The 57,671-nt window shown below is 42.7% G+C and carries 61 protein-coding genes and 3 pseudogenes (1 of these 64 running past the window's edge); 24 read left to right on the top strand and 40 right to left on the bottom strand.

Annotation, left to right across the window (positions count from 1 at the left end; genetic code table 11):
• From RE317_RS16670 to RE317_RS16640, 7 genes and pseudogenes are all read left to right on the top strand, one after another.
• Positions 1 to 543: the 3' portion of a hypothetical protein gene (locus RE317_RS16670; RefSeq protein ID WP_008781713.1), read on the top strand. It extends 132 nt beyond the left edge of the window; 543 of the gene's 675 nt are visible here — the last part of the coding sequence; its start codon lies beyond the left edge, outside the window; it ends in the stop codon at positions 541 to 543.
• Positions 544 to 548: 5 nt separating this feature from the next.
• Positions 549 to 2,069 (top strand): annotated as a pseudogene (locus RE317_RS16665) (DEAD/DEAH box helicase family protein); the annotation flags it as partial.
• Between the two features lie 6 nt (positions 2,070 to 2,075).
• The gene (locus tag RE317_RS16660; protein WP_308821662.1) at positions 2,076 to 2,822 is read left to right on the top strand and encodes a helicase-related protein; all 747 of its coding nucleotides are present in this window, start codon (positions 2,076 to 2,078) and stop codon (positions 2,820 to 2,822) included.
• 3 nt (positions 2,823 to 2,825) lie between these two features.
• On the top strand, positions 2,826 to 3,062 hold the full coding sequence (locus RE317_RS16655; RefSeq protein ID WP_008669763.1) for a hypothetical protein: 237 nt from the start codon (positions 2,826 to 2,828) through the stop codon (positions 3,060 to 3,062).
• Complete coding sequence (locus RE317_RS16650; RefSeq protein WP_008669766.1) at positions 3,062 to 3,919, top strand: ATP-binding protein; 858 nt, start codon at positions 3,062 to 3,064, stop codon at positions 3,917 to 3,919. The genes RE317_RS16655 and RE317_RS16650 overlap by 1 nt, the downstream gene beginning before the upstream one ends.
• Positions 3,920 to 4,126: 207 nt before the next feature.
• Entirely contained in the window at positions 4,127 to 5,233 is a 1,107-nt protein-coding gene (locus tag RE317_RS16645; protein ID WP_008669768.1) for a hypothetical protein, read from the top strand.
• Positions 5,233 to 5,820, top strand: a complete 588-nt coding sequence (locus RE317_RS16640) for a glycoside hydrolase family 15 (protein ID WP_008669772.1) — start codon at positions 5,233 to 5,235, stop codon at positions 5,818 to 5,820. The genes RE317_RS16645 and RE317_RS16640 overlap by 1 nt, the downstream gene beginning before the upstream one ends.
• Positions 5,821 to 6,317: 497 nt before the next feature.
• Here RE317_RS16640 and RE317_RS16635 read toward each other — a convergent pair whose 3' ends face one another.
• The 5 genes from RE317_RS16635 to RE317_RS16615 form a co-directional block, all read right to left on the bottom strand.
• Positions 6,318 to 7,106 carry a hypothetical protein gene (locus RE317_RS16635; RefSeq protein WP_008669773.1) on the bottom strand — a complete coding sequence of 263 codons (789 nt, stop codon included), beginning with the start codon at positions 7,104 to 7,106 and terminating at the stop codon, positions 6,318 to 6,320.
• Positions 7,107 to 7,161: 55 nt separating this feature from the next.
• Positions 7,162 to 9,114 carry a DUF262 domain-containing protein gene (locus RE317_RS16630; RefSeq protein ID WP_008669775.1) on the bottom strand — a complete coding sequence of 651 codons (1,953 nt, stop codon included), beginning with the start codon at positions 9,112 to 9,114 and terminating at the stop codon, positions 7,162 to 7,164.
• On the bottom strand, positions 9,111 to 10,988 hold the full coding sequence (locus RE317_RS16625; RefSeq protein WP_008669778.1) for a DUF262 domain-containing protein: 1,878 nt from the start codon (positions 10,986 to 10,988) through the stop codon (positions 9,111 to 9,113). Before RE317_RS16625 ends, RE317_RS16630 begins: the two co-directional genes overlap by 4 nt.
• Before the next feature lie 18 nt (positions 10,989 to 11,006).
• Positions 11,007 to 11,327: a helix-turn-helix domain-containing protein gene (locus tag RE317_RS16620; RefSeq protein WP_008781710.1), complete on the bottom strand. Its 321-nt coding sequence runs from the start codon at positions 11,325 to 11,327 to the stop codon at positions 11,007 to 11,009.
• A 543-nt stretch (positions 11,328 to 11,870) separates the two neighbouring features.
• Positions 11,871 to 13,052, bottom strand: coding sequence for an ISAs1 family transposase (locus RE317_RS16615; protein ID WP_008669784.1), 1,182 nt, complete (start codon positions 13,050 to 13,052; stop codon positions 11,871 to 11,873).
• Between the two features lie 804 nt (positions 13,053 to 13,856).
• Between RE317_RS16615 and RE317_RS16610 the strand changes: the two genes are divergently transcribed.
• Positions 13,857 to 14,486: a hypothetical protein gene (locus tag RE317_RS16610; protein ID WP_008669786.1), complete on the top strand. Its 630-nt coding sequence runs from the start codon at positions 13,857 to 13,859 to the stop codon at positions 14,484 to 14,486.
• 334 nt (positions 14,487 to 14,820) lie between these two features.
• Here the strand turns inward: RE317_RS16610 and RE317_RS16605 are convergent, their stop codons facing one another.
• A complete protein-coding gene (locus tag RE317_RS16605) occupies positions 14,821 to 15,102 on the bottom strand; it encodes a hypothetical protein (protein WP_008669788.1) in 282 nt (93 codons plus the stop codon).
• 174 nt (positions 15,103 to 15,276) lie between these two features.
• Between RE317_RS16605 and RE317_RS16600 the strand changes: the two genes are divergently transcribed.
• The 3 genes from RE317_RS16600 (at position 15,277) to RE317_RS16590 (ending at position 16,682) form a co-directional block, all read left to right on the top strand.
• On the top strand, positions 15,277 to 15,411 hold the full coding sequence (locus tag RE317_RS16600; protein WP_008669790.1) for a hypothetical protein: 135 nt from the start codon (positions 15,277 to 15,279) through the stop codon (positions 15,409 to 15,411).
• Between the two features lie 17 nt (positions 15,412 to 15,428).
• A complete protein-coding gene (locus RE317_RS16595) occupies positions 15,429 to 16,184 on the top strand; it encodes a hypothetical protein (protein ID WP_008781707.1) in 756 nt (251 codons plus the stop codon).
• 117 nt (positions 16,185 to 16,301) lie between these two features.
• Positions 16,302 to 16,682 carry a hypothetical protein gene (locus RE317_RS16590; RefSeq protein ID WP_008781706.1) on the top strand — a complete coding sequence of 127 codons (381 nt, stop codon included), beginning with the start codon at positions 16,302 to 16,304 and terminating at the stop codon, positions 16,680 to 16,682.
• A 301-nt stretch (positions 16,683 to 16,983) separates the two neighbouring features.
• Here RE317_RS16590 and RE317_RS16585 read toward each other — a convergent pair whose 3' ends face one another.
• The 17 genes from RE317_RS16585 to RE317_RS16505 form a co-directional block, all read right to left on the bottom strand.
• Entirely contained in the window at positions 16,984 to 17,826 is an 843-nt protein-coding gene (locus tag RE317_RS16585) for a DNA adenine methylase (RefSeq protein ID WP_005779409.1), read from the bottom strand.
• A 186-nt stretch (positions 17,827 to 18,012) separates the two neighbouring features.
• On the bottom strand, positions 18,013 to 18,423 hold the full coding sequence (locus tag RE317_RS16580) for a hypothetical protein (RefSeq protein ID WP_013611110.1): 411 nt from the start codon (positions 18,421 to 18,423) through the stop codon (positions 18,013 to 18,015).
• A gap of 13 nt (positions 18,424 to 18,436) precedes the next feature.
• On the bottom strand, positions 18,437 to 19,780 hold the full coding sequence (locus tag RE317_RS16575; protein WP_303266263.1) for an RNA-directed DNA polymerase: 1,344 nt from the start codon (positions 19,778 to 19,780) through the stop codon (positions 18,437 to 18,439).
• Between the two features lie 487 nt (positions 19,781 to 20,267).
• Positions 20,268 to 21,704, bottom strand: coding sequence for a hypothetical protein (locus tag RE317_RS16570; protein WP_308821661.1), 1,437 nt, complete (start codon positions 21,702 to 21,704; stop codon positions 20,268 to 20,270).
• A 13-nt stretch (positions 21,705 to 21,717) separates the two neighbouring features.
• On the bottom strand, positions 21,718 to 22,542 hold the full coding sequence (locus RE317_RS16565; protein WP_259342113.1) for a hypothetical protein: 825 nt from the start codon (positions 22,540 to 22,542) through the stop codon (positions 21,718 to 21,720).
• A 78-nt stretch (positions 22,543 to 22,620) separates the two neighbouring features.
• On the bottom strand, positions 22,621 to 22,941 hold the full coding sequence (locus RE317_RS16560) for a hypothetical protein (protein ID WP_118404436.1): 321 nt from the start codon (positions 22,939 to 22,941) through the stop codon (positions 22,621 to 22,623).
• A 19-nt stretch (positions 22,942 to 22,960) separates the two neighbouring features.
• The gene (locus RE317_RS16555) at positions 22,961 to 27,193 is read right to left on the bottom strand and encodes a hypothetical protein (RefSeq protein ID WP_151853698.1); all 4,233 of its coding nucleotides are present in this window, start codon (positions 27,191 to 27,193) and stop codon (positions 22,961 to 22,963) included.
• 30 nt (positions 27,194 to 27,223) lie between these two features.
• Complete coding sequence (locus tag RE317_RS16550) at positions 27,224 to 27,685, bottom strand: hypothetical protein (protein WP_005779424.1); 462 nt, start codon at positions 27,683 to 27,685, stop codon at positions 27,224 to 27,226.
• Entirely contained in the window at positions 27,682 to 31,407 is a 3,726-nt protein-coding gene (locus tag RE317_RS16545) for a hypothetical protein (protein WP_303266261.1), read from the bottom strand. Before RE317_RS16545 ends, RE317_RS16550 begins: the two co-directional genes overlap by 4 nt.
• On the bottom strand, positions 31,404 to 31,604 hold the full coding sequence (locus tag RE317_RS16540; RefSeq protein ID WP_005779428.1) for a hypothetical protein: 201 nt from the start codon (positions 31,602 to 31,604) through the stop codon (positions 31,404 to 31,406). Before RE317_RS16540 ends, RE317_RS16545 begins: the two co-directional genes overlap by 4 nt.
• Before the next feature lie 38 nt (positions 31,605 to 31,642).
• A complete protein-coding gene (locus RE317_RS16535) occupies positions 31,643 to 32,122 on the bottom strand; it encodes a hypothetical protein (protein ID WP_005940336.1) in 480 nt (159 codons plus the stop codon).
• A 3-nt stretch (positions 32,123 to 32,125) separates the two neighbouring features.
• Entirely contained in the window at positions 32,126 to 32,863 is a 738-nt protein-coding gene (locus tag RE317_RS16530; RefSeq protein WP_005940338.1) for a BACON domain-containing protein, read from the bottom strand.
• Positions 32,864 to 32,869: 6 nt separating this feature from the next.
• Positions 32,870 to 33,265 (bottom strand): hypothetical protein, encoded by a 396-nt coding sequence (locus RE317_RS16525; RefSeq protein ID WP_118576600.1) that lies wholly within the window; start codon positions 33,263 to 33,265, stop codon positions 32,870 to 32,872.
• Positions 33,237 to 33,806, bottom strand: a complete 570-nt coding sequence (locus RE317_RS16520) for a hypothetical protein (RefSeq protein ID WP_129643929.1) — start codon at positions 33,804 to 33,806, stop codon at positions 33,237 to 33,239. The genes RE317_RS16525 and RE317_RS16520 overlap by 29 nt, the downstream gene beginning before the upstream one ends.
• A gap of 12 nt (positions 33,807 to 33,818) precedes the next feature.
• Positions 33,819 to 34,283: an N-acetylmuramoyl-L-alanine amidase gene (locus tag RE317_RS16515; RefSeq protein WP_032602135.1), complete on the bottom strand. Its 465-nt coding sequence runs from the start codon at positions 34,281 to 34,283 to the stop codon at positions 33,819 to 33,821.
• Between the two features lie 4 nt (positions 34,284 to 34,287).
• Entirely contained in the window at positions 34,288 to 35,199 is a 912-nt protein-coding gene (locus tag RE317_RS16510) for a hypothetical protein (protein ID WP_080689912.1), read from the bottom strand.
• A gap of 27 nt (positions 35,200 to 35,226) precedes the next feature.
• The gene (locus tag RE317_RS16505) at positions 35,227 to 36,213 is read right to left on the bottom strand and encodes a hypothetical protein (protein ID WP_032602136.1); all 987 of its coding nucleotides are present in this window, start codon (positions 36,211 to 36,213) and stop codon (positions 35,227 to 35,229) included.
• Between the two features lie 172 nt (positions 36,214 to 36,385).
• Between RE317_RS16505 and RE317_RS16500 the strand changes: the two genes are divergently transcribed.
• The 6 genes from RE317_RS16500 (at position 36,386) to RE317_RS16475 (ending at position 42,385) form a co-directional block, all read left to right on the top strand.
• Positions 36,386 to 36,838, top strand: coding sequence for a helix-turn-helix domain-containing protein (locus tag RE317_RS16500; protein ID WP_005779446.1), 453 nt, complete (start codon positions 36,386 to 36,388; stop codon positions 36,836 to 36,838).
• Positions 36,826 to 38,346 (top strand): hypothetical protein, encoded by a 1,521-nt coding sequence (locus tag RE317_RS16495; protein WP_032557940.1) that lies wholly within the window; start codon positions 36,826 to 36,828, stop codon positions 38,344 to 38,346. Before RE317_RS16500 ends, RE317_RS16495 begins: the two co-directional genes overlap by 13 nt.
• Before the next feature lie 2 nt (positions 38,347 to 38,348).
• Positions 38,349 to 38,774 carry a phage protein Gp36 family protein gene (locus RE317_RS16490; protein WP_032602137.1) on the top strand — a complete coding sequence of 142 codons (426 nt, stop codon included), beginning with the start codon at positions 38,349 to 38,351 and terminating at the stop codon, positions 38,772 to 38,774.
• A gap of 291 nt (positions 38,775 to 39,065) precedes the next feature.
• Positions 39,066 to 41,312, top strand: a complete 2,247-nt coding sequence (locus tag RE317_RS16485) for a DUF935 family protein (protein WP_241149366.1) — start codon at positions 39,066 to 39,068, stop codon at positions 41,310 to 41,312.
• Positions 41,313 to 41,474: 162 nt separating this feature from the next.
• The gene (locus tag RE317_RS16480) at positions 41,475 to 41,951 is read left to right on the top strand and encodes a phage virion morphogenesis protein (protein WP_032602155.1); all 477 of its coding nucleotides are present in this window, start codon (positions 41,475 to 41,477) and stop codon (positions 41,949 to 41,951) included.
• 2 nt (positions 41,952 to 41,953) lie between these two features.
• Positions 41,954 to 42,385: a hypothetical protein gene (locus tag RE317_RS16475; RefSeq protein WP_005779457.1), complete on the top strand. Its 432-nt coding sequence runs from the start codon at positions 41,954 to 41,956 to the stop codon at positions 42,383 to 42,385.
• On the opposite strand, the gene RE317_RS16470 is transcribed toward RE317_RS16475, so the two are convergent.
• The 17 genes from RE317_RS16470 to RE317_RS16390 all read right to left on the bottom strand — a co-directional run bounded on the left by RE317_RS16470 (position 42,382) and on the right by RE317_RS16390 (position 50,955).
• A complete protein-coding gene (locus tag RE317_RS16470; protein ID WP_118576608.1) occupies positions 42,382 to 42,729 on the bottom strand; it encodes a hypothetical protein in 348 nt (115 codons plus the stop codon). The genes RE317_RS16475 and RE317_RS16470 overlap by 4 nt on opposite strands.
• Positions 42,730 to 42,835: 106 nt before the next feature.
• The gene (locus RE317_RS16465; protein WP_032602139.1) at positions 42,836 to 43,078 is read right to left on the bottom strand and encodes a hypothetical protein; all 243 of its coding nucleotides are present in this window, start codon (positions 43,076 to 43,078) and stop codon (positions 42,836 to 42,838) included.
• Positions 43,062 to 43,346 (bottom strand): hypothetical protein, encoded by a 285-nt coding sequence (locus RE317_RS16460; protein ID WP_172770192.1) that lies wholly within the window; start codon positions 43,344 to 43,346, stop codon positions 43,062 to 43,064. The genes RE317_RS16465 and RE317_RS16460 overlap by 17 nt, the downstream gene beginning before the upstream one ends.
• 12 nt (positions 43,347 to 43,358) lie before the next feature.
• Entirely contained in the window at positions 43,359 to 44,027 is a 669-nt protein-coding gene (locus RE317_RS16455) for a DUF3164 family protein (RefSeq protein WP_032580089.1), read from the bottom strand.
• Positions 44,028 to 44,058: 31 nt separating this feature from the next.
• A complete protein-coding gene (locus RE317_RS16450) occupies positions 44,059 to 44,481 on the bottom strand; it encodes a hypothetical protein (RefSeq protein WP_005779468.1) in 423 nt (140 codons plus the stop codon).
• Between the two features lie 2 nt (positions 44,482 to 44,483).
• Complete coding sequence (locus tag RE317_RS16445; RefSeq protein ID WP_005779469.1) at positions 44,484 to 44,753, bottom strand: hypothetical protein; 270 nt, start codon at positions 44,751 to 44,753, stop codon at positions 44,484 to 44,486.
• On the bottom strand, positions 44,750 to 44,986 hold the full coding sequence (locus RE317_RS16440) for a hypothetical protein (RefSeq protein ID WP_032602158.1): 237 nt from the start codon (positions 44,984 to 44,986) through the stop codon (positions 44,750 to 44,752). The genes RE317_RS16445 and RE317_RS16440 overlap by 4 nt, the downstream gene beginning before the upstream one ends.
• A gap of 24 nt (positions 44,987 to 45,010) precedes the next feature.
• Entirely contained in the window at positions 45,011 to 45,427 is a 417-nt protein-coding gene (locus tag RE317_RS16435; RefSeq protein WP_032602144.1) for a hypothetical protein, read from the bottom strand.
• 3 nt (positions 45,428 to 45,430) lie between these two features.
• Positions 45,431 to 45,634: a hypothetical protein gene (locus tag RE317_RS16430; protein ID WP_230582985.1), complete on the bottom strand. Its 204-nt coding sequence runs from the start codon at positions 45,632 to 45,634 to the stop codon at positions 45,431 to 45,433.
• Positions 45,635 to 45,700: 66 nt separating this feature from the next.
• Entirely contained in the window at positions 45,701 to 45,928 is a 228-nt protein-coding gene (locus tag RE317_RS16425; RefSeq protein ID WP_032602146.1) for a hypothetical protein, read from the bottom strand.
• An 11-nt stretch (positions 45,929 to 45,939) separates the two neighbouring features.
• A complete protein-coding gene (locus RE317_RS16420; RefSeq protein ID WP_032602147.1) occupies positions 45,940 to 46,560 on the bottom strand; it encodes a GTPase domain-containing protein in 621 nt (206 codons plus the stop codon).
• A gap of 3 nt (positions 46,561 to 46,563) precedes the next feature.
• On the bottom strand, positions 46,564 to 47,007 hold the full coding sequence (locus RE317_RS16415) for a hypothetical protein (protein WP_032602148.1): 444 nt from the start codon (positions 47,005 to 47,007) through the stop codon (positions 46,564 to 46,566).
• A 57-nt stretch (positions 47,008 to 47,064) separates the two neighbouring features.
• Positions 47,065 to 47,934 (bottom strand): ATP-binding protein, encoded by an 870-nt coding sequence (locus RE317_RS16410; protein WP_032602159.1) that lies wholly within the window; start codon positions 47,932 to 47,934, stop codon positions 47,065 to 47,067.
• Between the two features lie 23 nt (positions 47,935 to 47,957).
• The gene (locus RE317_RS16405; RefSeq protein ID WP_032602149.1) at positions 47,958 to 50,030 is read right to left on the bottom strand and encodes a kinase; all 2,073 of its coding nucleotides are present in this window, start codon (positions 50,028 to 50,030) and stop codon (positions 47,958 to 47,960) included.
• A gap of 114 nt (positions 50,031 to 50,144) precedes the next feature.
• On the bottom strand, positions 50,145 to 50,552 hold the full coding sequence (locus RE317_RS16400) for a hypothetical protein (protein ID WP_080689913.1): 408 nt from the start codon (positions 50,550 to 50,552) through the stop codon (positions 50,145 to 50,147).
• A gap of 2 nt (positions 50,553 to 50,554) precedes the next feature.
• On the bottom strand, positions 50,555 to 50,773 hold the full coding sequence (locus tag RE317_RS16395; protein WP_032602150.1) for a hypothetical protein: 219 nt from the start codon (positions 50,771 to 50,773) through the stop codon (positions 50,555 to 50,557).
• Positions 50,770 to 50,955, bottom strand: coding sequence for a hypothetical protein (locus RE317_RS16390; RefSeq protein ID WP_005940392.1), 186 nt, complete (start codon positions 50,953 to 50,955; stop codon positions 50,770 to 50,772). Before RE317_RS16390 ends, RE317_RS16395 begins: the two co-directional genes overlap by 4 nt.
• Before the next feature lie 150 nt (positions 50,956 to 51,105).
• On the opposite strand from RE317_RS16390, the gene RE317_RS16385 reads away from it, so the two are divergent.
• The 7 genes and pseudogenes from RE317_RS16385 to RE317_RS16355 form a co-directional block, all read left to right on the top strand.
• Complete coding sequence (locus RE317_RS16385; RefSeq protein ID WP_005940394.1) at positions 51,106 to 51,762, top strand: S24 family peptidase; 657 nt, start codon at positions 51,106 to 51,108, stop codon at positions 51,760 to 51,762.
• A gap of 768 nt (positions 51,763 to 52,530) precedes the next feature.
• Positions 52,531 to 52,812 carry a hypothetical protein gene (locus tag RE317_RS16380; protein WP_008669794.1) on the top strand — a complete coding sequence of 94 codons (282 nt, stop codon included), beginning with the start codon at positions 52,531 to 52,533 and terminating at the stop codon, positions 52,810 to 52,812.
• A gap of 20 nt (positions 52,813 to 52,832) precedes the next feature.
• Positions 52,833 to 54,470, top strand: coding sequence for a LuxR family transcriptional regulator (locus tag RE317_RS16375; protein ID WP_234248295.1), 1,638 nt, complete (start codon positions 52,833 to 52,835; stop codon positions 54,468 to 54,470).
• Between the two features lie 146 nt (positions 54,471 to 54,616).
• Entirely contained in the window at positions 54,617 to 55,189 is a 573-nt protein-coding gene (locus RE317_RS16370) for a hypothetical protein (protein WP_008669796.1), read from the top strand.
• A gap of 548 nt (positions 55,190 to 55,737) precedes the next feature.
• Positions 55,738 to 56,745, top strand: coding sequence for a hypothetical protein (locus RE317_RS16365; protein ID WP_008669798.1), 1,008 nt, complete (start codon positions 55,738 to 55,740; stop codon positions 56,743 to 56,745).
• Positions 56,746 to 57,135: 390 nt separating this feature from the next.
• A pseudogene (locus RE317_RS16360) lies at positions 57,136 to 57,485 on the top strand (transposase family protein).
• A gap of 10 nt (positions 57,486 to 57,495) precedes the next feature.
• Positions 57,496 to 57,671, top strand: a pseudogene (locus tag RE317_RS16355) (DDE transposase); the annotation flags it as partial.

Raw genomic sequence — 57,671 nt, 5'->3', positions numbered from 1 at the left:
TTTACAATAAAAGATAATATTCCAAGAAATACTACTCCCTTAGTTCCATCTTTGGATGTACTTTTAGATGTATTCTATAAAGAAACTGATAATACAGATATCCCATTATCACAGTACAATTTCAGGGTAACTGTGGAGGGAAAGAATCAAAATGGATTGTTTAAATCGTCTTGGCATTTAGATTATGACAACAATAATGTCCAAGATTTTATTCATCCTCATTTTCATATAACTTGGGGCGGAAATAAAATGAAAGATTTAAATTTAGGTGAAGTATTACTATTACCAACTCCTCGCTTTTCGTATCCTCCTATGGATATAGTCTTGGGAGTTGATTTTATTCTTTCTAATTTTGTAAAGGTTGATATTTACAAGCAAATACAAAGTGATTCGCAATATAAAGCTGCTGTAAAAAATGCACAAGAAAAATATTGGAAACCATATATTCTATCATTAGCACATCATTGGTGTGGTAATAGTTGTCAAAAAATCCAGTTAACAAATATTAAAGCTAAACATTTTCACCCTACTTTGATAGATTAAAGTTCATGTTTAAAACTGATATCATATGGCCAAATCACAGGCGTTACAAATCGCACACTGAGTGGGAACCTATAGGTTTCTTCTCTGATTGTTTGTGTAATGCAATACAGTTTGATTTGATGCTTGGATTCTTTTCATCTTCTGCTATTAGTGTGCTTGCTAATGGATTTGCTACATTCCTTTATAATGGTGGCAAGATGAGACTTATCATAAATGATATATTAACAGAGAATGATAAATTAGCCATTGCAAAAGGTATAAACACAAATGTAGATTTACCATGTTTTGATTTATCAGATATACAGAGTATATATAAGACTCTTACAGAAAGGGACAAGCATTTTTTTGATTGCATAGCATGGCTTATTCGTAATGATAGAATAGAAATAAAAATAATTTCTCCCAAAAATAACGTAGGTATATCTCACACAAAATCAGGAGTATTCTATGATGGGGTTAATATTGTTGGATTTGATGGCTCTTGTAACTTTTCAAGAACTGCTTTAGTTGACAATATTGAAAGTTTGACTGTTTCTTGTGATTGGGATGGCACAATTGAAACAGCCAAAATCAATGCTATACATGAAGAGTTCGAGCAGATTATTCAAGAGAATGACAGAAGTGTTTCCTATATCTCTGTTAAGAATATTTCAACCCAAATAACAAAAGTTATTGAGGATAAATCATTAACAGATTTATTGGAGTCAGAATATAACATTTTAAACAAACAGACTCAACAGTACACTTCTGCATCTATATGCAGAGCTTTAGAGCGAGCTAAAGATAGAGTAGAAGCCATAATTGAGACTATTAGACAGGATAATAAAAGCAAGTCTATTATTGTTAATTCTGTTCCAAGCTTTCCTTATTCATCAGGACCTAGAGATTATCAAAATCAGGCATTTGAGAATTGGAAAAGTAATAAGCAGAAGGGATTGTTTGCTATGGCAACGGGTACAGGCAAAACTATTACATCTTTAAATTGCTTGTTGGAAATATATAAAAGATGTGGATATTATAAAGCTATAATTCTTATGCCCACAATTACATTGGTCAATCAATGGGAAATAGAATGTAAAAAATTTAATTTTAATAATATAATCAAGGTCTGTTCCAAATTTAAGTGACATGACGAAATCGATTCAATAACATTGAATGAACAGCTAAGGGGCAAAGATAATAAACTATCCTACATCATTATTTCGACCTATGAGTCATTTACTAAAACTGCGGTATTTAAAGCATTAACAGTTTTCCCTAAAACAAAATTGCTTCTAATAGCAGATGAAGCGCACAATATGGGAGCAAAGCGCATTATGGAACTTATGGATGGGATACCATATTTACGTCGTATTGGTTTATCTGCAACTCCGGAAAGACAATTCGATGATGTAGCGAATAAAGTTCTTCAACGTTTTTTTGGAGCAGAAGACAAATATACTTATGAATATTCAATGAAAGAGGCTATAGATAAAGGAGTTCTTTGTCGTTATTATTATTATCCTCATTTAGTAAAACTAACGGCAAATGAAATGAATGAATATGCAGAACTTTCTATCAAATTAGCCAAATTCTTTAATAACGATAAATTCGACGAACACAATGAAATTCTCACAGCATTATTGTTAAAGCGTAAACGAATTATTCATAAGGCACATAATAAGTTAAAAGTATTCAGACAAATTATAGAGGAGAGATTCCAAGAAAAGGGAAATCTAAAATATACTTTAGTTTATGTACCTGAAGGTGTGAGGCCTGATAACGAAGAGGCTGACTATTATGGCTCTTTTGAGACTATGCCTAATGATGACTTTTCAGAACACTTAATAGATGAGTATTCTGCTGTTGTTAGAAATGTTGATAGTCATATTACAGTAAGAAAATTTACAGCCGAATCAAAAGATAGAGATTCTATGTTGGAAGGTTTTGCTGCAGGAGAAATCGAAGTACTTACTTCAATGAAATGTTTGGATGAAGGTGTAGATGTTCCAAGAAGTGAATTAGCAATATTTTGTGCTAGTACGGGAAATCCTCGACAGTTTATACAAAGGCGAGGAAGAATATTGCGCACGCATAAAGATAAACATATTGCTATAATTCACGATCTTGTTGTAGCTCCAGAAGTGAGTAGTGAGTCTGAGTCGTATTCTATGGAAAGGCGCTTATTAGAGAATGAACTTAAAAGAGTAAGAAACTTTTCACTACTTTCTGAAAATAGCGATGATACACTAAAAGAACTTGACGATATTACATCATATTATAACCTATCACTATTTTAAGCTATGGCAAAAAAATATGTAACTAATGGAGACAGAATTCTCCAAGCAGTCCTTGCAGATGAGGATTTAATTAGATTTGGCGAGTATAATCCTGCCGAATACAATGACTTGAATATAGCTTTATATTCTAACAATCTCGTTGTTAAAACTGTAGCTCAAATAATTTCTGGGGTAAATAATGGAGATAATAACAAAGAGATTTATACTGTTGTAACAAACTTCCTAAAAAATAATATCTAATGATAATCAAAAAAATTGTCATAACAAATTTTCGCAGCTATTATGGGGAAAACACTTTTGAATTATCAAAGGGGTTGACTCTTATTATAGGTGGCAATGGCGATGGTAAGACAACTTTCTTTGAAGCTTTGGAGTGGCTGTTGAACACGTCTTTGGAAATTAAAGAGTTGTCAAATGTTTCAGAGATGCGCAAATCTGAACTAGCTATAGGTGAAGTAGATACAATGTCCGTATCTATGCTGTTCGAGCATAATGGTGAAAAAGAAGTTACAAAGAGCTTGACTTTTGAAAAAATGTCGGATGGTAACTGCAAAGTAACTAATTATTCATTCCGTGGTTATGAGACAGATGGTGCAGAACGAATGCTTCGTACGGGGAAATCTCTTATTGACAGTTGTTTTGATTCCTATATCAGAAGATACTGTCTATTCAAAGGAGAGAGTCAATTGAATGTTTTTAATGAACCAACTGCGTTAAAAACTTTAGTTGATAAATTCTCCGATATTCGTAAGTTTGAAGATTTTGTTGAAGTAGCTTCAGATCTTGAGCAAAAGTCCGAAACTGCATATACAAAAGAATGTAAGTCAGATACAAAAGTTGCAAAACGTGTAGGCGAGTTACAAAGAAGGAAGGAAGAACTAGAAGGTAAAATTTCCGAACTAAGGCGTGATATTAAAAAGCAAGAAGAGGTTGCTAGCACATATCAGCTAAAACTAGATGATTTGGAAAAGCATCAAGCGACGAGTGAAAGATATCAAGAAATTAAAGATCGCCTTAAAACGAAAAATGAGAAACTTTCGCGGCTTAAAAGTTTGATTCTTGTCAATTATAATGCAGGACTTCTTGATAATTTCTGAATTCTGTCTCCGTACACACAAATTTTCAAAGAATTTCAGAAAAAAGTATCTGCTTTAAGCAAGGAAAAGAGACTTCAAAATGATCAAGATATTGCAACAAAGGCTGCTGCAAAAGCAAAAAAGGAAGTAGTTGATGAGATAGCTTCTTTTGCAAATGGTAAAAGTAAACTACCATGGTACCTTCCAGATGAGCAAACCATGCGCGAAATGCTTGATGATGAAATTTGTAAGGTTTGCGGCCGTCCTGCATTAAGGGGAACTGAGGAATATAAGTTCATGGAGGGTAAACTCCATGAATATATACGTCATATGCAAGAAGAGGCTGATATTAAGGCGGAAGAACTGAAAGAAAAGCCATTATTCGAAGGGCGTGCCATAGAGGATTTACATGCTATGTCTATTAGTTTTGGAGGTACTACAGCAATGGAAATAGCAAAAAAATACCAAGAAGTCAAAGACCTTATAGAATTCGTTGATGATAGGAAAAAAGATATAGCTATTGTCGAAGCAGAAATTCAAGAAATTGAAGATGAAAAATCACGCTTGCTTATACAAGCTAATGGTATTTCTGAAAATATGCTTGATAAAAATTTCAATGATATTAAAGGCTACTTTGAACAACGCAATAGAGCCAAGCAGCGTATTTCTGACTATAAGGCTGAGATGAAAGATTATCAGAATGACTTAGAAAGAGTTAGACAAGAATTTGATAGCTTAGAACCATCATCTGGCATGGCAAAAGTTTATGGTAAAGTTCATACTCTGCTAGATAAGGTTATGAAAGCTTTTATTAATGCAAAGAAAGAAAATCTACGTCGGTTCTTAGCTTCGCTTTCTGAGAAGACTAATGAATACTTCAAATTACTAAATGAAAATGATTTTCGCGGTGAAATTCGTATTCGTCAAACGGCAAATGACTCCGCAGAAATTAGGCTCTTTAGTTCTAATGGAACATATATTAAAGATCCTGGTGGTGCTCAAGAAACTACTATGTATATGTCACTTCTATTTGCCATATCAGGCTTGACTACATTAAAAAAGGAAGAAAACTATCCCCTGATTTTTGATGCACCTACGTCTTCTTTTGAGGATTTCAAAGAGAATGTTTTCTACAATATCATTGACAAAATTGATAAACAATGTATAATTGTTACTAAAGATTTGCTTGAGGTTGATAAGAAAACTGGTCATAAAACATTAAACACTGAAAAAATTGAGAGTATGACTTGCTCGGTATATAGAATTGAGAAAAAAGCCGGGTACGATCAAGAAGATTTGTCAACAATAAGAACAATAATAACTCCGATTAAATAATGGCAGCAGAAAAAATATTAGAAATTTGGGCAAAGCGCAATCCAGAATGGGAGACAAAATATGAAGATACTATTATCAAAGTTTTTTGTAATTATGGTAAAGGTACAACCAGTTATCAAGAAACACGCGCAAAAAAGTTTGGTGCTGGTTATGAAATATTTATCATTGCATTCTTCATTGGATTATATTTTAATAAAACGAAAGAACTTGTTGCTGATAAGTCTAAACGCAAGAGTTTTGGATGGGCAATTGAGAACTGGGGTAATATTGAATCACGTTCAGGACGTAAACAGTATTCTCGAATTAGAGAGTATATGTTTATGGCATTAGTTGCTAAAACAGAAGTTGATTGGATTGCACTTGATAAAGGAGAAATAACATCTCGTAAGGTGGTAGATTTGCTTATTGATAAGATGGAACAATATGCAAATTATGGTTTTGATTATATAGCTGACAAATTAGAAGATAATCCTGATCATTTCTTTAAAGATAGAGCATTCTTGAATGAAATCATCAAATTTATGATCTCATCAGAAGATGTTAAGACAGATAATAATGACGATGAAGAAGCAGAATCTTTAGATTAATTTTTCGGATTATAAATATCAGATTTAAAATAGAGGACTAGGTCAAAATGTTCATTCGGTTCTATAATGACTGCTAGGTGCGGGCCGTTTGGGATGAAGAACATTCCAAATGGAGGTTTTCGGATGTTGATATAGTTCGCGTAATCAATGATGAAGCGGATTATGCGAAAACGAGCGACTATTAGCTTTGGCTTAAAAAGAAACTGAATGCTGAGGTTACCAATGGTTAAAATAAGCCGCCGATACCCTTGACAGTTAGTGTCACAGACACTAATCCAGCATTATCCCAACAATAGAATAAATGCGTTTTTTGACCGGTTACTTATAGCGTGATAATCAAAGCCAAGAGAAAGCGTATTCGCTGTTTCAGAGTGTCTGGCTGAGCAGTTTAGAGCCCGGCTGTATAAAAAGTTTGCAACAGACTCACGCCTACTTGTTTGGCGGTCTGTATGAGTTTGTGGCACAGATTTATATCAAAAATATCATTACCGGAGACTTCACATTTCATTTGTAAGCCTCTGGTAAAGTGAGTATTGCAAAATAGAATTATTGATGTTAGATCTTGCATAAGAGAGTATTACCCTCAAGAATAGGCACTGTCCAGAAAATGGTTTGACATCACTACCCAATTCTTTTAAATATATTTTTTTATATTCTGTTTCTTGAGCTTGCTCTATTTTCTCAACTTGAAACCTGGTATTTCGCAAAAAATCTATTTGCATTTCATCGCCATGTTTACATATCTCAAAAAGGTTTCGTGCCCTAGTTTTTCCATTTTTCAAAGGAGAAATGATATAAACATTATTATACCTTTCCTTATGCCAATCATAATTTGTGCAAGTCAAATTATGAGGAATATTGATAATATCTCCGACTTTCATATCGCATTTGTCATAATCATTACAAAAACGATATAAGATAGGATCAGTATTTATCGGTGCTTTATTTACCATATCATCTAAAGTATCGAATAGATTTTGTATAAAATCCGTAATTCCTTCATAGTAGTAATCATCCCTAAAAATATATGAATATTTTCCTAAAAATAATCTCAATAATACTCTCTGAACATCAGACAATTTAAATTCAAGCTCCTTCTCTGATGGTTCTTTAATTATTTTGTTACAGTTCGATATTATTCTATCAGAAAGATAATTAAGTCGGTCATCTATACCTTGTTCACTCATCTCTCCAATAGAAGTATCAAAAAATAGTTCTCCATAATTTGGATGTTCCTTGCAAAATTCATTTTCTGCATTAATAAAATATTGTAAATCTTTAACCATACATTTCTTTGTTTGTCATTTTGCAATTTTTATACAATAATTTTAGTTCATACTCTCACAATTTCCTCATATTTATATTGTGAAAATCATTCCATCCTCTACTGTCTCTTTCATACGAACATTTCAATACCTTCATTGAAAAAAGATGATGTTCATCAATATTATCTAAAGACCAACTGCTATATTTTGAATAAACATATAACATTTTCAGACTTTCAACGGTTCCGTTTCCGGATGCATATCTCTGCATAACTGCATGTTTAACTTCAAAACAGGAATTAGTCAATGTACTGTTCTGACCAGAAGATATCATGACCATATTACCCAGACAATCTCGTTTCCAAGCAACTTCCGGTCGAGATTCATCGTCCCAATAGAATCTAGTTTTGTCACCATACTCATCTTTAGGATGCTGTGGGGCAATGTGCTCAATAGAACGATTCCTTCTGAATACATATTTTTCAACGACATTGAGTAACTCATTTTTAAAGAATAACTCTCTTTGTTCCCATAAATAGTAATCTATTCTCCAAAACCAATATCTATCAATGGTTGTGTATGTCAGATTATTATCGACAACGCTTTGTTCTGGATGCCATTTATTATCTATTGCCTTAAGTTTGGCAAGATATTCTGTAGCGTTAATATCAAGACTATTATTAATTGAAACAAAACATTCCAAATAGGTTAGCAATTGGGGCATCCACATATAATATGTCATGGCTGATGAAGCGGAATATAGCATAGCAAGATACATCCTAACCTTCATCTTCTCTTTGTCATCTCCTCTATATAATTTAAATGGGTAAGGCTCCTCATCTTCATCGTTCATTCTAATAATGAAATAATCTGTAATCAGACGATACAATCCCAGTTTCCGCATAAAAATTTCTGCATCAAGATCACGTTTATCAAAGGCCCACTTGAAAGTGTCACATAGTTTTCTCACATCAAAGAAATCTGTAACAAGCATACCTTCTACTACCTTTCCATCCTTTTCTTGTTCAGAAATATTCATATTAAGGCATATATATAATACCTGCAAAAGAAATTCTGGAAATGTCAGGAGTGAATGTTCATCAGTACGTCGTTTTACAATCTTATATGGATTCTCAGTATTGATGGCTATGTCACCAATAGCTATAGAGGTAGCTTCCAAGTCCTGATTGTCGTCAGAATCCTCCTCCTCTTCAATATCAAATTTAGTTTGATATTTTTCAAATGCATTATCTATATTCCCGTTTTGGATTATCTCAATCATAACATTTTTATAACGATTCCTCAAGCTGTCGAGCTGTTCATTGTTATGTTTTCTGAGAATCATCTTCTCCATTATGCTACAAGCATTCCAAAGAAGAGTATATTTTTCCTTATCAGTGCGCAAACGCCGGATGATATCGACTTTGAGTATTTCATAATTCTCCAATGATTTACCCGAGGTGTTCATCCTTTCAAAATAAGTATTCAATTCCATAGGGGAATAGTTTCTTGGAAGTTCAGAAAGAAAAAATGTTAGTTTCTCGAAAATATAATTCTCAAAATCTTTATCTGAATTATTCTGTAGTATTTTCTTCAAGTGTTTTGAAATATAATTCAATCCATTTTCCATTTTTTCATTTAAGAACGAACACTCTATTCCCTTGATTTTTGCTTCAAGATATTTTTTGTCTTCTTCTCGCGCTGTAAATTGTAGACGCAAGATATTATCATGTTCAGTAGAGAGATATAGAAAATCATTCCACTTGAAATGGATCCCTAAAAGAATCATTGCGGTAAAGCGTTGCTGACCATCGACAAGTTCTATACTGCTTTCAGTTCTTTTGACTGTAAGCATTCCAATGTAATATGCAGATTCTTTGTCTCTTTTGTATGAAGAGTAAAGGTCATCAAGTAGCTGGATTATCTGATCCTCTCCCCACTCAAATAATCTCTGATATAAAGGAATACTGAAGAATAATCCTGAATCTACAATTTTTCTTGGAGTATAAGCTTGTTTTATATTCGTCATTTGTTATGAAGTGTTTTAAATGAGTCAATAAGATAATTTTTTTCGTTCTGTTCATAAAGTGACATTTCTTTATTGAAATAATCAACTCTTATTCCTTTCAGATTTTTATCAAAATATGGGAGACGTTTTATGATATCCCGTGCACTTGCAAGGAAGAATGTTGGTGATGTAGCCTGATTTATCATTACTATGATTTCCATCTCCCCTGCTTTATCCATTATGGATTGCTTATTGGCTTTACTTTTCTCATACCTTAATTGAGATACAATCCTTGTTATACAAGTTAAGGCTTCAGATAGGTATTGGTTTCCAAATTTCATATAATAGGCGAATAAAAATGCCGCTATGACATCCCCGTACCACCAATGAGTCCGTCGCTTTCCTTCCGATAACTTTTTATTGTCATCGTTACCGTTAATATTTATTTCAATTAATCCAGAACATGAAATGGTTTCCCAAAGTATATGGTATTGTTTTGTCTCAATAAAATGATTATAATGCTGAATGAATGCATTTACAAAAGCAAAGAAATGTGTTCCTCCCTGTATTGGGTCCATAAAATCGAATCTCTCGCCAAAAGGTGGAATCTCTGGTATAGTTGGAGCTGCTTCAAACTCATTCTTAACCCTATTTGGTTCTTTTATATACCAATATTGTTTTCTTGTCCACTTACGGAGGCAATATAAATATATGCCTAAGATAATTGATACACTTCTATCCCCATTTTCCCGTTCACTTTTCACAAGAAGCTTATCCCACATCTTTGCCAAATGACGTTGTTGAGCTTCATGGCTTTCAGGAATGAATCTGAGATGATGTGATTTTAATAACTCATAATCTGTCAAAGCCTTTCCTCTGGCGTTCTGTGTTGAAAAGAACGTATAAGCAAGTTCAAGTGAAGAATCATTAAGAACTAGTACGTCAAACGAAATTATATCAAGAATTTTTTTGGCTTCTTTACTACGTGTTTCAATGTTGGGGTAATGTCTATCAAGATACATTTCAATAATATATCTGTTATATCCTATATATTTTTGAGCTTCAACAGAATCAAATTTTTCTTTCAATAAAAGAATGTTATCAATACACATAGCACGTAAAATGAGCGCCAAAGTAACAGTTCTTTGTTGGCCATCAATGATATCATAATCATCACCTTTCTTTTGAAGAATCAATGTCCCTAAATGATATTTATGATTCCTAGGAATAAAAATATCATCCAGCAGCTGTTCTACATTTTTTTGCGGCCAGCAATATATACGTTGATAATCCGGTATCTTTAATTTTAAGGAAAGTACATCTTTTAATGACATCGTATGAAGGACAACTTTGCTTCCAGTTCCATCTGTAATATTAATGTTGACAGAAGCACCATCTTCAATTTTATTAAAATCAATAGATGATACTGTAAAAATCTCCTTTTGAGTATCATTATTTCCGTCATAATAAGTATTTAGGAAATCTTCAATCAATGGATCGATCTTACTAATAAATTTTGTAAGATAATCTGCTAATTCCAGAAGATCTCCAATTTTATATTCATAGCGTAATCGTCCTTGTTTCATTCCATTCCAATTATGCCATAAATAATCACCCGATTCCGTATCGATGTTATCACGAAGATATTTATACAATCTCTGATTGAATGTATTACCATAATAATCATCCTCCAGATGCAACTCCAAGTAGCCATTAATATATTCATAATGTACTACTTTAAAATTAATCCGAGGTGAGACAGTAATCAATATATACCTATTCTGATGCCAAGCACTTTCATTTTCCTGGCAATACACCTCTTTATTCTTATCTGGCCATTTTTTATTTACAAATTTTCTGACTGATTCTACTGTTTCCGGATAGATATACAACATATTACCAATTCTTAATTTTTATTTCTTTTTAGATGCTCTTTCTCGTTTCTTAAGGCTCAAATCCTGCAAGACCTTTCCCATTGCATCTTCTTTTGCAAGAAGAAGAATATCATCATCCAGTTGAAGCGCATAAAGCACCCTAAGATAAATGCCTATTGCCACTGTCGGTACACCTTTCTCTATGCGTGAAACCGTAAGGGGTGAACAGGTGGCACGTTCGGCAATCTGTGCGACACTAAGGTTTCTACGCAATCGTGCAAATCTGATTTGTTCACCCACCATTTGCATCTTCTGCTCCAGTTTTCTTGGCAACTTGGTACCCATTGTACTTTTTGTCATAGCTCAACATATCATATAATATGCAAATATAAATGTTTTACTTTATTATATGATGTATTACAGAAATCAATTTTCGAATTTAATCTTGCCGTAATCTACTTGGTCATATCATCGGACATTGAGATTTATTATATTATCCATAGAGTTTATATTTCAACATATATTATTTCTAAAAAGATAACCATATTTTGAACAATAAAAGAAATAACACTTCTTTTTCTGTTCAAAATATTACTACTAAGGTAATCTTAGAAAATATTGACTGCTGTCACATAATGCTTACCACAAAAGTAGATTATTCCCTAAACTGTCTCACAATTCACCAATTGTAAAAGATAGTAATTCAAATTATATCTTGATACATTAATACACTATACAACTACATGAATACTTCACTTTTTGTACCTTGTAGAAAATACACGGCTCTTTCATTTAAGCTTAGATAAAGGCACATAATTCCCCCACCCACTTCTTATGGGAAGCAGGGATTTTGTTATGATTGATACCCAAAACGTTACGAATCCTCTGAGATTACAAATTATCTCATTTTTGATCCAGCATATGCATCATTGCGGTAAAGTCCAAGGAAAGTTCTCCGATAAGTTCGGCCGTTCCCTTAGCCTTTTCGGAGGGCTTTTTCCTTTTACCTTTCCATATCGAAAGTATTGCCAGTACCATCCTCTGTATCGTGTCAAGGTTTCTGGCGGACCTTGCACTATTCCGCCTGATGAAGTCCTGCCTCAGGTTGCGGTCAAGGTCCCAGTGCATGCTTTCTATTGCCCAATGCATTCTGGCTATTGTGCCCAGCCGCCGGGCACTTCCGTGAAAACTGGAAACATAGAACCTTCTCTCGGAAGATTTCTGACCATCAGATTTTCTTTCCGTTGCAGTCCGTATTTCGACAACCGTCAGATTTCCATTCCACTTTTCCCTGTCCGTAATCAGGTCATTTCCACGAAAGATACGGCATACCCTGGTCTCTATTCTGCCATGTTCAAGGAAAGGGCCTTCCGAATATACATCCACAGGCTCTGCAAGTTCGACATTGTCCTCAACCCCATATCGCAGAGTCCTCTGGTTCGCCTTCAGCTCGATAAGGAAATCACCGCCTTTTTCCCGGATTTTATCTATGATGGCTTTCTGGAAGGACATGGCGTCTGCCGTAACTATGCATCCTGACACATCCACCTTGTCCAACAGTTTGGGTACGGAAGTTATTTCGTTGCTTTTTTCTTCGCACATGTCTGTGGCAAGGGTGACACCTCCTTCAAGGGAATAGGCGGATACGATGTCGGGGTTGCGTCCGTTTTCAAGTACCGTCCCTCTCATTGCCTTGCCGTCAATACAGAGGATGTCCCCGGCACAACCGACAAGCTCATCATGGAAGGTGGAGGTAAATTCAGACATCCGCTCAGACATGGCTTCATCATCAATATGTTTGAATATACGGCAGAGCGTAGGTTCAGAAGGCACGCCGTCCAACAAAATTCCTAAAGAGCGGAAGCGTTTCAGATTACGCTTGCCAAATCTGATTATATCCGGACTTGTTATACACTTGCCCAGCCGTCCGAGTATTACAAGGAGAAGAATATCTTCCAGCTTGTATTTGTAGTTTCCCTTGTCTGTCCTGCGGTAATCCGGCACTGATTTCACAAATTCTTTCAGATGTTTCATTATGCTGCTACGACGGTAGGATGCATGTTCCTTTTTTAATATATTAGACATGCAAAATGTTACATATCAGTAAAATAAATCGTATTTTCGCATAGCGAAAATTAAGGCGGAAATCAAAAAACGACCTCTGTCGCATTTGATTTCCGCCTACAAAAATAATTTTATATGAACGATAAAAAGAAACACCGGAAGCGGTGCTTCCTGCATCGCTGTGCGCAAAAATAATGGTTTTTCGGAGAATAACAAGGATTATAGAGGTTGTTTTAAATGAAAGAGCCGTGTAGAAAATATTGAAAAAGCTTGGAAAATATACCATTTTTTCATACATTTGTATAGAGTCAAAGGCTTTCGGGAATTGCGAATCATTTCTAATATTTTGATTATCAGATTTTTAAATATTGTAATATTGTACCTTACGTGTATTTGAGTTTTTCAAACAAGTTTTGAACTTATTGAATACCAATGTTTGTCGAGATTTTCTAAATAACTGCTAGGTAAACGGCATATTTTGTAATGACTTCGTTTCGTTCGCCTTGGAATACTTTGAATGCACAGAATTTAATCTGAAGAGCAAGCGATGAGAGAACAGAAGCCATTCGTCAACTATTATAGGAAGTCCGGGAACAGACAGCAAAATAGCTTCCGGCTACAGAAGCAAAAGGCAAAGCAGAAAGCGTGGCAACAGAACAGGCAAAACCCTTCAGTTACTTTAAGAAGAAAACGACTGATTGCATAACGAAATCAAAGTTCTTCAGATGTATAAGGAGAAAGCACACACCGGGAACTTTGCCGGGAACGTGACAAACTGAAAGTAATAGGAAAAATAAAAATTATAGTTCAAAGTAAATAATGAAAATGAAAACAAGATTTCTATTAGGTGTATTACTCCTTTTTAGCATTACCATGCAGGGGCAACAAGTGAAAGTGAATTATGAAAATATAACAAATTCCCTTCCTGTTATTTTACAAGAATATTTCCGGATGCAAGGTGTACAACATCTGAATCTGACTATCAAGGGTGAATTCAATGGGAAACGAGCCAAGCTAAAAAAAATATCTTGCAACAATGGTATGTTTACAGAAAGAGAACTTTTACCTGATTTCGTACATTTTATATTGGTCGATAGTGTAGAAACACTTGATTTTATGGTAGCACCATACAAAGAAGATAGCATACGTTTAACTTGTTTTTATCCACCAGTAGACAATATGCCATTGTTCACAGATACGGTACGCTTGGATAGACATAAGATTCTAATGGAAACGTATACACCTGGTGATGGTTTTGATATTCCTATTATAAGTTATACCTCTGGTATTTCGGTGCAAGGTGGAATCTGGTTTTGTGGATTACGTGATTCAAAAGTAGAGCCACGAAAATGGTATGAGAAGTATGGTATTGATGATTATGTCTATTATACAATTCGTTTGGAGGAGGATAAACCTTCAAGTAAAGGAACTGTTTACGTCAAAATATCGAAGTAATTTTGGGGCCTAATGCTCCTGTATCAGAAATACAGAGAACAAGCTACCCTAACGCAAGCCTATAAGGCTCCGGCGTTTCCGCTGGGGCTTTCTAACTTTTGTACTTATAGAATATCAAAAAGAAAGCGATAGTGGAGTGTTACCCTCCCTAAAAAAACACTTTTCAGTGTCTAACTGCATTTTGATAATTAAATACGTTGTATAATTAGTTTTCCCATCATTGTATGGGTAAAATTCAACATATTCTTTAGACGTAGTTGGATCGTTCAGTTCTCCTGTTCTATCGTAGAATGAAAAGATTGTCTTATCCAGTTCTTTAATATCCCAATAATGACTAAAAATATAATGTGCTAAAGTTAGGAGTGGCGAAAGACCATCTTCCACGAATCTCACCTTCTTTTTTGTTCCCATCCTTATCAATCTCTACATTGGCTCGTGTATATATTCCATCTTTATCGAAATTCCAAATAGATTCCCAAGAGCTTCCGTCTTCATACTCTTTTTTTCCGCCAGTCCAGGTTATATCACATATTAGTGCGATAATGCTTTCTTCTCCATCGTTATAATATCCTTGTTTCTCAACACAATTGGAAAGAAGCACCATCTGTACAATCACTGCAAAAAACGATTATTCTTTTCATAATTAATATATTAAACTACACAAATGTATACAAACTTTTGTAGATTTGACAATCTGAACTTTTAATTTAGGAAAATTAAGGGAAATACAGAACTATAAACCTTAAACTGAGAATGATTTGCCTACTTTTGCGATATAAAAATTAGTAACATGAAAAACCTAAAAAAATATATCATAATAGCTATTTTAGCCAGTGTTGTTATATATTTATCAGGATGTGCAAGTCTTACTTATAATCCGCACAGCCAAACAGAAAAAGTAAAAGTGACTTTAAAGAATAAATAACTGTATCATATCAGTTTATGCAACTTGTAAAAGTCATATATATAACATTGATGCTCTGCCTGTTTATATTTGGTGCTAACGGGCAAGAAAACATCAGAGAGAACCATATCAAACTTAAAAATGACAGTTCAAGAATTCTCTCTGATAAAGTACGTATACCGTTCAATAAAACAGATTTATTATTGCCCAATCCCAATGCGAAAGACGTAGAAACAGCCATTGACAACACAAATTTTAAAGCGGATAGACCTTTCTATATACCACTATATTACATTAATCCTACTCCAATGTTTTATGGGGACTATAGTACAAGCGGACATATTTTCTCTCATTTCTATGGCAGTGGCTCACAAACCACGTTGCCGAGAATAGGACGGATAAACGAGGCTTCAATAATGTTTCATCATCAATTCAACAATGATTTTGAAACCCGACTGGGCATTAATGCCACCAAATATAACTTTCCCAAAAGTACCGGACAGGCTTTTGGCATCTATGGCGCAATGATTTATCACCCAAATGAAAGATTAAGACTAAAAGTGTTTGGAGCATATACACCGACTTACCAGTATGGCTTTTATAGAAATACATATGGCATTACTGCCGGGTATGATTTTACAGACCGGTTGGAAATGGAAGTCGGCATACAAAATTATTACAATCCGGAGAAAGGTTGGAATGTGGTTCCAATAGTCATACCACGCTACAAGTTTAAGAAGTTTGATATTGGAATAGACGTAGGCGGGCTGCTTTATGAAACAATACGGAAATAGGAAAGGAAAAGCTGTCCTTCCATATCTCTGACGTTTTTTTGTCATATCCTTAGTCTTTTTCCTTACCGTTTCTTTCATAGCCTCTTGCTGTACTGATCATTCCTTTACAAATGTAGCGTGCGGATCTTTCTGGGCCGCACACAGGATGTGGAGGCATTGAAATATTACCCTCTCTTTTTCGGGAAATACGAGAAGGAGAAGAAATCCACCAGTTCCGGCAGCAGCAGTGGCGGCCGTAATTCCAGCGTGACCATTAGCACACAGAAGGAAGGGATATATGAATCAAAGGACTTCGCCTCACTGGAACCAGTGGAATTTATCGGAATGGGAAACCGTTCCAATATCAAAGGACATTTCAGGAAGAAGTTCAGGCTGTTCGAACTGGAGGAGGAACCGCTGCCGGTAGTCGCGTTCAGGACGGAGAAGGAAATATCTGACAATTATACCAAAATACTGAAAGATATCAAGAGGATGCTTGGGATGGAAGACCAGAAGTAGATATAAATTCTTTGTTCATCGGTAAGTGAATATATATTTGGCAAATAAAAAAATACACTAAAAATAAAAGTGAGAAAATGTATAATCGGCAAAACGAAATGCGAGCGGTATAAAAAACGAAATGCGATAATCAGGGTATAAAACGAAATGTGAAAAAATTATCGCACACGCACGATATAAAAAGGCTTTCAAACGTCATTTGAATGGTGTTTGAAAGCCTTTAAAATTATTGCATTTTCACATAAAAAATACGTTCCAATATTTGTGCAATTCATTAGAAATGACTATCTTTATACAGTATTTAGGAGGCATCTGTTGCATCAACATCGCTGCTGTCTTTGTAATCAAACAAAGTTCGCTGCGGGTGTTCTTCATAATTGCATACCATCCATTCCTCCTGCTTTCTTCGGCTCGTCTTTGATGCGCTGATGGTTCTTTCTACCCGGTGGATTATCCATCCGTTTTTGTTTGCGTATTCCTCTATCATTGGCAGGGGAAACATTGTCAGCATGAACTTACCTTTCACCTGCTCCAAAAGCTGCAGGAGCTTCTCCATGCAATACTCATCAAATGTACCCTCGTAATGGCCGCAATCACTGTTTATATACGGCGGATCCACAAAATGAAACGTATCGGGCGAGTCATAAGTGGAGATGACATCCAGCGCATCCCGGTTCTCTATGGTCACGTTATCAAGCCGGGCGCATAGCCATTCCGTGAACTCATCCTTTGCATTACGCAGTTTTTTCGGCATTCCACCACCAAAGTCATAACCGAATGAACCGTCCATCATGCTGGCAAAGGACATTTTACACAACGCCCAAACAGCCCACGCCCGCTGCACCGGTTGGAAGAATTGAGGATACTGCAGGATATGTCCGGCATGGGCGTGCATATCCCGGCTGTGCAAAGTCTTCTCAATCTCCTGTTTCAGGTCACGATAATAGACTTTAGCCATCCAATAAAAGTTCGTTATATCCATACTGATATCGTTTATAACTTCGCCATCAGCCGGACGCTTGGCAAACAATACTGCAGCACCGCCGCAGAAAGCCTCTGTATAAAGTTTATGCTTGGGGATCAGAGGCAGAATATGTTTAAGGAGGGTTTGCTTGCCTCCGTAGTAAGAAATAGGTGTTTTCATTGCTGTTATTCCTTTAAATGTTACTATCTTTGCGACATCTCACTCACATAACATACAAATGCGACCAACCGCAGCAGAGGGTATTTAGCCCCCGGCTGTGCGGTTGGTCGCATCTTTGTGTAAGTATGTGGGTGAGATAACTACTTACAGGCCGGGGGCTTTTTCTTGCCTGCCCCCGACAGGCATTTATCCGTTTATAAGCGCATTAGCTTGTTCCTTGCATTGTTCCCGGTAAGACTGGAAATCATCCCACTCGGAAATAAATTCGGATGCCCGTTCATGCTCCGGATTGACAAAGGCTATCATACGGTTTGACTGGATTGCCTCCACCCGGCTGGCCGAGTACCTCGTGCGGATCAACCCAGAAACAAATTCGTCATAAGTAGCCTCCCTCGCTTCAATCAGAGTACCTCCGTCCGCCATACTTCCTGTATAGGCATATCCCAATATGGGAGCGGACACCGGTTCAGTCACCTCACCCGAACGGGCATCCGGTTCAGGAGAATACTCCTCACGCTGCTCGTTCAGATAGCACAAATAATGTTCATTATCGAACTTTGAAAAAGTCTTTTTTTCTGCATAAATCCCTTTGTACATAATCACCGATATTTTAATCGGGATCGGTTATCTTATAAAAGCATTTACCCCGGTCACCGATTGGTTGTTTAATAATCTTTGCCGAACAGGGTTCATCCAACACCACATCTTTCAACTGTTTGATAAGAGCCTCCGAACCGGTAAAAGTGATATGTTCCACCCAATCCATTTTTGGAGAACCGTCATCATCAGTGAGCAAAGCTCCGGTCTTGTCCTTTACCTGCTCGTAGATGTCATACTGGATGATCAGGCATTCACCCTTGTACTTGGAGGCTTTTATCTCGAAGCCTTTCAGGTGGATTTCCCTGTTCAAAATGTCATCAATGTGGTACTTATCTCCCGTGAGATTACCACTGCTGTTCGTTACTTCACTGAATGTTTTCATATTGAGAGTTTTTAATAAATAAATACTATTGCAATGCTGCATGAACCCCAACCGGCTGGATGCCTTTATCCGGATCTCCTCATCGCTCATTCCACGTTTTCGTAGTTTGGCCACCTCCCGGCAGAGGTTTTTCTTGTTCTGCTTGCGGGCGAGGCAATAATCATGGAACGTCACGTATCCCACGTAATTGACACCCCTGCTCTCTACCGGGAAGACCTGATAATTCGGCTTTATACTCAAAGCACGTTCATTATTCAAGTAGTGGTTGATAAACACGAGGGTTCCGTGGAGTTTCTCCTTGTTTCCATCCAGTAGGACAATATCATCGGCAAAGCGGTAATAGTACCGGATGCCCATTTCTTCTTTCATGATATGATCCAGTTCGGATAAATAAAGGTTAGCAAAGAATTGGGATAAATAATTTCCAATAGGCACTCCGTTCTCTGCCGAGTCCACGATACCGTCAAGCAAAGCAAGCAGCCGGGCATCTTTCAGCTTTCGGCGGATTACCTGTTTCATGATCTCGTGGTCTATACTCGGATAAAATTTGCGCACATCGATTTTCAGGCAGTACCGGGTTCCCTCCGGATCCGCTTTCAAATCACGGCGGAGCTTGTATAAAAGAGGGTGAATACCACGTCCACGGATACAGGAATAGGTATCACGGGTGAAATTGGAGAGCCATATCGGTTCAATCACCTGCATGATAGCCCAATGAACGACACGATCACGGAATGGCAGTTTGAATATCTTCCGCTCTTTAGGCTCGTAAATGATAAAAGTCTTGTACTCGGAGGTGCGGTAAGTACCGGTGATAAGTTCACGCTGGAGCTGTAATAGGTTCGCCTCCAAACGGGAGCCGTACTCTATTACTTCGCTTCGGCGAGTTTTGTGACGGGCGGCGTTGTGAAACGCCTGTTCGAGATTGCCATATTCGACAACTCGTTCAAACAAATTTCCATACCTTTTCATGGTCTGTTTCTGCGGTTCTGAGTGTCTGAGTGTCTGCTTTGCCTTACTCGGAAGCGTTCGAACCGTTACCGGCCTACCAGCGTCCTTTTGAGCGTTCGTCATCTTTTGCCAAGTGGCAAGGTCTTTCACCCCATCTAACCGTTTCCTAACTGCAAAGTATAGGGGAGCGGACACATTCGCATTCGAATTCGAGGCTGCATTGTTCGTATTCGTAGCAAACGCCCCTGCATTCGTGCCATTGTTAGCGTTAGCACCGGAGAGGCGCACACGAAGCCTGCGTCACACTAAGGGTAAAACAACCTGTTAAACTTGGTTTAACGATGCAAAGATAAGCCTTTTAAATACATTTACCCAAAACCGGCAAAAAAATCACAAAAATCGACTCGCCTTACGGCGAGTTCTGAAACCCGCCGAACAGCTTTTCCAAAACTCTCAATACAAAATTTCAAAGAACGTTCTTTTCCTCTTTCCGTTTTCCGTTTTCGTTTTAAGCCGACATCACCGGATCCGCATCGAAAAAGCAGAGGGGAGCGGACACATCCGCATCCGAATACGAGGCCGCATTGTTCGTATTCGCAGCAAACGCCCCCGCACCCGTGCCATCGTTAGCGTGAGCACCGGAGAGGCGCACACGAAGCCCTTTGGATGATGCTGAATTCTCCCAAAAATAGTCACAGAAATAAGTCGAGGCGGTCGCTCCGATTTCGGTCGGCATGGCGCAAAGCAAGTAGTAACTTTTCTGTTTGATATAACCGCTGGTTCTCGGAACCTCGCAAACCTTGATAAGGCCGGAAATCGAATTGTCATCATAACCGGCATAAAGGGACGGGGCAACATAGACCTCAGATTTCTCATCACCCACGTTATCGATAAGCCCCCGGACAATCTTCCAAATATGACCGAAAGGATGTTTCAGGCCGAAGAACACCGGAACCTTTGCTGCATAATGCAACGAGCCGTCCTCCTTTAGCACGTTAAACGTGGTTTCACCGCAACCGTCACCCAGCTCGATACCGGCAGAGGTCGGAACAACCGGGTAATAACCCCACTGATCCCAATTCGGCATATTGGTGGTTCCGGATCCGAGGCCACCCTGATACAAACCGTTGCTGTCCTTTTCAGCAATCACGGCCTCCTGCATGTTGCGGGTTCCGAATATGATCATGAAAAGAATTTCAACCACCGCCTGAGCCACGTACCAGTTGGCATCCCAACCCTCGCCACGCTTGCGGGCATAAGTTGAAAAATTACGGTACTGCATATTGGTTGCAACCATCCCCAACTGCGTGCGGTAAGTCCCGTCCCGGCTTGCATCATTGTTTCCACCACGATATTGGGCGGCATCACTCACAACCGAACAAAGGATATTGTTCGTCCTGTCCATCACGCCACCACCGAGGGCGGAAAGGCCACCGGCGGGAATATACACGCACTGTTTGCCTTTGATGGGAGAAAGGGAAACGGCATAATATTTCAAATTACCCACTTTCCACTCGGCAAAATAAAAACCAATATTCCAACACCACATATACTGTCCCATCGTGCCGTCCAGCTTCGCCGGTGTACCGTCCTCGAAACGGTAGTGGTTCGTGGGATCCAGCTTGCGCCGGGTACGGTCATCCTGAACGAGGTAACAACCAAGTCCCAACAGCTCTGGCAGCTTGCGGAGCATATCGAGGCTGCCGTGATAACCGGCAGCCCGGTACGTGGAATTCGATTCATTCCAATAACGTCCACAAACGGCGTTTGCGGCGGTGGTAACCGCCTCGGACAAATTCATAACTTTGGACTCTCCGTCCGTGTCCAGCACCTCGATGCGCATATCGCTCACGCTGCCGGAGGCAGTATCGAGTTCGCTAATCTTCTTTCCGGCTTCAAAAGCCGAAAGCATCGCTAACACACGGGTTTCCTGATCGCTTGTCATATTTATCAAGTTTTTAAGTTAAACGTATTCTGCCTTTACTGTCAATCCGGATTTTACCGCCTCCGGTAAGGCGGACGGACGGAGCCTGAACCGTCACGTTTATGGTCTTGTACAAGTGGGTGGCCTGTGTCGGGATCACGTGAATCCGGCTCGTTCCGATTTTCAACGGGGTTACAACACCGGCGGGATCCACGCTCACGGCCACGTCATCACCCAAGAACAAAACATTCTGCAGGGAGTACGAGGGGAACATCTTGGCAACGATACGCTGAACGTAAGGATTACGCTGGGTGATGCGTTTCGTGTAGGTCAGTTCCATTCTCGTGGGAGCCAACGAAGCCGCACCCGATATGGACTCCTGCAGCTGCTTCATCTTCTCGATCTCGGCCTCTGCTGTGGTGGCCGTACTACTCGCACGGGCGGCAGCGGCAAGGGCTTCCGATTTGGCCGCATTTACAGAGCTGGCCTCCTTATTCGCCGTATCAGCTGCGGAGGACGCTTTCGTGGCGGCATTTGTGGCATTGGAGGCAGCTCCGTTGGCCGATTCCGTGGCTTTCTTTGCCGCTTCGGTAGCTGCTCCGGCAGTACCGGCGGCATCATTGGCACTTTTGGCAGCATTATTGGCCGCTGTGGTTGCCTTATCCGCATTACCTGCAGACGTGTTGGCTTTTGCTGCGGCTTCATTGGCGGCTTTCGTTGCCCCGCTGACCGCATCCAATGCCACGTCCTGCAATTTGGAGATAGGAGCCTCTACTACTTCCGGCACGCCACCGTTAAAGCGCAAGGCCGGAAGCGAGAGAAGCCCGTCCAACGAGGTGGCCACCGGTAGATCACCCACGCCTTTGGATTCGGCTCGGATGATCGCACGCACACGTTTGGCGATTTCCTGCAATTGTGCTTCTGTCAGTACCATAACTTATCCGTCTATCAATTTGACAATTTGTGCGTAACCGCCGGGATTCAAAACCAATGCGGCCTCTTTTATCATTAGAGCCTCCTCCGCCGAGATTTCAATATTTCCGGTGGATTGATAGATTTTAAGGCTCAAGCTGTAAGCACGGATTTTCTCGTCACCGCTCAAAGCATTCACCCTCTCATCTCTCCACTCCCCACTGAATAGGATCGGAGCAATGACATCTTTCATCAACTGCTCCTGTTCCACATCCGTACCCTCTACTTTTTTCGTGATCACCAACCCCTTATAATTCATAAAGGGAACATTCAAATTCACTTTCATAAATACCTCCTTTTTATCGTTACCAATCATTATCATTCATTGAACCTACTATCCAGCCTCTACCCAATAAATTAGACGCTGGCACAGGACTCATAAAATCCTCTATATTCCTACAATCGGCGATAGTACCGCCCGGCCATTTTACCTTATTACCGTTCGAATAGATATACACCTCACTATTTTGGTTATTGGCATTCATCACCGTTACCCGTTGACTTTTCATCCCGCTCAACAAATACCGGTACGTTCCTGAAGCTTTTATAATCACCAAATCAACCGGAAAACCAGCAGCATCTCCGGAGGAGCCATACAACGGGATAGTATAATAGGTCTCGTTATTGGATGACGTGGCAGAAGACAAAGAGACATATACCTTACCGGTTTCCGTCTCCAAACCATTCACGTAATAGTAACCATAGCTGCCATATACCACCAGCGTATTGCGTTGCCTTGCCCCGAAATTACCACGACACCAAACATCAGAGGTATAGAAACGGAAAGAACGCTTTTTGTCATAGTCATAGCCCTGATGATACAGGTCACCGTTAAACCACATCTTTCCATCACTGCCAAAGGAGATGCCTCCGACAATATCCCCGTCATTATTCACGCAGTTTAAGGATTTGAAGGAACCCGACACACCGACAACCGTTCCGCTGAACTCGCCGTTCTTGGCGATTATCTTTCCATCCGTGGTGAATTGTACGTTGCCATTCGCAGTTACAAGCCCCTCCAGCTTGATATGCTTGGCGTTTATTGTCACGGAGTCCGCCGCTTGGTTGATATAGGAAACAATGGCACCACCATCCTCAAGCGTCTTGCTCGCCCATAACTTATTGCCGTCTGCAGTAGTAATCCACCCAGCCTTGCTGATGGTTCCGTCTATCGTATCCACCCGGCTAACAATGGCATTGATTTGTTGTGCCGTCACGTGAAAGCTGCTCTCGTGCGTGGTGACACGATTGCCAAGGACATCCACCCGGTCAATGGTAGCCCATAGCTTGTTGCCGTCTGCCGTGGTGATCCAACCGGCGGTCTTGATGGTATGGTCTATGATTCCCAAATCATCCTCCGCCTTATCGATACGGCTCACGATAGCATTGATCTGCTGCGCCGTCACGTGAAAGCTGCTCTCGTGCGTGGTGACACGATTGCCAAGACTGTCCACCTCGGTTATGGTAGCCCACAGCTTGTTACCGTCTGCCGTGGTGATCCAACCGGCGGTCTTGATGGTATGGTCTATCTTATTCACCTCCTCGGCCACGGCAAGAATATGCTCGGCGGTCTGCTCGAACTTGGTACTGACCTCTTTTTTATAATCCTCTAACGGATGATTGGTCAGGGTTAGCTGCTCGATATACAAGTCACCGGTAAATTTCAGGAGAAAATCACCGGTTCCGTTCCATACTCCTGATATCTCCAGTATATCAAAGCCCTCACCAGCCGGAATAACCTGCTCCACATAGGGAGCGGATCCACTGAAACCGGCAGTCAGGATCCCCTCCTCGGCGCAATGATATTTCAAGGTTAGAAATATGACGCTGCCATCTTCCGGCTTGGTGATATCCGCATTCAGCTGGCGAATGTGACTCCGTTTGATCCGGAGCATGAAACGGCCATCGAAAGAGTCAATATCGGCCACCTTGTTTTTCTCGGAATAGAAATTCACGCCTAAATCAAGCAGCTGCCCTCCGATATCAAATAAAGCCATATCACTCTCACGCTCCCAATAAGCCATGTCATCCTGAAAGCTGGCGTTTTTCAAAAAGTTATCCTCCTCGGTCATCGTGCCCACAACGCTCTGCATGGCACTTTGCAGCATACCCTCCATTATCTCGAATTTCGTCCGGACATCCTCACCGGTACGCAGACGGAAATCACCCAGCAGATAGGCGTTGTTGGAATACAGACCATATCCCTGCAGCTGCCCCCACCAATAGGTAATAATACCGGCCAGACGTCCAAGCCGGAGACGCACGGCGTTGTCAGGATCCGTTTTCATCCCGTACAGGACATCAAGATACGGACTGCCCTCCTCAACGCTGGTTTGTTTGATAACCCCTTTGCGGTCTGAATTGGTGGCGGAGTCCACACGGGTAAGCACGTCACGAAAAACAACACTACCCTCATCGCCTACAAAATTCTTATAGGTGATGCTATCGAGCCGTTCCTCTCCTTTGGAGGTATCACCGACTTTGGCAGTGACCACCTGCAGTTCGTACTGCTTGATGATACCATCCACGGAAAAACGCTGAACCATCAGGATATCACCCGGACGGAAAGGGTTGTAAAGGACTCCTTTCTCCGTATCGAGATAGATTGTCTTTGTGCCCGCATCGATGTGATCGACACGCATCATGTCAGTTGTCAGACGGGTTCCGTTCTCACCCATCAGTTGTGAGATGACAAATTCATACACTCGCATAACCCCACGGACGGTCATCTCGTCCAGCTCCATGACGGCTTTCTTTTCCTTTACTCCTGCGGCATTAAGCACCTCTTTCCAAAACAATGCCCATCCGGTTCCGCCGGGGAAACCCGAAGTAAAGACCTCGGAGGAAAGCAGACCTTTGAAAGTGGAGTCTTTCTCTACCATAAGGCTTTGGACAAGAGCCTCGCCGATAACCTTTATCCCCTTCAAAAAGGTTTCAAGCTCTTTCGCCGTGTCGGGTATGTCCTTTCTGAGGTATTTGTCTGCCGTTTCTTTTTCCAGCTTGCTCAAGGAATTTGCGATCGTGCGTATTGTCCGGACGGCGGAAAGGACGTTATACTCGGTGGGATCAATACTGTCCCAGCTTTTCAATACGGTCAGCACGTCCTTATTCAGCTGTTCCTTATAGGCTGCCTGAATATCCACGATATTACTCTCGATCTGATTGATACGCCCGTAATCAACCGCATACGTGCATTCAATATCCATATCTGTGGTATTATTCACCCGGCGGGAGATCTTGGTCACACGGCTCTCGTGAGTGCCGGTGGGGAAATAAATCTCATTCTCCAAAAGGACACGCCGCCCCAATTTCAAATCGATATGGTTCTCATCCAAATAGATGTAATCGGTTGGAGCCTTATAGACTGACGTATCAATGCTTATCGACTCGATATGCTTCTGAACGGCCTCCTCGAATTCTTTTTCCGCCAGCGGATAATACTCTTTAGGCATCCGTATGTTCCAAAGGATATACTCGTCACCCGGCTTCGGGATCAGCAGGCCGCCCGGTAGCTGCTGGTTCTCATACGGGAATTGCGTGATAATCTCGAACTCCTTTGTCTCGGAGTTGAAATTCACCTCAAAATCACGCCCGTTCAACTCCCCGCCTTGAAACGACACCTGTTTAACAAGCCCCTCGATCTCATACGTGTTCGGATCGAAATTCAACCCCTCATCAGTAAAATAATATATAGTGAACGCATTGCCGTCCTCACCTGTGGCCTCTTCCGTCCTGACACCGGTAACAGTACCGATTCGTTTCGGGAATATGTACGCAAAGGCCTCCTCCTCCGCCTGCTCCACGATTCCAAGATGGATATTCCTTTCCACGTAACGGACACCACCCGGAAGCTGCAGGCGGCGGTGACCGTAATCAGAGGCCACGATATTACGGGTACTGCCAAGAGGATACAACCGGGTAAAGAAAGGAACCGTATCATTCTCCACACGGGAAAGCCTGAGCAGCCCCTTTCCGTACCCCAAAGATACGGGAGTGCCGTGTTCACAACGGCTCAGATTGATAGTGGTTCCCTCGATCCACCATTCGGTATTGAAATTCTTGGCTATTTCCGAAAGGGCATCGAAACAAAATATCTTATCATACTCTATGTTTACATTAGCGGAGGACACCACCTCGCCGATAACCCAATTTTTCGTCCCCTTGATACGGTTTATATTGTCACATATCAGCTGCAGGTGTTCGGCAGCCGTGGCATCATAGGAAAAGGAAAGCTCATCGTCACCGTCCACCATCTTGAGGACTTTGGCCTTTTTAAGCTCACTCTCTATACCGTAGAACTTGCAGCTGTAGGCATACTCAACGGTGGATTTCTGCTCCGGCTTGTAATCCTCCAGCAGCGTGAAGCGTTCACCCTCAAAATCCACGTAATCATTCACGCCCAGTTCCACGTACTCGTAAAGGGTAAACGACAAATTCAGGATATTGTCATTCATCACTTCCTTTACGTGGCGGTCGGAGTCTGACGGCGATACCGCAGTCTTGAACACCCCTTGCTGGTTGTATATTTTAAGCTCCATTTTGAACGCTGTTTGAATAATGTTTGAATACTATAACGAGGGAACCGGTTCCCGAAATTTCACGCTGAATTTTGCGATGACCTCACCCCCGAAATCGGTCAGCTGGGTGTAATCCGTGCAATCCTTGTAGTACATCCGGTAACTCCTGCCAAGCTCCGGAGGGTTGATGGTCAACCATCCCTTATTACCGGCCTTGAGAAATTTCAGGAATGACGAATAACGGGACAGGAATTGCGCCCGGTCTGCCGCTATGATCGCAAATTGCAGGGTGACATCACGAGCCTCCCATGCGGGTAAAAGCGCATCAGGCAGTTTCTCCCCGTCTTTTTCCCGGAATGACACAGCCGTGTGCGGCTTTGCCGATGGCGGTTTCAGCAGGGCGGAGTAATTCTTGGTATCACCCGCTTTCTCCTCTGCGAGGAATGCCCCATAATCCACAAAGACATCAACCCCGTTTATCAGTAACAAGCCTTTTAAAATATCCATTGTCATTTCATCTTTAAACCGTTTTGTTTGATATCCCTTATCTCATCGTATATCTTTGGCAAGGCATCGGTGTTCGTCTTTATCTTATCGATCGTTTCCAATGCTCCGCCTATGCCCTCTGATATATTCTCCACGTTCTCATCGATGGAGGCATCGTGCATCTGCAGGGAGGTCATCAATCCCTCCAGCTTTGTACCCTGATCCTGTGTGAGGGTTTGGAAAGCACCGGCACGCCCGCTTTGGGTGGTAGTCTTTTCCTCATCGTTTTTCCAAAGATCATACCCCATAGCGGCGGCCTTGTCTTTCCACGCTTCCATCCACGATTGAGCCGCATCAACGTTATTCCCGATATTGTCATAAAAGCTATCAATCAGGTGCATGGCATCACCCGCAATCTGTTCCTCACTTTTACCGCTTCCATATACCGCCTTTAACTTTTTCTGCAGGTCATCGAACTTATCGGCAAAGAACAGGGAATATGCGATCTGCTCTCCGAGGTTCTCCAGCACGGAAGCGGCCTGATCCGCAAAATTCTCCAATGCCGTGCCGCTTCCCTTGATGGCGGAAGTGATGGAGTCGAGCATTCCCTGACCGAGGCTCCCGAACGTTTCCTGCAGATAATCCTCCAAAGCCTGTTCCGCCTCGTCCATCGCATCTTTCAGGTCGATCAGGTTCTCAATATAGTTCCGGGTTTCATCGCTCATCTTACGGGTATCGAGAATGACTTGGAGCATCTCCGTATCCAGCTCGCCGTTGGCCTTTATCAGTTCAGGGTAAACATCAAGGATCCCGCTATAAACATCCTTTCCTTTTCCCCAGCCGAACAATCCCGTTTTTTTATGTCCCGTAACGATCTGCGCATCGTTCAACCCGCCAAAACCTTTCTGATAGTTCTCCAGCCGTTTGCGGTAGGTTCCGGCAAAATCACCCGTCATGCGCTCTATCCAGTTCATGGTGGGAGCGTCACCGGCCAGTTCTTCCTTGAATTGCGAGAGGGCATCACGATAGACCTCTATCGCATTAGCGGCCTTTGCTACCTGACGCTCCCCGAATATGTTCTCCGCCTTTTCGAGCAAAAGGTTCTGCTCCAGCAGTAAGAGGTTGTATTGCCGCTGGAAATCGAGCTTTGCCTTTTCAATCTCTTTTAGAGCCTCCTTGTGGCGGGCTTCCGCAGCAAAGGCCGAGGTCAGGAAATTTGCGGCCTCACCGATAGCCGCACCGATGCCACCGATCAAGCCACCCTTGGCGAAACCTTGTCCGATATTGGAAACCGCCCCCATCACCTGCTGCATACCGTTCAGGGCATCGGCAACCTCGTTGTCACCCATCTGGTCAAACATATTGGCAAGTTCACCAGCCGCCTCGGACGCTGCCCCGCTGATCGTACCGATTGCGCCGGACACCTCTTTGGCTCCTTTCGCACCTTTGAGTTCGGCAAAGCCTTTCTCAAATGTCTTGAAGATGTTCTCCCACTTATTATTGCCTCCCTTGCCGGTATCGAGCAATTTATCAAGGGCTTTTTTCAGCTTTTCAAGTTCTGCCGGACTTTTCTCTATGTTTTTCAGTTGATCCGGAGAGATGAACGTGATACCTTTCGCATCTCCCTTGCCGGATAAATATGCACGCAACTGCTTCGCCTGTGAGATAAGTTTCTGCAGTGAGTCGAAAGACATGGAAGAATAATCCCCAAAGAGCTTTTTAAAGAAATCATTGTCCTTTGAGATACTGTCAGCCTCCGCATCATTCACTGATTGGATGCCTTGTTTTACCTTTTCTCTTGCGACGGCTATCGCCCGGTCAATCTCCGCCGAGTTTGCCTCAGTCCGCTCCGCCTCCAATTTAGCGATATCATCATCACCTTGTTTCTTTATAGCCGCACGCTGTGCCTCATAGTCACGATATTTAGTCAGAAGTTCCTGCAGGGTTTCCTGCTGTTTCTTCTTTTTCTCCTCGTTATCCTTTTTCTCCTTACCGTCAATCTCTGCAACGGTGGCATCATATATCTGTGCAACCTGTATACGCTGGGTTGCGGCCTGTGCCGAGATATTGGCAAGCTGCTCAGGAGTAACTTTTTCCCCGGCGGCTTTCAGCTTGTTATAAAGTTCAATGCGCTGTTGCTCCTCACGGTTGATACGCTCTTTCTCCCGCTCAAAGTTCAACGATGCCTCCTCACGCTCCTTGTCATATCCCTCTTTCAGGATGGCGATACGCTGATCCTCTATCTTTTGCCGGGCTTTCAGTTCCAGCTCGGCGAGGTTGTTGGCCGGTTTCGCTTTATCCTTGTTGTTCTCAGGAGCCACGAACCCGCCGATACCGGATTTCTTTCCCAGCTCGGCATATTCCTCCTGCAGTTTCCTTGCCTCCTCCAGATAAGCGTCCCGCTGTTCCTCGGCGGCTTTTACGGCTGCATCCTTGGCCTCCTTATTATGTTTCTCGATCAACGTCTGAGCGTCAATCTGACCGTAAGACTCGCTTTGAGCCATATAAAGTCCCATTTTAGAGAACCAGCCCATCGAACCCTCGACATCGGATTCGGGAGTAGCCTTTACCTCGTTCACCTTTTCGTCCGCTTCCACCGCCTTGTTCACAAGGCTTTGGGCTTTCGCTTGCAGGAAAAGCATTTGGATATAGTCATCACTCTTTTGGATCAGCACATCGTACCACTCGGCAACGGTATTGTAATACCCGAAGCTCTCGCCGTATTTCCGGTTCAACTCCTCGACTTTAGCCTTTTCCTGTTCCTTACTGCCGGTAAAGTCTTTCAGGCTCTTTGTCGTATTTTCTATCTCGAAACGGGTTTTAATCATTTGGGCACGCCCGTCACTCTCTATTTTTACCCGTTCTTTCGCCTTTTCCGCCGCTTTCTCCTGCGCATCGCTGTATTTATCCCAAAGAACGATAAGCCCCGTTATTACGGCGGAAAGCCCTAATGTCAGAGTGGCCATCAAAGCGGTGGCCGCCGCATTGGAGATACCCAACGAAACGGCCAGCTTTGTATTGGCCGCCGTCAGCAGCTTTTTCATCTTGACAACGGTAACCAGCCGAAAAGCGGAATCCTTGTTCAGGGTATTCATGACTTGCTGCAGCCCCATAGTGACGGCCATGACGCTCTGCACACGGGTTTGTATCTTTATCAGATCCTCGTTTTCCGAGGCAAAAATCCCCATGACACCGGTGGCGGTCGTGAATAGACCGGACAAGCCGTTCACACCGCTCATCACTCCCTGCAAGGCAGCATCATCATTGGCGAGAATATTCGTTTGGGTACGCAGATCACCGATGGTATCGGCTAATACAGCGGCTTTATCGGCCATCTCCGCATACTCTTTGGTGTTCTGTTTGCCCTCCAAACGCAGGCGAGCCATCGCATCCTGCATCTCCCGGAGCTGCATGGAAAGCCGTTTGGTGGAAACGGATGCCTTGTCATGCTCCGCCTCAAGGGAGGAGAGAATGTTCTTGTCCTCCTGCAGGGCTTTGGTACAGGCATCTATCTCCGCACGCATCTCCAGCTGCGCCTTTCCGGGTGCAAGGTTGTCGTATTGCTTCTTTAAATCCTTGAGACAGGATTCAACATACTTGATCTGCTCTTTTTGGGCGGCAATACGGTCTGTGATGCTTTTAGACACCTGCTCGGCCTTATCTCCCAGCGTTTCGGCGGACTTGCCCGCCTTGTCAATGCCGGGAGAGAGCTTGTCTCTCATTATGAATTCTATCTCAACGGGTTTCATTGTTCTTTCAATCGTGATTGGAAAAATCCGGAAAGGCTTTTAGGTTTCCCTTTACCGCCTTTGCTTCCGGTTCGGTTGTTATCATTCTCTTTCTCGTAATGTGGCGCATCGGCAAGCATCATCCGGAGGGTTTGGTAATTGACACCCCAAAGAATGTATTTTACACTCCAGCCGGTGGCCGCAGCTATCTGCCACACTATACCAAAGGGGCTATGGGATCCGACATATTTCGTTCTTAACTCCCCTTTCTTTTTTGGCTCTCTCTCGGTTTCAGTGGATTGGATATCTGAACCGATTCGATAATACGCATAAAAGACTTTGTACCAAGCAAAGTGACAAAACGCTGGTTAGCACCCTGCAGGTACTTGTCAGGAACAAACCATCTCAAGAGCCATGCGACAATACCGGAAAACAATAGACCGGAAACCGCCCCACGGCAGATGGTCAGGGATACCATCTTGGAAACACGTTTGCCATGAATGGCAAGGAACGCCATCTCCTCATGCTTGTTGAACTGCTCCATCTCCTCGTATGTGATACCCAACTGCAGGTATAGCCTTGCGATCCGGATCTGACTCCCCAAGCAGGGACGTTTCATGGTTACCCTGATCGATACCGGTTTCTTTCTGAATGGCATCTTAAACTGCAAAAAAGGCAGGGAAACCCCTACATCAAGCAAAGCCTCCGCTGCCTCTATTTCCACGTTCTTTTTCATGGGTTACGCATTACCAGCCGCCTGACTCAACGTGAGGGTGGCCTTTTTGGTATTATCAGCCGCAAGGATAAACTCTACCGATCCGTTTCTCGCAGCCCCGGTATTGGCATCCGCCGTGATGGTAATCCTGCCGTTTACAATCTCAAGGCTGAAACCGGCGGGAACCTTTCCAACGGAAAACGCTCCGGAGGCTTCAATATCCACCGTCTTGCTTTCTCCACCTTTGGCGAATGACAAAGAGGTGGGCGTTATGGAAATAAATGGAACCGTGTCATCAAAGCTGAAAGGAGAACCTCCATCCAGCGGGTTCAACATTTCCATTTCACATTCGATACCCAGCGGATCATCACCGCCAATCTTGCCACGTACCACACCGTCCAGCGTCATGCGTTTCACCTCGATAGTCTGACCGGTTCCGCAGAGGATTTTCAATGTACCCTCCAATGAAACGGATTCCGAGGGAGCCTCCCATTTTGTACCGTCCACCGTTCCGCCCATCACATCCTTACAGTTCTGAGGAACAAGTTCGATCAGGGTAAACTTTAACAGGTTGGTGGCATCCTTTTTCTTTATTTTCTTGACCGGAGCATTACGAACCTGTGCGGCAAAGAGCTTGATATATTCAGCGGCATCACCGCCCCAATCAATACCGTCATCAGAAACATTGCCGATCTTTTTACCATTGAAATAAATGGCATCAAGGAGCATCATGTATCCGTCATTCACATATACTTTTGACATCGTTCTCTATTTTATAAAGGTTAATATTCTGTTTTTTAGTTTCTTTAGTGGAGAGGTAAGCAACAAACCGCCCACAAATCCGACTAAAAGCCATTTATACCATGTAGCGGGAGGTTTTTCCTTAATGCTTTGGGCGGCATCGCTCTCCGCCTTGTAGATTTCATCACTCCGGCTGCTCGTCTGTTCCATCCGGGAAATAACCCGCTTTAAACTATCCACCTCGCTGCGCTGTCGGAACACCTCACGCTCGTAAAAAAGACATTGCCGTGCGATAGAGTCACATTTACCAATAACCGTTATATTATCGCCATGCCTTTGTACGCTTACCGATGCCTGACCGTCTTTGGCCGTGTAGCCAGCACCGTCCGGCAAGTTAAGGAGGTTCTGTATCGGAACATCCACTTTCGCCTCCGACTCCGGGATCCCCTCCCGTGTCAGGGCGGTTATCGTCTGTCCCTGCAGTAGTTCCCCCGTCCTCTGAGCCGTCACGTCTGACTGCTCTCCGGTTGCTCCGGTGGTGGTTCCGCTTTTCGTCTGTTCCGTCAGTGTGTGTGACTGCAGGTTCTTGGTTAATTTCGCCGTGGCACACCCCGTCAGGATGAACACGGCTATGATTAGCACGAGGGTTGCCCCTCGGATTAGGTTTCTCATCATTTCCTGTTTGTTTATTGATTACTTTTCTTAATCTCTCCACCTCTTTGGTCAGGCGGGAGAGTTTTTGGATCATCTCCTCCTGATTCGCTTTCAGGTCGGCATTCTCCCTGCGGAGCTTGATATTCTCATCCAATATCTTCCGGTTCTCATCACTGAGCATATTGATGGACGCCTGAAGCTGGGATAACATATCATTGTTCTGCTTTCTACGGCCAACAAACCACGTGAAGATGCTACCGATAAAACCACCCGGCAGGGCGAACGTTAAAAAGTCCATCAGACCGTCCATCTCTTTGCTTTGTTATTGATTAATGCCTATGTTCCTGAGCCATGCCTGAACGTCAAATGACGGACACGCTTTGGCCGCAATCTCGTTATGACCGATGATTCTCACCCGTGGGAAACGGCGGTGGAAGTCTTTCACGTAATCCTCCAACGCTTTTAGTTGGCCGGGAGTACGGGTATCTTTGGGAGTCTTGCCGTCAGCGGCCACGCCGCCAACGTACACAATGTGCCGGGAAATGGTATTGTACCCTTTTGCTCCATTGGTAACCTCCCACGTATCCACCCGTGCGTCCTCGTTGTTCCGGGCCAATCGCTCCACCGTTCCGTCAAGGTGAAACATATCGGTATATCCTACCTGTTTCCAGCCACGGCCACCCTTGCTTACCGGGTTCGTGTGCCATGCTCTGATATCGTTACTCGTTACCTTACGGCCTTGAGGCGTGGCGGTACAGTGGATTACCAAATATTTCAATTCTGCCATAACCTTATCCTGCCACAGGGGTTCCCTGTACTAAAGCGATTACACCTTTTTTATCCTCCCGCATGATACGACCACCGGCACGTACAAGGAATGAATAAATATCACCGTAATAGGTTGCGTCACCCTCGTTCTCGAACGCTTTCACCTCACCCAGCGCACGGCAGACACTTTGCTCGTGCCATGCAAGTCCGGCGGCGAGATCGGTAGCTGCACCGGCAATACTCCATGCTTTAGGAGCTTTGGCCGCAGTATAAAGGGCAACCCTGCTGCGCATCATGATATTAAAGCTGAACAGCTTACCGAGGATACCGTTCTGCGCATCAGCAGAAGCGAGGAACGCCGTGTTCTCGTTCTCCGTCAGGCTGTTCAACAGCTGGGAGTACATCTGTGCATCCAGCAACAAATAACGCCCCTCCTGTGGAATATCATCGTTATTGAACTTGGTCATCAAGGCCAGCACGTCCGCCTTACAGATACCCTTACGTTTGCCGGTAGCCTTATCCGTGTAAGCGTCAACCTCCGCACCGGTAGTTTCAACGCACCCGGCAGCGGCAGGACTCCAGTTGAAAACGAAATCGAGTGCCACGTCATCCTGCAGCTTGAGTTTATCCTGACGCAGGACGGACTCCCGTTTATCATAGCTGAGTTCCACCGTATCAGCATTAGGGATAAGTACCGGATCCGTGGTGTATTCATCCAGCGGGAACGTCACATCGATATCCGTTCTTTTGGTTACCGTAGCCGGGAGGTTGGTTCGGTTCTTCTTGGTTCCGGACGCAGCACCGGCATTCGGGATGTGAACAATCTTGCCGTTGTTCACGTACTCATCGGCGTTGAACGCCTTGCTCAGGAAGCTATTGGAGGCAAATAAACCCTCCACGATAGCCGCCATCCAAATTTCTTTCTGAATTGCCATTTCTATTCTTGCTTTAATGGTTAATAATTACAGATTCGGTTCGATACCGAAACGCTCTTTAAACTTGGACTTATACAAGTCCGGAGCAGCATCTTTCAGCTCAACGAGCTTACCGGCTTTATCCAGCTCATCCCATGATTTGTCTTTCCAATCACCGAGTGTCACACCGGATCCTTTATCCGTGTTGATTTGACCGGCCACGTTTGCACGACACGGGATAGCTGCCAGCATAGCCTTTGTTCCCTCGAAATCCTTATCGAAAAGGTTCAGCAGGTTCTCACGGCCTTTCGCATCATAGCGTCCGTCTTTAATGGCCGCATCGATCAGGGAAATCGCCTCCCGCTTCTGGGATTCCTTTTTGGCCTCGTTCATTTTATCCACTGCGGCGGCCAGCGTCTTGTTTTCTTTTTCCAAGCGGTCGGCATTGGCAATGATTCCCTGAATGGCGGTTACGATTTCCGCCTCGCTTGCAGAGTCCTGCAGCTTCAATACTCCTGTAAGTACGCTCATTTTTAATTGTTTTTTGGGGTTATTACTGTGATCTATCAACCGGATAAGATTACCCTTATCATTCAGGTCGATAATCTGTTTGCTCTCTCTGTCATAGAATACCAGCGCATTGTGATTGGCTCCGATTGTAACGACACTGCCCTCCCGAACCGTCCATCTCGTAACGGTAGGGAGTGTTTGTCCGGGGAGCATCAGGTCATAGGCATCGCTTTTCTCCTCCGGAGGCCACGCACCGATAGAGGCCATACGGATAAAGTCATTCTCAACTTTACGCTTTACCTCTGCGGCACGGGCATCTCCCTCATCGAACACGGCATTGGCTAAAATCTTACCTCCCTCAACACGTATATTTTCCCACCGGCCAATCGGCAGGGAGTAATCATCGTGATTCAGAAGCATCACGGGATTCTTTTTAAACTCCTCCAAATTGGCTCCGCTGGTGAGCATCCTAAAACCGTAGGTGTTCACCGACTCATCATGTAATACAAAGGTTAATTTGCCCATTTCGCTCGTTTGATTTTGTGACAAAATTCAGGGTAAAAAACGGGCTGTACAAATCGGCCTGTAACCGTTTCAACTTAAACCGCAGCCATTTCAGTTTAAACGTAAACCATTACAAACCAATTATTTTCACTCACCGCAAGGCTTTACCTTTGGGCTATAAAATGATACAATTATGGCGGAAGAACTGAAAGCAAATCAACGGAAAGAATGGGCGAAATTGATGTATCTCAAAGAGAACATCACCCAGCAGGAAATTGCCGACCGGGTAGGTGTTTCCCGTGTCACGGTGAACAAATGGGTTAAGGAATGGGAGGGTTTAAAGCTCAACCTCCTGCAGACACGGGAGGAACGGATCAGCTCCACGCTCACGCAGCTGGATGAACTCGACCGCTCCATCGCAGGCAAAGAGGAGGGGAAACGGTATCCCTCAGCGGCGGAGGCCGATATACGGCGCAAACTGACGGCTGACCTTGAGGCATTGGAACAGGACGCCTCCATCAGGGATATATACAACGTGTCCCGTGGGCTGCTCGATTGGCTCCGACAGCAGGATCTCGAAAGGGCAAAGGAGTTGAGTGATTATTTCGATGCGTACATAAAGGAGAAAATGAAATGGGTAAAATAGATGATATTCAGGCATACAAGGAGTGGACTGAATACCACCGTTCACTCAAAAGGGACAAAGCCGCCGACAACCTCTCGCCGGTGGAACGAAAAAAGAAGCTGGAAAAGCTGGAGGCGAACGTCATCGAATGGATCCTGTTCTTTTTCTCGGAGTTCGCAAAGTACCCCTTTACCAAGTTCCACAAAAAGGCAATCAAACGCATCACCACGAATATGGAATGGTACGAGGTTCTCTCGTGGTCACGTGAGCTGGCAAAATCCACCATCGTGTTCATGTGTATGATGTACCTCGTGCTGACCGGGAAGAAAAGGAACGTGCTGCTTATATCAAACAGTCACGAGAACGCAGTCCGACTATTAGAACCGTACAAAAAAGCCTTTGAGAGCAATTCCATGTTAAAGGCGTATTACGGCGACTTGAGGGAGTTCGGGAGCTGGACGGCAGATGAATTCACTCTCACTACCGGGGCAACATTCCGGGCTATCGGTGCGCTGGAGTCACCTCGTGGAACAAGAAAGGACGCTGTTCGTCCGGACACGGCTCTCGTGGATGACTTCGATACGGATGCGGACTGCAGGAACCCGGACATCCTGAAAAAGAAATGGGAATGGTTCGAGGAGGCTCTGTTTCCAACCCGATCCATCAGCGAGGATTTGCTGGTGATATTCTGCGGAAACCTGATCGCTCTTGACTGCTGCGTGAAACGTGCCGGTGATAAAGCTGACCATTGGGATATCGTGAACATCCGGGACAAGGATGGCAAATCCAGCTGGCCGGAAAAGAACACGGAGGAACGCATTAACCGTATCCAGTCCAAAATCAGCACAAAGGCGTTCCAGCAAGAATACATGAACAACCCGCTCTCCGAGGGTGACACGTTCAAAGAAATGGTATGGGGCAAATGCCCGCCGCTCTCAAAGCTGCAGTTTGCCGTTGTTTACGGGGATCCGGCTCCGTCCAACTCAAAGAACAAGGCCACCTCTTTCAAAGCCTGTTTCCTTATCGGGTATTATGACGGTCGATTCTATGTTTATACCGGTTATCTTGACCACGTGGTAAACGAGGAGTACGTGAACTGGTATTATTATCTCCGGGATTACGTGGGACAAAAAACGCAGGTATATAATTACATCGAAAATAACAAACTGCAGGATCCTTTCTACGAACAGGTGTTCGTTCCGCTATTTAGCGAGAAAGGAAAACAACTCGGATTTATCGGGATCATACCGGATACCCGGAAGAAACCGGAAAAGTTTGACCGTATCGAGGGAAACCTTGAGCCGATCAACCGGCGAGGACAACTCATCCTCAACATTGACGAAAAGGATAATCCGCACATGAAAAGGCTGGAGGAGCAGTTCCTGCTCATCAACCGAGCTATGAAATCACCCGCTGACGGCGTGGACTGCATCGAGGGTGGCGTGTGGATCATCAACCAAAAGATAAGCACGCTCTCGGCTGGATCCTACACCGTGGGCGCACGTGTAACCAATAAAAAGAGATTTTAATCATGGCATTTATCACACCCAAAGAATTGGAAACGCACCTCTATAAAGAGAATATAGAGGCTATCAGCAGGGAGGATGAAACAATCCTCACGGCAGCCATAGACGCTGCCGTACAGGAAGCATACGGATATCTTGGTGCGTATGACCGCAAAAAGATTTTCGAGGCCACAGGGAGCCAAAGAAACGCCCTCCTGCTCATTTTTGTAAAGGACATAGCCGTGTGGCATTTCGTGAACCTATGCAATGCCGGTACTGACCTGCAGCTCCGGCAGGATAGGTACGAGCGTGCCGTGGCATGGCTCAGGCAAGTACAGAAATCAGACATTAAGCCTAACCTCCCCATTATAGACGAGGACGGTGACGGGAAACCGGATACTGCAGGTGAATATATCTACGGGAGCAATCCCAAGCGTAATCAACATTTTTAATATATGACTATGGCGAACAAGAAAAAAAAGACGGCCACGACAAATACCGGGGCAAAATCAAAGGAGCAGCTGGTCATCCATCAGATCGTAGTCAAGGCTCCCCAGCGGAAAGTGTATGACGTGGGGAATTGGCGGACGGCTCTCTCCTCTGCAGACAATGGACGAACAAAGCAGCTTTATGACCTGCTTGATGATATCATGATTGACGGCGTTTTGAGCGATGCCGTTCAAAAGCGTATCGATGCGGTCACGAACTCGGAGCTTACTTTCCAAAATGCGGCTGGGGAGGAAGTGGAGGAGATCGCAGACCTGATGGACACCACCGCATGGGAGGATCTGCTGACTGAAATCCTGAAAAAGAAAATATACGGGCGTTCAGGCATTGAAATGACCTTTAATGACGGTTTCAACGTGGAACCGATTCCGGCAAAGCATATCAACCTGAAAAACCGCACAATCCTCCGGCAGGACACGGACGAAATAGGCATACCATACGAGGGAGATTCACAGCTGCTCATTCTCGGCAAAGACCGGGATTTCGGTTTGTTACTCAAGGCGGCTCCCTATGCCATCTACAAACGTGGAGGCTTTGGGGATTGGTCACAATGGATCGAACTTTTCGGGATGCCCCAGCGCATCGGTAAATACAACACGTATGATCCGGAGAGCCGCAAGCTGCTGGAGGAGGCTTTCGATAAAGCCGGATCCGCACCGTATGTGGTCATCCCAAAAGAGGCGGATGTGGAAACCAAAGAGGGCGGAACGGGTTCAGGATCCTCGTACAACGAATTCCGGCAGGCCAACAACGAGGAGATGCTGATCACTATCCTCGGACAAACCATGACCACCGTACAGGGAGAGAAAGGCGCACGTTCATTGGGTGAGGTTCACAAGGAGGTAGAGGAGGGAAAGAATAAATCTGACCTCCGGTACGTGCAGCGTGTCCTCAACCAAAAGGTACTCCCCATGCTGGAGGCGAGAGGGTATCCCGTTGCTGGCGGAAAGTTCATTTTCCCAAAAGCGGCGGAGCAGCTCTCCGTTGCCGAGGTGGTGCAGCTCTCCGACATCATGGATATCCCGCAGAGCTACCTGCATGAAAAATATTCGATTCCCGTGCCTAAAGACGGGGAGCCGGTCGCAAAACGTGCCTCCTCTCAGGCCGCTCAGTTCGATATAGGAGAGGATTCGGAGGAGGACACAATCAGTAATGCAGACCGTAATTTCTTTATGCGCTTATGGGATTTTTTCGTGCAAGCCCCGCAGGTCGGGGCATCCATTGGAAAAGCCCCCATCAGGCTGAATGATAACGCTCCGATGTCGGAAAAGCTGGCCGCAAGGATTGCAAACGGCGAAACCGGGAAGTTCGATGCGGAGTTGTTCTCCTTTATTGCTACCGACTTTTTGAACGGTGTTCAAAGTGCGTTCAAACGTTCAATGAACCATGCGGATGTAAGATTCGCATACGGCCTGCAGGATGACGCTTTCATCACCGCTTTGGAGATGAACCTGTTTCATTTCTCCGCCGGTAAGACGCTGGCGGAAATTCAGGAGCTGAACAAGGCGTTCAGGGAGAGCGGTAATTTTCAGGAGTTCTCCAAAAAAGCGGAGCAGATATGTGGCACGTTCAATAAAACGTGGCAAAAGACGGAATACGAAACGGCGGTACTAACGGCGGAGTCCGCCAGCAATTACCACCGGCTCATGGGAAAAACGAAAATGTTCCCTTATTGGAAATATGTCACTGCCGGGGATGAAAAGGTAAGGGAGGAACACCGGAAGCTGGACGGGGTGATATTACCGGCCAATGATCCACGGTGGAAAAAGATATTCCCGCCCAATGGCTGGAAATGCCGTTGCCGGGTGGTTCCGCTCATGAAACACGAGGTAGAGGGTATAGACATCAACGCCATGCGTGCCATTGTCGATGAATACCTCGGTACGAGTGAATGGAAAATGAACGAGGCTCAGGGCTGGGATTCAAACCGGGGAGAAACGGCTGAGGTGTTTTCCAAGAACCAGCATTATATCCGCAAGTTTCCCGATAAGGCCGCCTCCTTGCTGGGTGACCTGCATTATAATGATTACGGGCTGGAGTCCTTTGGAAAGAAAGCGGCGGCAGCGACCGAAAAAGCACCGGTGTTTGCCGGGGATCCGAACCAGTGGAGGGATTCGCATCAGGTGATGGATGACTACAAAGGCCGGAAGGTGCAACTCACGGAGGAGGTGTTCAAACGTCACACCACAAAGAAATACGAGGAGGCTCGTGTCCCGCTCGTGGAGTGTATCCCGGACGTGCTTAAAAACCCGGACGAGGTATGGATAAACGACTATCAGAAGAAGTTCGACAACCTGAACTTTATCAAGTTTTACGAGGATAAGGTGATTAACGTGGTTTGCGAGGTTAAGAACGGAACGCTCTATCAGGTCACGACATGGTTCGAGATAGAACAGAACGCCAACATCAAGGTGAAAGGCCGCAGGAGCAGAAAGATAGACCCACGATGGAGATATCGCCGTGGGCTGCTTATCAAAAAGTAAAAGGAGGCTCTGAGAACCTCCTTTTATATACGGATTAACATCCCGCTCCGCCGTATAAAACCCGGGCTTTTTGATGCCCCCGTCATCCGTCAGGTGTTGGCATATTCGATTCATCCCCGGAGCGATATGCTTACGGAAGCAAATATACAAAATTATTTCAATATGAATATCAAAGAATTAAATAATTATCTGCAATCGCTCCCGGAGGAGATAATCTCCGATGCGGCAGAAATCGTGGCGGAAACGGCCACGGAATACTATAAATCAGCTTTCAGAAAGAAAGCATTTGACGGGAACCCGTGGACTCCGGCAAAAGCACCGAAAACAACCGGTTCCCTGCTGATCGACTCCGGTGCGCTGGTGAACAGTATCAGACCGGCGGTGATAACTCCCCAGCGGGTGGTTATCTCTGCAGGGAATGAAAAGGTAGATTACGCTCAGGTACACAACGAGGGATTCAAAGGTATAGTACCCGTACCGGCACACACCCGGAAAACAAAACGGAAAGATGTACCGGTCAAGGCGCACACCCGGAAAACTAACATCCCGAAACGTGAATTCATGGGAGATTCGGAAGAATTGAACGAGCAGATACACGCACGGATAGAGGGATATATTGACTCACTTTACAATGAATAGCTATGAACAAAGAAATTTTTATTGCCGTTTGTGACCGGCTGAAAACAGAAGTACCCGGGCTCCGATGGATAGATGCCGAGGAGGGACAACTAAACACGGGAGAGCGGCCTGCTGTGGCTTTCCCGTGCTGCCTGATAGATATATCTTATCCGTCCTGCGAAACCCACATGGGTGGCCGACAAAAGATAAAGGCGCAAATACAGCTCAGGGTGGCCTTTCAAGCCGGAGGGAGCACAAATGCGGCAGCCCCTAAACTTGTCAGGGAACACGCTCTCTCCTGCATGGACACGTTGGATAAGATACACGAGGCTTTGCAATGGTGGAACGGAGGGAACCTTTTCAATCCGATGCGCCGCCTCCGGGGTGCGCCGGAAAAAAGAGCGGACGGCCTGAAAGTGTATAACGTAATCTATGAAACCGAGTTTATGGATTAGTTCCAATCAAAACCGGGAAACATCGCTTTGAGCTTGCGGGTGGATATTTTGGAACGCAGAAGTTCATTGTAAAAATCATCCTGCTCTACCAGCGTGTTGCTGATGGTTCGCTCCTCGACAAAGAACTCGTTATCGGAAAGGATTCTCAGCACGTCATCGAAGCGGCGGCGTTTGATCTCAGTCCAATAGTAATAACGGGCGGTCATGATACGGTTTCGCTTTTCGAGGCGGTCACGGCGGGAAGTGATGGCAGCATCGGAAGAGGCAACCGTGCGTGTTCTGCGGCGGTTACCAGATTTCTCTATTTCCGGGCAAAAAAAAGGTATCACGAGCTGCTCCTGCATATTCATTTGATTAGTTAATGCAAAGTTACATTATTTGCACCATAGTACAAAAAAGTCCGCTGAAAATTAGGAATTCAGCGGACTTTTATTATTGATTAAAGGGCTTCTACATGGCAAGCTCGCCCTCTTTGTCATCCTTACCCGGAATGAACGGCTTTATGGTGGTTACCACCGAGCTGGTCACTTTCACTCTGCCGGATCCGAGGCAGGTCGGACACCTGCAGGATTCGGACACCTTTGTCCTGTTCTCATCGCTGTACTCGAATACAACGCCTTTTCCCTCGCAACGCTTGCATACAGCCACACGGGTGGGAATATACCGGGCTTTCGCATTATTCGTCTGTTCCATCTGATTCCTCTTTTATTATTGTTAATTCTTCACTTGATTTCGGGTGATACATGAAATCGGTTTTGAGCTTTTTGAAAACCGTAAGTTCCACCTGAAAATTCTCAAATTCCTTGTTCCGGCTGGAAAGCTGGCGTTTGATGAACTCGGTAACGTCACGTTTCATTTCAGGAACCGACATCTCGCCACCCGTTTCCGGGACGTACAACCCCTCAAGCCGGAGCTTGCGGTAACCTCTGCGATGGATTTGGAATTGAACTTTGTATATCATGACCACCCCTCCTTATGCCTCTGTCATACCGAGGGGAATGGTCACCCACATACCGTCCTCGTTCTTCATTTCCGCCCTCACGAACTGTTTGCTGATCGCTGGCTGGTATGCCTCCTCAATGATACGCACCCCCTCCATGAAACGCTCGTTGTCGCTTTCCTCGGCAACCTTGCGAAGCTGGACGATGCGGCTGGCTTTTAACGTGCCTTTGGAATCACGAGCCAGCAGTCTCAAGACCATGTTCACGAGTGATTTCGTTTTAGCATTGTCGGCGAGGCTCTCGATGTACTCTTTCACGATGGCGATGCCGTCCTCCACCGTGTCACGGTAACCGTCCGTCACGTACACGCCGAGGGTAATGCGCTTGTTCCCCTCCGAATTGGTAAAGGTATGGCTGCGCTGGTCATCCTTTACGACTTTCAAAACCTCGCATTTCATGTCGAGGATACTCTTAAAGTTCTCCAGCACCGTTTTTTTGGTTTCCTTGATATCCTCACTCAAGGAGAGGAGTACCGGGATTGCGCTGTTCACTTCGTCATCCACCATTTGGCGGTACGTTTCACGTTCGGCTTTCGCCTTTTCCTGAGCCTCTTTTTTGGCCTTTTCTTTACGGAAAGCCTCGAATTGAGCCTTTTCCTCCGCCGTCATTTCAACGGTCTGCTTTTCTTCAATCTGTGCCATAATATCACATTTTAAATGGTTTATAAATAAGTTAATTGAGTTCTTTCTTTGCTTTCTGCATATCCTTTTGCCGGATGGAGCGGATCCGGAGCAATACCGCATCCAAATCATCAGCGGACAACTCCCTGAATTTCTTTCCTGCGATACGAACGCCCAAACAAAAGTTATCCACCGCCGCCCAATTTGCCGTATCAATACCCATCAACTGCATTTGGTGGAGAACGGCAGAGCGTTTCTTTTTCAGAACCTCGTAACTGACCGGACGGCTGGATCCGGTCTGCTTCTCCATCTCCCGTATCATCGAGTTATATTCACTCAAAGTCATTTCTCTCAGTGAGTCCGTCCGCCCATTCGTAAAGCTGGATACAAGCTGCAGCTTTAAACCGTCCCTGTCAGAACAGGGCATTTTCGCCAGCAGCGTCCAAAAACGTGAATAACTGTTTGTCTTTGCCATAATCAATCAAGTTCAGGGGTTTCACTCTCTTTTAGGGATTGCAGGACGTACAATTCGGTAATGGCCGGGTTCGTCCCCAAATTACTTTCGCCGGAGTCATAGGCCAACTCAAATTCACGCTGACAAATGGCTCGCTGCTCCTGCAGCTTGGATGCCGCATACTCTTTCATGGCATCGACAATACGTTTCAATTCTTCGGGAGAGAACTTTCTGCCGAGTTCCTCGTTCTTTTTCAGGCTGAATACCTGTCTTAATGCTGATAACGCTTTCATATTTGCACGACTTTTACAGGTTGTTGTACTACTTTTACCATTGCCTCCGGCACATCCTTGATGATAGCTGCGGCCAGCTCCGGGTTCCGGAGTTCAACCACCGCCCAATCATCTTTCTTGGCCGGGCTGATCAGCAATTTCTCCGGTCGGTTAAAGCAAGTCCAATTCATCAGGACTGTGCTTAAAGAGGCTACCGGCAAGCCTATTTGAAAAAGTTCCTTGTTTATTTCCATTCTGTTATAATCCATATTCAGATTTCACCATATATTAAATCCTTCAGACTGTTCACAAAACTCTGCCAACATTTCTACTTTCCGCAAAAATTCTTCAGAGGGAGGAGCCGCTTTTTCACCAAGCAATGATTTAGCTAAAGTTTGTTCCTTTTCAGACATCTTCTCCCATTCTTCAATCAGCCCCCGTTTTACAAAGACATATCCCTTAAAAAGTCTTGCCATAATAAGCGCATCCTCCTTCGATACATCAAATCCATCGTTACTAACCGGACTGCCATCAAGACGGGAACCGTCATATATATATTTTCCCGGTTGAAATGTATTCGTTCCATATCCAAACAGATAACCGGCTCCAGTTTCTTTTAAAATGACCGGCCAAGTGAATATCATTCCGTGCTTACTATCAACACCATTTTTTTTAGGAATCAAATCATACCCCATAGCTCACTGTTTTAAAATTGTTTCTATTTCTGATATAATACTCTCCAAATCCCCAAGTTCCTCCGTGTATTTCATTCGTAGATTTTCCTGTTTTTCCGTTGCTTCTCCTCCTTCATGGATATCTTCATACCTATCGTATTTTTTCCTGATATTTTTATACGCCGTTCTAAAGAAAGGGAGCAAAGTCTTGCATTCTTTTTTTGTCATACACACTGTCATTTCGTATGCAGAATTAGAAGAACTTCTGGTATAATCTATATAGCTCATTCTATATCATTTTGCAGGTTTCCACTCGATAGTTATCACGGCATCGAGTTTACCGCTACCTTTGCAGACCGGGCAATCAACTTTCACCCGTTCCCGTTGTTCCTCTCCCCAAAAGAAACCGTTACCGTGGCAATAGCTACACCGGTGGCCTTTGCTGGAGATACTTTCTTTCCTGTTTCCCTCCCCGATAAACATGGGAGGCGAAATCGTTATAACTTGGTTATTCTTGCTCATTTCCGTTCGTTTTAAGCGTTATCTCCCCAATATCTTATCGCACCCTCATTCCAAACAGTAAAGTGCCCTACAGAGCCGAAAAAACGGCCTTTCGAGAAAGCCCGGAAACCCTCCACGTAAATTTTCAAGGCGGCATCATACATCACTTTCTTTGCGCTCCGGCCATCAGGGTTCCGTCCATCCGCATGGGAGATAAATATCAGCAGCTTATTCCGGTGCGCCTCCTTAAATTTGATGTACTCCTTATAGCTCATTTGGGTATATTGAAAACTGTCGATGACGTAAAAATCGGGGCTTTTATGTTTATCCATCCTTTCACTAAGCTCGGATATCGGTTCGCAGTCAAGTAGCTGGAAACGGCGGTTTACCTCGGCCATGTTGAAACGGCGGAGCGTGTTCTGCATGGTAAGGCTCGCACCCTCTTCGAGGCTGTCATAAGCCACCCGCCCGAACTTTGCCAGCTCTTTACAAAGCTGCATGACAAAGCTGCTTTTCCCGTTACCACTATTGCCCCAAATAAACCAAACGCCAATCCGTTCAGGCTCTCCGAAAGCGTCCGCCCATGCACCTGTCAGCTTGAGCGTTTCTTTCTTCATGCTTACTGCTTCTGTTACCGATAATGCCCGTGCCATAAATCAATATCTGAAATCTGTAAAATGAATAATCACTCCCTCGAAAGTGTCGGAGGTCTTAAAAAACCAGCTCACGAAATCATCGAGAGTCATCCCGTCATTAGCAGCCAGCTGCTCCACGTTCAGGATACGTTTCCCGTCTATGAAAACGGTCGGCTGCTCGATATCGGACTCCCATGTCATCTGCACCTGCTGGATACCGATTTTCTTCAATCTTTTCACCTCCAGCTGCGGAGTGTGATAAGGACGGCCAATCCACCGGCGGATAGATAGCTCCGCATCATGGGAGTTGATAAGCTCCACGTTGTACGCCCATTTGCCCGGATCCTCACGAAACGTGTGGATCTTGGTTCCTTTAATCACTTTCTCAGGAAAGCCGGTAATCTGGCCTTTTTTCAAATGGCCTACAGGGAACCGGCTTGCGAGTGGTAAAACAATTTGTTTCATATACTTTTTGAATTACGTTCAAACGCCGTTCAACCGGCATTTGAACAGGTTTTTATACTATTTCGCTGCCGCCACCTTTTTCTCCCGGTGAATGGCATCTTTCACGCATCGCAAATCAAACTCCGATTTCTCCGTCAAATCGATCACATTTGCGATCTGTTTCTTGTCCGTCAGGCCGTTGGCTTGACAAATGGCAAACACATCATTGCAGGAGGTTGGCTCCAGCTCAAAGAACTTACGCCCGATACGGGAATAAATCTCGTTATACCCTTTCCGGTTATGGTTCAAACCGCAATCGATACGGTGCTGGATGTAATCAGTGGATAAGAAAGTAATCCCGCATTTGCCCTCCAACCGGTTATACAGGTTGATAAAGTAGTGGAACACGTTATCGTTCAACTTGTCACCCTCATCGAATACCAAAAGCGGATTTTCCATCTGTATGATGCTCTCGATGGCCAAGTCCAATATTTCACGGATACGCATCCCGCAAGTCTTGAAACCGAGTTTACGGGCGATCTCCCGGACAAAATCACCTTTCCGCATATCCTCATCACAAAGGATGACGAACACCTCATGATTTTTTTGTGCGTACATGGTGGCTGTCGTTGTTTTGCCGCATCCCGCACCACCCACGATCCAGCGGACTTTTTTAAACTCCTGCGCATCGCTCAGGGCATACCATATTTCCTGAAAGGAGTTCGTTTCCACCAGCTGCCAACCGGTAGCTGCGGCTGCCGGAGTAATCTGAGCGATGATATTACGGAACATATCATCGCTGATATTCTCGTACTTGCCGTTAATCACGGCACTCAGTGTACCGGCAGACACGCCGTTCAAACTCGCCGCAGCCTTTTTTTGGCTGGAATACTTCGCTGCATATACCCGGAGAACATCACGGATATTGTCTTTCTCTTGCTGTGTCATTGTACTGTTCATTTTATTTTGAATTATAATTTTCCTGCTACTTTCTTTTCATTCAGGCGGATGTCTCCATTCAGCTGGTCAAACGTGATGTTGCTTATCAGTTTTGTCACCTTACCGGCGGAGAGCTGCTCCGGATACTGACTGTACCGACGGACACGGCGTTCAATCTCACGCTCCGTTTCTTTCTTTACACCTTTCAGTTTCGGACGTTTGAGTCCCTGTTGTTCCATGCTCACGCCGTGCGCCTGCTCGATGATCCGGGCTCCCACCTGACGCTCGATGCGATCCTCCGTGTTCGCCTCGATATTCCGGCGGATAAAGGCCATTTCGCCCTCGGTCTGCTCCTGAATGTTACGGTGGATAACGATATAAGGCTCCGCCGTCCGTACAAATCTCAGCTCTCCTGCCTTATCTTTCTTGTAGAGCCGTACCGAGGTATGGTCATAAGGATCATACATCGTGTAGAATTTTTGCCCCCTGTTGTTCCTGAGAAATTCGTGATCGGGAAAACCCGGGGCCTCGTACACCTCGTATGTGAACTCACGTTTCTTGATAGTTATTTTCAGGCCGTTGTCAGTATAAGTGGACGGTTTGTCCGTCATCACCCAAAACATCTCGATCATGTCGAGAACACCCACCGCCGGGGTATCAGGGTTCACGCTGTTTTTGTACATTTCCATACGGCTCAATCCGGTAGCAAAATGCCTGCTTTCGTTCCATTCTTTCCGGGCGGCAGCGTATGCCGCTTTCAGTTCGGCCAGAGTGTAAAGTTTATCCTTGTTCGCCTCGATACGCTCTAAATTCGGGCGGCTCGTGTCCTTTTTGGTGGTGATATTTTGGCCGGTGAACCTCCAATCCTTGTGCAGAACCTCGGCCTGAAAACGTCCGAAAACACTCTCTATCGTTTTGGACTGCCCGCTGTATGGAGCCGTGGTTCTGTGAACATGGCCGACAATCTTGTCAAAGAATTTGCTGTTTTGCAGCTTTTTGTGGCCTCCCTGATTATCATGCACCAGCTCGTAAGGCTTATGACCTGATACCTGAACGGCCATGCGGTAGGCATTATATTGCGCTTCGTAGTCCTCGCTGTCTGAAATATGGTATCCCAAAAATACCTCCGAATAAGCATCGATGACCTCGTAAACCTGAGTGGTACGAACCACCAGCTTACCGTCTTTGTCGTAATCCTTGTAATACAAATTGATTTTCGTACCGTCACCGTACCATAGGGAGTCACGCATCGAAGGAAGCTCGGTTTTATTCTTGCGGCTGTAACGCTGGTGGGCTTTCAGCTCCCCGTGAACGGCATCGTACCACAACGGTTCGATGTCAGGACGGTTCAGGAACCCACGGAGGCTCTGAATGCTCCGGAGCTGCTTCCAGCCTTTCTCTTCTGCAATCCGGTTGAATTCCACGAATATTTGAGCATCAGTATAAACGGGAACGCTACTCCGCTTTAACGCTATAATCATGTTACCGGCTTCCTCGGTTATTTTCAGGGTATTGTCATTCCCCATTTTCTTGCTGATCAGGCAGGAGTAACCCTCTTTCTTGTATTGGTTTATCTTGTCTTTCAGCCGGGCGGCGTTTTCAGGCAGTGTGTGGCCATAAGAATCACGGAGGCGGTCTGCCGTTCCGATAATCGTTTCCCATACTTTCTTTGTACTTCCACCCAAAGCCTTGCGATAGCCCTCCCGGTCATTCAGGATCGATATCAACTCGTTCAGTACCGAGGCGTTTATGGTGTATTCCTCTTTTTTCCTTTCGGTAAGGCTCACCATCTCGCCGGCCTTGTCATACCGGTAATCCTCAAAGAATGTTCGGGCGGCATCATCTATTTTAAGCCTGTCTTTCATGCACTGCTCTTTGATTAGCTCCACCGGATCACCATACTTTTGCTCAAAGCGGATCCGGTAACGTTCAGGTAGGGAGGAATAGACATATAAGGCGATGTTTCCTCCACCGCCTCCACGAGAAATAACATCAACACGTTTCCTGTATTGCAAGGACTTCAATGTTCCGGGTTTTATTACCGGATCATTTCCTGATGTTAATTCATCGTAAGTTGCACATACTGTTTTTCCAAAATACTCCATACCTTTTTAAACTTTGTCCCCGGAGGCGGAGTCGAACCACCTCAAAAGACCGTCCGGGATTTTTCTTACCTTTGCAAAATCAAATCGTTATCATCATGGAAACATCATTTTGTATCACTTTTTACATTGATCAGGAGATTGCCCAGCCTGACAACGTTCGCACAGCGTTTGCAAATCAGCTAAGGAGATTGAACCTGAGATACAGAAGTAAGCCTTATTATCCCGAATCCGGATGGTTAACCCCCGCGTTTGGAGTTCCGGTGGAGTTGAGTTTCTATACGTCAATTCCAAAAGGCCGGCCAAGCGGAAGTAAGGCTCTTCATCAAGCTCTAAAAAACGCCGTGAACGAGATTGAGAGGGAACATAAGGAGGTTGTAAAGACAGCCATAGAGAGGGCGTGTCATCCATCTCGTTGACGATTTCGGGGCATCTTGCGGAGTACAAGGTTCTTTCCGCATCAAGCAGATCTTCAAACAATTTTCTGATAGTGTCATCTTCTTTAACGTGAAATACTCTTTTCATGATTAATCCTCCTTTATATTTAATGGTACTTTTTTAATCAGGCGGGCGGCATTGGCAAAATTCAAGACTACCACTATAATAGCCCATATCGGACTATCATCAGTTATACATAAAAAGCATAAACTTAGGCAGAAATACCACACGTAAAACTTTTGCCTCGCAGTCAAAGAGAAATACTCCCTGAACTCATCTCCAAAGAGAAGTAACAACACCTTTTTCATACCGCCTCCTTTTGATCTCCGATTTCAACACCTCCACGTTCAAGGGCTACCTTACGGATAAGCCTCGCCTTGCTGCTGTTACTGCGATAAACCAGTGCCTCCCAAACGGCTTTGCTCGTGACTTTAAAATCCTTTGAGATTTTCTTGATCTCACCACGATCTACTACTATTCGCTTTCTCATATCACATTGTTTTTAAAAGTTATTCATTGTCATATCAGCCGTTTTCACTACCTTTACAGCCGGTAATATTAATACGGTGATGCAAATATATAGGATAATTATCACAATATAAAGCAAAATCGTGATTATTTTCACAGAAAGAATAAAATTATGATTGAACGAATTAGCCAATTTATACAAAATCAAGGGATTAGCGTTAGATCTTTTGAACAGTCAATATCTGCGAGCGATGGCATGATTAGGCGAGCCATAAATAATAAAACAGATATTCAAAGCAAATGGCTTTCCGTTATTGCGGATAATTATCCTCACCTCAATTTAGAATGGCTAATAACAGGGCGAGGCTCTATGCTAAAGGAAACCCCACAGCCGCTATCACTCCCGACTATTAATTATGAATATAAGGGAGCACCTTACTACAATGTAGATTTTATCGGTGGATTTGATCTCGTTTTAAATGATCAAACAATTAATCCGGATTACTATATAAATTTTGAGCCTTACAATAAACCCGGTGTTGTGTGGTGTAATATTACAGGTCATTCTATGGAACCCGAATTAAGCAACGGAGACTATATCGCCCTCAAAGAAATGACCGATCCCGTCCAATATCTCCCCTATGGAGAAATATATGCCATCGTGACAGAAAGCTATCGGACTGTTAAACGAATAGGAAAAGCAGACCAAAAAGATTTTATTCGCTTAATCCCCACCAATAAAAGCCCGGAATACAGTCCGCAAGACATTCCTATTTCCATGATACAGAAAGTATACGCAGTATTAGGAAGTATGCACAGATTGTTCTAAATAAAAGAGACACACGCACGTTTTCAACACAAATAAAACAGAAATTGCCAGATACCTTTTTATAAATCAGCATATTACTCTATCATATATGCTGATTTGCATTATTCTTTATATGGTATTTTCCCCCCTTGAATAATACATAAAGCCATAAAAACGGGTAGTAAAATGGTAACTTGTATAATTCAACCCATCTTAATTTTGCTTAAATTGCATATCCAAACGCATACCCAATCAACACATTTCGTTTTTTTCTTGACAAATTTGCATACCCAAACGCATATCCTACTGCATATCCAATCCTCAAAAAACGAAATATTCCCGTTAAAATCGCCACTCTCCTCCCCCATCCCTATTTTCGCTATTTTGAGCACTAAATTTCAACTATTCAAAAGTAGGAAGCCAATCTATCTATAAAGCACAAAAAGGGCTGCAAAACGCCTAAATAAAGCATTTCGCAGCCCATGTACCGCATTTCTCCTACCCTACTCTACTCCGTTTATCACATCTCCATTGCCATGTAAAGTTGACGGGCGTTCAAACCGTTCAAAGTAAAGTCCAAAGTAAAGCCAAAGTAAAGCAGAGTAAACTTTTCGTTTTTTCTCTCTCCCCTCTCCTATTCGTACATAACTATTTGTATATCAAAACTATTACCGTTTATGCGGAATAACTCAATTTATCGCATTTCGTTTTATCCCCCTTAAATGTGTTTTGCTATATTTGCAGCATGTTTCGGAAGTATAAAGCATATTCTGTTCAGAAAATTACGATATGACAATGAAAGAAGATATTCAACCAAAGAAGAGGTCTGAAAAGATAATAATTTCAATAAGTGACGAAACCTCCGAATGGCTGGAGTTATATTGCAAAACAAACGGAATATTCCGTAAAGACTTCGTTTCACTCCCGCTGGATTATTTCGAGCGTACCGGGTTTGACCTGCAATATAGCGTTCTTGATTATTTCCCATTGGAGAAGATTATCGGAGAATTGTGCTGGGTACATAATGAACAAAAGACTTTCGGAAAAATACATGTAAAAACTGAGTTGTAATCAAATCTATTGAAAATACAATGAAAAAGCAATCTATATATTTTTTAGTAATCATCATTTTGTTAGTACAGACATCTTGCCAGCAAAATAATAATGAAGAGGACTTGTTTAACAATAAAATAACACTTTTAGAAAATAATCCTCAATTATATCTTTCTAAAGTTGATTCAATCCAAGTGACTAATCTTAATGACGAGAAAGAAGCAACTCATTTCTTATTGGTTTCATTAGCAAATCACTATATAAATAATTATTACCCACATAAAGAGTTATTACAAAAAAGTATTCATATTTTCACAAAAAAGAAACTAATTCAACAACAACTTGAATCCCTTTTGTTTCTTGCCAAAACATACAAAAAAGAAAAAAACTTAAAAATGGAGGTGCAAGCTATAGAAAAAGCTATAGATATAGCAAGCCAAATAGAGGATAAAGAATGGCTATGTTGTTTATATGGCTATCTAGGAGATATGTATATCCGCAAATACAATATATCAAAATTTATTAAATATCAAACATTAGCTAACCAGTGTATTGAAGATATTGCATTTAGGGATATGGATATATCAACTCAAGTACAAATGGCAAAAAGCTTTTTATATATAGGAAATCATAAAAAAGCCTATGAGTTATTGAAATTAATAGAAATTTCCATTGATAAAAACAATATTTATTATAATGAAATCAAATGCCTACAAGGTATTGCGTTATATAAGACTAAACAATGGACATTATGTATTGATAAATTACAGGAAGCTATAACATTAAAACAAACAGATGATTTTTTGTTTGTCTGCCATTCTATACTAACTTATTGCTATTACTCCATAAATGATTTAGCAAATGCTAATAAACATAGAAAATTAGCTATACAATATGACACAGACCCGGAAACTAATTTTGCTGAAATAGAATTTTATAAACTGTGTGCAGAATTTGCTAGAGAGAATAATAATACAGATAATCAAATTGATTGCCTGTATAAGGCAATAGAACGATATGAAATTCTTCTAAGAAATTTGAATGGAAGTTCTTTAGATGAAGCTATTCAAGCATATACCCACTTTTGTGATAAAAAAAATTATGAAAAGAAATTATCTACATACAAATATGCTGCTTTAAGTTCTCTTTTTATAGCAAGTATAGGGCTATTAATCTACATCAATAAAAAAAGAAAACAAGCTTACCAAATTGTGGCTCTTCACCAACAAATAGAAACATTGGAGGGATTAAATAATATAAAAGATGAAGCAAAGATGTTCATTTTACGTGATTTTGAAGTAGCCAAACAAATTGCGATGTTGAGATATACGCAAAAAGAACAAAGTGCTAAATTTATAAAAGAATTAAATAGATTCAATATTACACAAAATAATTCTTTACTAACTACGCAATGGGACAATTTTTATAAACACATTGATTTATCTTTTGATAATTTTTATACACTGCTGAAAGATAACTTTTCAGATCTAAATGAGAAAGCACTACAACTTTGCTGTATGATGGTTGCAGGGTTCAAGACAGAAGAAATTGCAGCTATATGGATGCAAAGTATTTTTTCTGTACACAAATATAAAACCAATATCCGAAAGAAACTTAAAACTCCTGAAGGTGCTAATATCATAGCTTTTTTAATGTCTGCTCCTCCATTCCAATGACAGTTTATACTTTTACAATCTTTTTTTGTGATATACCCTAAATATCAAATAGTTATATATTAAGTTTACAAGTTAACAAAAAGGCTTACAAATGGCGATTTGAAGTATTAAGTCTAACTTTGCAACGTTCAAAATCAATAAATTATATGATAAAAAAAGGTTTTTTACTTGCATCGTTTGCCATAGGTGTTTTTGCAAATATATTCGCACAGGACACCTTATCTTTCAAAAAGACAAGAGATAAAAATATCTATGTAGAGTTTTTAGGATCTTCTAACCTTATTGGAGTTTCTTTCGATTCAAGATTTACTCCTATATCCCCATGGGGATATAGGCTTGGTGTTTCTTATTTTCAAGGAGGGGATTCTTTTATTAAAGCATCTAACTCTAATAGAGGGCTATTTTTCCCTATCGAAGTCAACTTTCTCACCTCTGGAAATAAGCACAAATTAGAACTTGGATTAGGTTCTAATCTTGGAATATATAACGAACATATTTCTTTTAGAGAAAAATCAAAGGATCAATATGAAACAATAAATTTCACTTCCAATACAACATTTGGATATTATTTCTTTTCTAATATAGGTTACCGTTACATATCAACTAAAGGTTTTCTATTTAGAATAGGATTAAGCCCTTCTTTTAGTTTTAATGATAAACACGGTGTAACAAAAGAACCATTTATTTACCCTTATATTAGTTTTGGATATTCATTTTAATAAATTACACATATATGAAAAAAAGAACAAAGTGCTAAACTTTTAAAGGAAATAGAAAAATTTAACTTCATAAAATATAATGACCTATTAACAATACAATGAAACAGTTTTTATAAACATATAGATTTATCTTTTGACAATTTTTACTCCATGTTAAAGGAAAACTATTCATGCTTAAATGAAAAAGAAATGCAGCTATGTTGTATGATGATTGCAGGTTTTAAAACAGAAGAAATAGCTGCTATTTGGATGCAAAGCATATTTTCATAGATACAAGACCAATATTCGAAAGAAAATTAAAGCACCTGATGGAGCCAATATTATTACCTTTCTTTCTCAAAAAAATGAAATAAATAAAAAAGATAAATATTACAAGCCTTTTTCTATATTCACTACTGACAATCAATTGATTAAATCAAATCATTACAATAAAATAAATTCTATTATAAATGGATTTTACATATATATTGCATAAATTCGCACATTGTTAAAGCCATATTATGGCAATATAAATAGATAAAATGTAAACTAAAAAAGCATGGTATAAAATGAAAAAAAAATTATTTTATTTGTTATATATCATAACTACTTCTTTCTTTATGGCTTGTGAGAAAGAAGAACATTTAGTAAATAAAAACAATGAACAGTTACCACAAAACCCTAAAGATACGGTTCAAAATAAATTTATTTTTCAATGGGACACCCTTATTGATGATAGTAAAAATGATGACGAATTTTTTATTGGTAACCAATATATAGGAGTACAAAGATGGGAATGTTTAGCAACTCCACCTCACATATATGTAGGAGCAACATTTCCTAAAAATTCTTTCGCTACAACTTTCGATAGAGAAAATATAGATAAGAAACATCCAATAGATTTAACTTTTAATTTTCCCATTCCATACATAACTTGCATGGAAGATGTTAAGGGAAGTGAATATCTACAAAAGATAAAAGAAGCTCTGAAATCCAAAGAATTCCAGAGCTATACTTCACCTCAAAGACCATATATTATAAAATTTGCAGAATTAAAATCTCTATCAAATATAGAGAACTGTTTCCCATATAATAAAGAGTTTGGCAATGCACTAAAAAAAATAGCACAACAAGAATTTAATATGAAAAACATAAAAAGCCTATGTATTAGTGAAGTTATATTCAAAGGATTCACAATCTCAATGGATGTACCCTCAGATGGGTTATTCATTGCCCCTCCCTCTTCCCTTGAAGAATTAGTTTATATACGAACACTAACATATGGTGTTACTGCTTATTTTGTAATAGCAAGTAATAATTCATACCAAAATGTTTTAGAAACTTTTAAAAACTCATTTATGGATGAATATTATAATCCCAATGGTACATTACACGAATCCCAAATTATTTTATTAACGATATCCGATATAAACCAAGAAGCATCTATAAAATTAACATTCAACGACTTAAATAGATTTTTAAAAAATCCATTTATAAACGGTAATACATATGGATATCCTATATATTGTGAAGCTTTTTCTATCAAAAATAACAAAGTCTTCACAAGAGAAAACTAAAAACTATTACTAATCAACTCATTTAACTATGAACTCAAAATTATTTATTTTATTCTTAAGTTTCTGTTTGTTTTCGTCATGCTCAACGATGCTTGAGATAATAACAGGAGATTATAAATGCGCATACCCTAATTGTAATGAACGGGCGACAACAAATTCAGTATATTGCCCATACCATAAGCCCTACTATCTTAAATAGCATCATCACATACATACCTTCTCCTGTTTTCCCGCCTCTCTCTTTTTCTCCATATCCTTTTCAACCAGGGTTGTGATCACCCTGGAAGGGGAGGAATTATGGATATACATGAACAATCCCGGATTTTCGGGTTAGCGGAAATTTCTGGTTGGTAATTTTTAAAATTCGCTATCTTTGCTTACCTTTGTTTTATGAAACCCGGACAACTCCTTCGTGCCATCCTTCCGGATGTGCTTATAGACAACTTTAATATTGTCAATTTCGACAAAAGTGCTGACCGTTTTGATATTTATCTTGATGAAAAAAAGTTCAGCTAAAAGAAGATAAGACCAACCCGGATATCATATCCTATGGTTTTGGTGAGTATCGTACAATCCAAGACTATCCTATTCGTGGTCGCGCCACTTATCTCCATGTTCGTAAACGTAAATGGCTTGACAGATCTTCCAATGAAATCTTCAGTTATGACTGGGATTTATCCGAGTTTGACGGTACACGGCTGAATTCTGAGTTCGTTTCTTTTTTAAAAGAAGGAGATTGAATCTACTCCTGTGAGCATTTGTGTGCTTGCGGAACGTTATGGCGTAAAAGGGCAGACTCCTCGTAAACAATACAAGGAGAAAATCAGTGATTACCGGAACTGGGATCAGCTCGAACATGCGCATGACTACCTCCTTTATCCTGAAAACATTGGAGAAAACCTTTCTTTGGATGAAACTTGCCTGAG

The organism is Phocaeicola sp. GP0067 (genome assembly GCF_031119655.1).
GTDB classification, from domain to species: domain Bacteria; phylum Bacteroidota; class Bacteroidia; order Bacteroidales; family Bacteroidaceae; genus Phocaeicola; species Phocaeicola vulgatus.
This window is presented reverse-complemented; position numbering and strand designations above follow the sequence as displayed.

Bases quoted from the DNA above. Each gene is read 5' to 3' on its own strand.
- RE317_RS16515 (WP_032602135.1), bottom strand. From the start codon at position 34,283: ATGGCAGAATTGAAATATTTGGTAATCCACTGTACCGCCACGCCTCAA.
- RE317_RS16530 (WP_005940338.1), bottom strand. From the start codon at position 32,863: ATGTCAAAAGTATATGTGAATGACGGATACATGATGCTCCTTGATGCC.
- RE317_RS16450 (WP_005779468.1), bottom strand. From the start codon at position 44,481: ATGGCAAAGACAAACAGTTATTCACGTTTTTGGACGCTGCTGGCGAAA.
- RE317_RS16595 (WP_008781707.1), top strand. From the start codon at position 15,429: ATGCAACTTGTAAAAGTCATATATATAACATTGATGCTCTGCCTGTTT.
- RE317_RS16370 (WP_008669796.1), top strand. From the start codon at position 54,617: ATGATAAAAAAAGGTTTTTTACTTGCATCGTTTGCCATAGGTGTTTTT.
- RE317_RS16415 (WP_032602148.1), bottom strand. From the start codon at position 47,007: ATGAAACAAATTGTTTTACCACTCGCAAGCCGGTTCCCTGTAGGCCAT.
- RE317_RS16545 (WP_303266261.1), bottom strand. From the start codon at position 31,407: ATGAAACCCGTTGAGATAGAATTCATAATGAGAGACAAGCTCTCTCCC.
- RE317_RS16380 (WP_008669794.1), top strand. From the start codon at position 52,531: ATGACAATGAAAGAAGATATTCAACCAAAGAAGAGGTCTGAAAAGATA.
- RE317_RS16510 (WP_080689912.1), bottom strand. From the start codon at position 35,199: ATGGCAATTCAGAAAGAAATTTGGATGGCGGCTATCGTGGAGGGTTTA.
- RE317_RS16575 (WP_303266263.1), bottom strand. From the start codon at position 19,780: ATGAAAAGGTATGGAAATTTGTTTGAACGAGTTGTCGAATATGGCAAT.
- RE317_RS16460 (WP_172770192.1), bottom strand. From the start codon at position 43,346: ATGATATACAAAGTTCAATTCCAAATCCATCGCAGAGGTTACCGCAAG.
- RE317_RS16550 (WP_005779424.1), bottom strand. From the start codon at position 27,685: ATGACAATGGATATTTTAAAAGGCTTGTTACTGATAAACGGGGTTGAT.
- RE317_RS16445 (WP_005779469.1), bottom strand. From the start codon at position 44,753: ATGAAAGCGTTATCAGCATTAAGACAGGTATTCAGCCTGAAAAAGAAC.
- RE317_RS16505 (WP_032602136.1), bottom strand. From the start codon at position 36,213: ATGGGCAAATTAACCTTTGTATTACATGATGAGTCGGTGAACACCTAC.
- RE317_RS16640 (WP_008669772.1), top strand. From the start codon at position 5,233: ATGGCAGCAGAAAAAATATTAGAAATTTGGGCAAAGCGCAATCCAGAA.
- RE317_RS16570 (WP_308821661.1), bottom strand. From the start codon at position 21,704: ATGACAAGCGATCAGGAAACCCGTGTGTTAGCGATGCTTTCGGCTTTT.
- RE317_RS16375 (WP_234248295.1), top strand. From the start codon at position 52,833: ATGAAAAAGCAATCTATATATTTTTTAGTAATCATCATTTTGTTAGTA.
- RE317_RS16440 (WP_032602158.1), bottom strand. From the start codon at position 44,986: ATGGAAATAAACAAGGAACTTTTTCAAATAGGCTTGCCGGTAGCCTCT.
- RE317_RS16490 (WP_032602137.1), top strand. From the start codon at position 38,349: ATGGCATTTATCACACCCAAAGAATTGGAAACGCACCTCTATAAAGAG.
- RE317_RS16385 (WP_005940394.1), top strand. From the start codon at position 51,106: ATGATTGAACGAATTAGCCAATTTATACAAAATCAAGGGATTAGCGTT.
- RE317_RS16500 (WP_005779446.1), top strand. From the start codon at position 36,386: ATGGCGGAAGAACTGAAAGCAAATCAACGGAAAGAATGGGCGAAATTG.
- RE317_RS16535 (WP_005940336.1), bottom strand. From the start codon at position 32,122: ATGAAAAAGAACGTGGAAATAGAGGCAGCGGAGGCTTTGCTTGATGTA.
- RE317_RS16480 (WP_032602155.1), top strand. From the start codon at position 41,475: ATGAATATCAAAGAATTAAATAATTATCTGCAATCGCTCCCGGAGGAG.
- RE317_RS16425 (WP_032602146.1), bottom strand. From the start codon at position 45,928: ATGAGCAAGAATAACCAAGTTATAACGATTTCGCCTCCCATGTTTATC.
- RE317_RS16470 (WP_118576608.1), bottom strand. From the start codon at position 42,729: ATGCAGGAGCAGCTCGTGATACCTTTTTTTTGCCCGGAAATAGAGAAA.
- RE317_RS16495 (WP_032557940.1), top strand. From the start codon at position 36,826: ATGGGTAAAATAGATGATATTCAGGCATACAAGGAGTGGACTGAATAC.
- RE317_RS16475 (WP_005779457.1), top strand. From the start codon at position 41,954: ATGAACAAAGAAATTTTTATTGCCGTTTGTGACCGGCTGAAAACAGAA.
- RE317_RS16560 (WP_118404436.1), bottom strand. From the start codon at position 22,941: ATGAAAGTGAATTTGAATGTTCCCTTTATGAATTATAAGGGGTTGGTG.
- RE317_RS16600 (WP_008669790.1), top strand. From the start codon at position 15,277: ATGAAAAACCTAAAAAAATATATCATAATAGCTATTTTAGCCAGTGTT.
- RE317_RS16400 (WP_080689913.1), bottom strand. From the start codon at position 50,552: ATGAAAAGAGTATTTCACGTTAAAGAAGATGACACTATCAGAAAATTG.
- RE317_RS16365 (WP_008669798.1), top strand. From the start codon at position 55,738: ATGAAAAAAAAATTATTTTATTTGTTATATATCATAACTACTTCTTTC.
- RE317_RS16405 (WP_032602149.1), bottom strand. From the start codon at position 50,030: ATGGAGTATTTTGGAAAAACAGTATGTGCAACTTACGATGAATTAACA.
- RE317_RS16395 (WP_032602150.1), bottom strand. From the start codon at position 50,773: ATGAAAAAGGTGTTGTTACTTCTCTTTGGAGATGAGTTCAGGGAGTAT.
- RE317_RS16635 (WP_008669773.1), bottom strand. From the start codon at position 7,106: ATGGTTAAAGATTTACAATATTTTATTAATGCAGAAAATGAATTTTGC.
- RE317_RS16660 (WP_308821662.1), top strand. From the start codon at position 2,076: ATGAATGAATATGCAGAACTTTCTATCAAATTAGCCAAATTCTTTAAT.
- RE317_RS16520 (WP_129643929.1), bottom strand. From the start codon at position 33,806: ATGGACGGTCTGATGGACTTTTTAACGTTCGCCCTGCCGGGTGGTTTT.
- RE317_RS16430 (WP_230582985.1), bottom strand. From the start codon at position 45,634: ATGACAAAAAAAGAATGCAAGACTTTGCTCCCTTTCTTTAGAACGGCG.
- RE317_RS16420 (WP_032602147.1), bottom strand. From the start codon at position 46,560: ATGGCACGGGCATTATCGGTAACAGAAGCAGTAAGCATGAAGAAAGAA.
- RE317_RS16645 (WP_008669768.1), top strand. From the start codon at position 4,127: ATGCTTGATGATGAAATTTGTAAGGTTTGCGGCCGTCCTGCATTAAGG.
- RE317_RS16650 (WP_008669766.1), top strand. From the start codon at position 3,062: ATGATAATCAAAAAAATTGTCATAACAAATTTTCGCAGCTATTATGGG.
- RE317_RS16465 (WP_032602139.1), bottom strand. From the start codon at position 43,078: ATGGAACAGACGAATAATGCGAAAGCCCGGTATATTCCCACCCGTGTG.
- RE317_RS16435 (WP_032602144.1), bottom strand. From the start codon at position 45,427: ATGGGGTATGATTTGATTCCTAAAAAAAATGGTGTTGATAGTAAGCAC.
- RE317_RS16615 (WP_008669784.1), bottom strand. From the start codon at position 13,052: ATGTCTAATATATTAAAAAAGGAACATGCATCCTACCGTCGTAGCAGC.
- RE317_RS16610 (WP_008669786.1), top strand. From the start codon at position 13,857: ATGAAAACAAGATTTCTATTAGGTGTATTACTCCTTTTTAGCATTACC.
- RE317_RS16390 (WP_005940392.1), bottom strand. From the start codon at position 50,955: ATGAGAAAGCGAATAGTAGTAGATCGTGGTGAGATCAAGAAAATCTCA.
- RE317_RS16585 (WP_005779409.1), bottom strand. From the start codon at position 17,826: ATGAAAACACCTATTTCTTACTACGGAGGCAAGCAAACCCTCCTTAAA.
- RE317_RS16655 (WP_008669763.1), top strand. From the start codon at position 2,826: ATGGCAAAAAAATATGTAACTAATGGAGACAGAATTCTCCAAGCAGTC.
- RE317_RS16555 (WP_151853698.1), bottom strand. From the start codon at position 27,193: ATGGAGCTTAAAATATACAACCAGCAAGGGGTGTTCAAGACTGCGGTA.
- RE317_RS16455 (WP_032580089.1), bottom strand. From the start codon at position 44,027: ATGGCACAGATTGAAGAAAAGCAGACCGTTGAAATGACGGCGGAGGAA.
- RE317_RS16625 (WP_008669778.1), bottom strand. From the start codon at position 10,988: ATGTTGTATATCTATCCGGAAACAGTAGAATCAGTCAGAAAATTTGTA.
- RE317_RS16620 (WP_008781710.1), bottom strand. From the start codon at position 11,327: ATGACAAAAAGTACAATGGGTACCAAGTTGCCAAGAAAACTGGAGCAG.
- RE317_RS16580 (WP_013611110.1), bottom strand. From the start codon at position 18,423: ATGTACAAAGGGATTTATGCAGAAAAAAAGACTTTTTCAAAGTTCGAT.
- RE317_RS16630 (WP_008669775.1), bottom strand. From the start codon at position 9,114: ATGACGAATATAAAACAAGCTTATACTCCAAGAAAAATTGTAGATTCA.
- RE317_RS16410 (WP_032602159.1), bottom strand. From the start codon at position 47,934: ATGACACAGCAAGAGAAAGACAATATCCGTGATGTTCTCCGGGTATAT.